The organism is Pseudomonas sp. CAU 1711 (genome assembly GCF_039888625.1).
Taxonomy (GTDB): domain Bacteria; phylum Pseudomonadota; class Gammaproteobacteria; order Pseudomonadales; family Pseudomonadaceae; genus Aquipseudomonas.
Map to the genome: position 1 here is coordinate 1 of NZ_JBDQQT010000002.1, position 54,233 is coordinate 54,233.

Annotated in this window: 61 protein-coding genes; 36 read left to right on the plus strand and 25 right to left on the minus strand. The window is 66.7% G+C overall.

Annotation, left to right across the window (positions count from 1 at the left end; translation table 11 throughout):
- The 4 genes from AAFN46_RS01975 to AAFN46_RS01990 form a co-directional block, all read left to right on the plus strand.
- Positions 1-162 (plus strand): transposase (locus AAFN46_RS01975; RefSeq protein ID WP_347807349.1); only part of this gene is annotated, 162 nt, incomplete at its 5' end.
- Between the two features lie 927 nt (positions 163-1,089).
- On the plus strand, positions 1,090-1,398 hold the full coding sequence (locus tag AAFN46_RS01980) for a hypothetical protein (protein ID WP_347807012.1): 309 nt from the start codon (positions 1,090-1,092) through the stop codon (positions 1,396-1,398).
- 126 nt (positions 1,399-1,524) lie between these two features.
- Positions 1,525-2,136 carry a hypothetical protein gene (locus AAFN46_RS01985; RefSeq protein WP_347807013.1) on the plus strand — a complete coding sequence of 204 codons (612 nt, stop codon included), beginning with the start codon at positions 1,525-1,527 and terminating at the stop codon, positions 2,134-2,136.
- A gap of 141 nt (positions 2,137-2,277) precedes the next feature.
- Entirely contained in the window at positions 2,278-2,682 is a 405-nt protein-coding gene (locus AAFN46_RS01990; RefSeq protein WP_347807014.1) for a thioesterase family protein, read from the plus strand.
- A gap of 92 nt (positions 2,683-2,774) precedes the next feature.
- Here the strand turns inward: AAFN46_RS01990 and AAFN46_RS01995 are convergent, their stop codons facing one another.
- Positions 2,775-3,011, minus strand: a complete 237-nt coding sequence (locus AAFN46_RS01995; RefSeq protein WP_347807015.1) for a thioredoxin family protein — start codon at positions 3,009-3,011, stop codon at positions 2,775-2,777.
- A 142-nt stretch (positions 3,012-3,153) separates the two neighbouring features.
- Here AAFN46_RS01995 and AAFN46_RS02000 point away from each other — a divergent pair, with 142 nt between their 5' ends.
- The 10 genes from AAFN46_RS02000 to tsaA all read left to right on the plus strand — a co-directional run bounded on the left by AAFN46_RS02000 (position 3,154) and on the right by tsaA (position 8,521).
- Positions 3,154-3,474, plus strand: coding sequence for a helix-turn-helix domain-containing protein (locus AAFN46_RS02000; RefSeq protein WP_347807016.1), 321 nt, complete (start codon positions 3,154-3,156; stop codon positions 3,472-3,474).
- Between the two features lie 102 nt (positions 3,475-3,576).
- Entirely contained in the window at positions 3,577-4,050 is a 474-nt protein-coding gene (locus tag AAFN46_RS02005; RefSeq protein WP_347807017.1) for an OsmC family protein, read from the plus strand.
- A 37-nt stretch (positions 4,051-4,087) separates the two neighbouring features.
- Positions 4,088-4,408, plus strand: coding sequence for a DUF2834 domain-containing protein (locus AAFN46_RS02010; RefSeq protein ID WP_347807018.1), 321 nt, complete (start codon positions 4,088-4,090; stop codon positions 4,406-4,408).
- Between the two features lie 103 nt (positions 4,409-4,511).
- The gene (locus AAFN46_RS02015) at positions 4,512-4,886 is read left to right on the plus strand and encodes a hypothetical protein (protein ID WP_347807019.1); all 375 of its coding nucleotides are present in this window, start codon (positions 4,512-4,514) and stop codon (positions 4,884-4,886) included.
- 87 nt (positions 4,887-4,973) lie between these two features.
- Positions 4,974-5,405 (plus strand): hypothetical protein, encoded by a 432-nt coding sequence (locus tag AAFN46_RS02020; protein WP_347807020.1) that lies wholly within the window; start codon positions 4,974-4,976, stop codon positions 5,403-5,405.
- A 37-nt stretch (positions 5,406-5,442) separates the two neighbouring features.
- Positions 5,443-6,027 carry a DUF6151 family protein gene (locus tag AAFN46_RS02025; protein ID WP_347807021.1) on the plus strand — a complete coding sequence of 195 codons (585 nt, stop codon included), beginning with the start codon at positions 5,443-5,445 and terminating at the stop codon, positions 6,025-6,027.
- Between the two features lie 114 nt (positions 6,028-6,141).
- The gene (locus AAFN46_RS02030) at positions 6,142-6,684 is read left to right on the plus strand and encodes a cysteine hydrolase family protein (protein ID WP_347807022.1); all 543 of its coding nucleotides are present in this window, start codon (positions 6,142-6,144) and stop codon (positions 6,682-6,684) included.
- 120 nt (positions 6,685-6,804) lie between these two features.
- A complete protein-coding gene (locus AAFN46_RS02035; RefSeq protein ID WP_347807023.1) occupies positions 6,805-7,251 on the plus strand; it encodes a hypothetical protein in 447 nt (148 codons plus the stop codon).
- Between the two features lie 85 nt (positions 7,252-7,336).
- Positions 7,337-7,741 carry a DUF1801 domain-containing protein gene (locus tag AAFN46_RS02040; RefSeq protein ID WP_347807024.1) on the plus strand — a complete coding sequence of 135 codons (405 nt, stop codon included), beginning with the start codon at positions 7,337-7,339 and terminating at the stop codon, positions 7,739-7,741.
- 78 nt (positions 7,742-7,819) lie between these two features.
- The gene (tsaA, locus tag AAFN46_RS02045; RefSeq protein WP_347807025.1) at positions 7,820-8,521 is read left to right on the plus strand and encodes a tRNA (N6-threonylcarbamoyladenosine(37)-N6)-methyltransferase TrmO; all 702 of its coding nucleotides are present in this window, start codon (positions 7,820-7,822) and stop codon (positions 8,519-8,521) included.
- Here the strand turns inward: tsaA and AAFN46_RS02050 are convergent.
- A complete protein-coding gene (locus tag AAFN46_RS02050) occupies positions 8,511-8,807 on the minus strand; it encodes a putative quinol monooxygenase (RefSeq protein ID WP_347807026.1) in 297 nt (98 codons plus the stop codon). The two genes, tsaA and AAFN46_RS02050, sit on opposite strands and share 11 nt — an antisense overlap.
- A 59-nt stretch (positions 8,808-8,866) precedes the next feature.
- On the opposite strand from AAFN46_RS02050, the gene AAFN46_RS02055 reads away from it, so the two are divergent.
- Entirely contained in the window at positions 8,867-9,280 is a 414-nt protein-coding gene (locus tag AAFN46_RS02055) for a VOC family protein (protein WP_347807027.1), read from the plus strand.
- Positions 9,281-9,654: 374 nt separating this feature from the next.
- Here AAFN46_RS02055 and fpr read toward each other — a convergent pair whose 3' ends face one another.
- Positions 9,655-10,434: a ferredoxin-NADP reductase gene (gene fpr, locus AAFN46_RS02060; protein WP_347807028.1), complete on the minus strand. Its 780-nt coding sequence runs from the start codon at positions 10,432-10,434 to the stop codon at positions 9,655-9,657.
- A gap of 115 nt (positions 10,435-10,549) precedes the next feature.
- On the opposite strand from fpr, the gene AAFN46_RS02065 reads away from it, so the two are divergent.
- Complete coding sequence (locus AAFN46_RS02065) at positions 10,550-11,476, plus strand: LysR family transcriptional regulator (protein ID WP_347807029.1); 927 nt, start codon at positions 10,550-10,552, stop codon at positions 11,474-11,476.
- A gap of 239 nt (positions 11,477-11,715) precedes the next feature.
- Here AAFN46_RS02065 and AAFN46_RS02070 read toward each other — a convergent pair whose 3' ends face one another.
- The 3 genes from AAFN46_RS02070 to AAFN46_RS02080 form a co-directional block, all read right to left on the minus strand.
- On the minus strand, positions 11,716-12,075 hold the full coding sequence (locus AAFN46_RS02070; protein WP_347807030.1) for a PilZ domain-containing protein: 360 nt from the start codon (positions 12,073-12,075) through the stop codon (positions 11,716-11,718).
- 61 nt (positions 12,076-12,136) lie between these two features.
- Positions 12,137-12,562, minus strand: a complete 426-nt coding sequence (locus AAFN46_RS02075) for a DUF4124 domain-containing protein (RefSeq protein WP_347807031.1) — start codon at positions 12,560-12,562, stop codon at positions 12,137-12,139.
- Between the two features lie 71 nt (positions 12,563-12,633).
- Positions 12,634-13,008, minus strand: coding sequence for a tetratricopeptide repeat protein (locus AAFN46_RS02080; protein WP_347807032.1), 375 nt, complete (start codon positions 13,006-13,008; stop codon positions 12,634-12,636).
- A gap of 135 nt (positions 13,009-13,143) precedes the next feature.
- On the opposite strand from AAFN46_RS02080, the gene pyk reads away from it, so the two are divergent.
- A complete protein-coding gene (gene pyk, locus AAFN46_RS02085) occupies positions 13,144-14,595 on the plus strand; it encodes a pyruvate kinase (protein ID WP_347807033.1) in 1,452 nt (483 codons plus the stop codon).
- A 166-nt stretch (positions 14,596-14,761) separates the two neighbouring features.
- Here pyk and AAFN46_RS02090 read toward each other — a convergent pair whose 3' ends face one another.
- The 3 genes from AAFN46_RS02090 to AAFN46_RS02100 form a co-directional block, all read right to left on the minus strand.
- Positions 14,762-15,535, minus strand: coding sequence for an enoyl-CoA hydratase-related protein (locus AAFN46_RS02090; RefSeq protein ID WP_347807034.1), 774 nt, complete (start codon positions 15,533-15,535; stop codon positions 14,762-14,764).
- A gap of 182 nt (positions 15,536-15,717) precedes the next feature.
- Complete coding sequence (locus AAFN46_RS02095) at positions 15,718-16,656, minus strand: iron-sulfur-binding ferredoxin reductase (protein WP_347807035.1); 939 nt, start codon at positions 16,654-16,656, stop codon at positions 15,718-15,720.
- Entirely contained in the window at positions 16,649-17,776 is a 1,128-nt protein-coding gene (locus AAFN46_RS02100; RefSeq protein ID WP_347807036.1) for a GGDEF domain-containing protein, read from the minus strand. Before AAFN46_RS02100 ends, AAFN46_RS02095 begins: the two co-directional genes overlap by 8 nt.
- A gap of 276 nt (positions 17,777-18,052) precedes the next feature.
- On the opposite strand from AAFN46_RS02100, the gene AAFN46_RS02105 reads away from it, so the two are divergent.
- Positions 18,053-19,576 carry a fumarate hydratase gene (locus tag AAFN46_RS02105; RefSeq protein WP_347807037.1) on the plus strand — a complete coding sequence of 508 codons (1,524 nt, stop codon included), beginning with the start codon at positions 18,053-18,055 and terminating at the stop codon, positions 19,574-19,576.
- A gap of 339 nt (positions 19,577-19,915) precedes the next feature.
- Here AAFN46_RS02105 and AAFN46_RS02110 read toward each other — a convergent pair whose 3' ends face one another.
- Positions 19,916-20,842, minus strand: a complete 927-nt coding sequence (locus AAFN46_RS02110; protein WP_347807038.1) for a MerR family transcriptional regulator — start codon at positions 20,840-20,842, stop codon at positions 19,916-19,918.
- A gap of 214 nt (positions 20,843-21,056) precedes the next feature.
- On the opposite strand from AAFN46_RS02110, the gene AAFN46_RS02115 reads away from it, so the two are divergent.
- The 7 genes from AAFN46_RS02115 (at position 21,057) to AAFN46_RS02145 (ending at position 25,014) form a co-directional block, all read left to right on the plus strand.
- Positions 21,057-21,620: an antibiotic biosynthesis monooxygenase gene (locus tag AAFN46_RS02115; protein ID WP_347807039.1), complete on the plus strand. Its 564-nt coding sequence runs from the start codon at positions 21,057-21,059 to the stop codon at positions 21,618-21,620.
- 70 nt (positions 21,621-21,690) lie between these two features.
- Complete coding sequence (folM, locus tag AAFN46_RS02120) at positions 21,691-22,401, plus strand: dihydromonapterin reductase (RefSeq protein WP_347807040.1); 711 nt, start codon at positions 21,691-21,693, stop codon at positions 22,399-22,401.
- 10 nt (positions 22,402-22,411) lie between these two features.
- Complete coding sequence (gene folE, locus AAFN46_RS02125; protein WP_347807041.1) at positions 22,412-22,966, plus strand: GTP cyclohydrolase I FolE; 555 nt, start codon at positions 22,412-22,414, stop codon at positions 22,964-22,966.
- The gene (folX, locus tag AAFN46_RS02130; RefSeq protein ID WP_347807042.1) at positions 22,966-23,337 is read left to right on the plus strand and encodes a dihydroneopterin triphosphate 2'-epimerase; all 372 of its coding nucleotides are present in this window, start codon (positions 22,966-22,968) and stop codon (positions 23,335-23,337) included. The genes folE and folX overlap by 1 nt, the downstream gene beginning before the upstream one ends.
- Before the next feature lie 79 nt (positions 23,338-23,416).
- On the plus strand, positions 23,417-23,707 hold the full coding sequence (locus AAFN46_RS02135; protein WP_347807043.1) for a DUF1244 domain-containing protein: 291 nt from the start codon (positions 23,417-23,419) through the stop codon (positions 23,705-23,707).
- Positions 23,707-24,045, plus strand: a complete 339-nt coding sequence (locus AAFN46_RS02140) for a HopJ type III effector protein (RefSeq protein ID WP_347807044.1) — start codon at positions 23,707-23,709, stop codon at positions 24,043-24,045. Before AAFN46_RS02135 ends, AAFN46_RS02140 begins: the two co-directional genes overlap by 1 nt.
- A 270-nt stretch (positions 24,046-24,315) precedes the next feature.
- Positions 24,316-25,014, plus strand: a complete 699-nt coding sequence (locus AAFN46_RS02145) for a pirin family protein (protein ID WP_347807045.1) — start codon at positions 24,316-24,318, stop codon at positions 25,012-25,014.
- A gap of 119 nt (positions 25,015-25,133) precedes the next feature.
- On the opposite strand, the gene rmuC is transcribed toward AAFN46_RS02145, so the two are convergent.
- Positions 25,134-26,495: a DNA recombination protein RmuC gene (gene rmuC, locus AAFN46_RS02150; RefSeq protein ID WP_347807350.1), complete on the minus strand. Its 1,362-nt coding sequence runs from the start codon at positions 26,493-26,495 to the stop codon at positions 25,134-25,136.
- A gap of 328 nt (positions 26,496-26,823) precedes the next feature.
- The gene (locus AAFN46_RS02155; protein ID WP_347807046.1) at positions 26,824-27,237 is read right to left on the minus strand and encodes a sel1 repeat family protein; all 414 of its coding nucleotides are present in this window, start codon (positions 27,235-27,237) and stop codon (positions 26,824-26,826) included.
- 415 nt (positions 27,238-27,652) lie between these two features.
- On the opposite strand from AAFN46_RS02155, the gene AAFN46_RS02160 reads away from it, so the two are divergent.
- The 3 genes from AAFN46_RS02160 (at position 27,653) to AAFN46_RS02170 (ending at position 30,711) form a co-directional block, all read left to right on the plus strand.
- A complete protein-coding gene (locus AAFN46_RS02160; RefSeq protein ID WP_347807047.1) occupies positions 27,653-28,036 on the plus strand; it encodes a DUF2946 domain-containing protein in 384 nt (127 codons plus the stop codon).
- Between the two features lie 90 nt (positions 28,037-28,126).
- Positions 28,127-30,190 (plus strand): TonB-dependent receptor, encoded by a 2,064-nt coding sequence (locus AAFN46_RS02165; protein WP_347807048.1) that lies wholly within the window; start codon positions 28,127-28,129, stop codon positions 30,188-30,190.
- A 56-nt stretch (positions 30,191-30,246) separates the two neighbouring features.
- Positions 30,247-30,711: a copper chaperone PCu(A)C gene (locus AAFN46_RS02170; protein ID WP_347807049.1), complete on the plus strand. Its 465-nt coding sequence runs from the start codon at positions 30,247-30,249 to the stop codon at positions 30,709-30,711.
- Here the strand turns inward: AAFN46_RS02170 and AAFN46_RS02175 are convergent, their stop codons facing one another.
- Both AAFN46_RS02175 and AAFN46_RS02180 read right to left on the minus strand, forming a co-directional pair.
- Positions 30,712-31,464, minus strand: coding sequence for an RES family NAD+ phosphorylase (locus tag AAFN46_RS02175; protein ID WP_347807050.1), 753 nt, complete (start codon positions 31,462-31,464; stop codon positions 30,712-30,714).
- 48 nt (positions 31,465-31,512) lie between these two features.
- The gene (locus AAFN46_RS02180; RefSeq protein ID WP_347807051.1) at positions 31,513-31,884 is read right to left on the minus strand and encodes an XRE family transcriptional regulator; all 372 of its coding nucleotides are present in this window, start codon (positions 31,882-31,884) and stop codon (positions 31,513-31,515) included.
- 212 nt (positions 31,885-32,096) lie between these two features.
- Here AAFN46_RS02180 and AAFN46_RS02185 point away from each other — a divergent pair, with 212 nt between their 5' ends.
- The 6 genes from AAFN46_RS02185 (at position 32,097) to gcvT (ending at position 41,211) form a co-directional block, all read left to right on the plus strand.
- Complete coding sequence (locus AAFN46_RS02185) at positions 32,097-33,605, plus strand: sigma-54-dependent transcriptional regulator (RefSeq protein ID WP_347807052.1); 1,509 nt, start codon at positions 32,097-32,099, stop codon at positions 33,603-33,605.
- Positions 33,606-33,882: 277 nt separating this feature from the next.
- Entirely contained in the window at positions 33,883-34,266 is a 384-nt protein-coding gene (gcvH, locus tag AAFN46_RS02190; protein ID WP_347807053.1) for a glycine cleavage system protein GcvH, read from the plus strand.
- A gap of 10 nt (positions 34,267-34,276) precedes the next feature.
- Entirely contained in the window at positions 34,277-37,123 is a 2,847-nt protein-coding gene (gcvP, locus tag AAFN46_RS02195) for an aminomethyl-transferring glycine dehydrogenase (RefSeq protein WP_347807054.1), read from the plus strand.
- Positions 37,124-37,312: 189 nt separating this feature from the next.
- Entirely contained in the window at positions 37,313-38,596 is a 1,284-nt protein-coding gene (glyA, locus tag AAFN46_RS02200; RefSeq protein WP_347807055.1) for a serine hydroxymethyltransferase, read from the plus strand.
- A 6-nt stretch (positions 38,597-38,602) separates the two neighbouring features.
- Positions 38,603-39,979 (plus strand): L-serine ammonia-lyase, encoded by a 1,377-nt coding sequence (locus AAFN46_RS02205; protein WP_347807056.1) that lies wholly within the window; start codon positions 38,603-38,605, stop codon positions 39,977-39,979.
- A gap of 107 nt (positions 39,980-40,086) precedes the next feature.
- Positions 40,087-41,211 carry a glycine cleavage system aminomethyltransferase GcvT gene (gene gcvT / locus AAFN46_RS02210; protein ID WP_347807057.1) on the plus strand — a complete coding sequence of 375 codons (1,125 nt, stop codon included), beginning with the start codon at positions 40,087-40,089 and terminating at the stop codon, positions 41,209-41,211.
- Between the two features lie 63 nt (positions 41,212-41,274).
- On the opposite strand, the gene pcaC is transcribed toward gcvT, so the two are convergent.
- The 11 genes from pcaC to AAFN46_RS02265 all read right to left on the minus strand — a co-directional run bounded on the left by pcaC (position 41,275) and on the right by AAFN46_RS02265 (position 51,496).
- The gene (gene pcaC / locus AAFN46_RS02215; protein WP_347807058.1) at positions 41,275-41,664 is read right to left on the minus strand and encodes a 4-carboxymuconolactone decarboxylase; all 390 of its coding nucleotides are present in this window, start codon (positions 41,662-41,664) and stop codon (positions 41,275-41,277) included.
- 229 nt (positions 41,665-41,893) lie between these two features.
- Positions 41,894-42,682: a 3-oxoadipate enol-lactonase gene (gene pcaD, locus AAFN46_RS02220; protein WP_347807059.1), complete on the minus strand. Its 789-nt coding sequence runs from the start codon at positions 42,680-42,682 to the stop codon at positions 41,894-41,896.
- Positions 42,683-42,691: 9 nt separating this feature from the next.
- Positions 42,692-44,053, minus strand: a complete 1,362-nt coding sequence (locus AAFN46_RS02225; RefSeq protein WP_347807060.1) for a 3-carboxy-cis,cis-muconate cycloisomerase — start codon at positions 44,051-44,053, stop codon at positions 42,692-42,694.
- A 303-nt stretch (positions 44,054-44,356) separates the two neighbouring features.
- Entirely contained in the window at positions 44,357-45,562 is a 1,206-nt protein-coding gene (gene pcaF / locus AAFN46_RS02230; protein WP_347807061.1) for a 3-oxoadipyl-CoA thiolase, read from the minus strand.
- Entirely contained in the window at positions 45,559-46,341 is a 783-nt protein-coding gene (locus AAFN46_RS02235; protein WP_347807062.1) for a CoA-transferase subunit beta, read from the minus strand. Before AAFN46_RS02235 ends, pcaF begins: the two co-directional genes overlap by 4 nt.
- The gene (locus AAFN46_RS02240; protein ID WP_347807063.1) at positions 46,341-47,192 is read right to left on the minus strand and encodes a CoA transferase subunit A; all 852 of its coding nucleotides are present in this window, start codon (positions 47,190-47,192) and stop codon (positions 46,341-46,343) included. The genes AAFN46_RS02235 and AAFN46_RS02240 overlap by 1 nt, the downstream gene beginning before the upstream one ends.
- A gap of 127 nt (positions 47,193-47,319) precedes the next feature.
- Complete coding sequence (locus tag AAFN46_RS02245) at positions 47,320-48,150, minus strand: IclR family transcriptional regulator (RefSeq protein ID WP_347807064.1); 831 nt, start codon at positions 48,148-48,150, stop codon at positions 47,320-47,322.
- Positions 48,151-48,252: 102 nt separating this feature from the next.
- Positions 48,253-48,846, minus strand: coding sequence for a protocatechuate 3,4-dioxygenase subunit alpha (gene pcaG, locus AAFN46_RS02250; RefSeq protein WP_347807065.1), 594 nt, complete (start codon positions 48,844-48,846; stop codon positions 48,253-48,255).
- Between the two features lie 11 nt (positions 48,847-48,857).
- A complete protein-coding gene (gene pcaH / locus AAFN46_RS02255) occupies positions 48,858-49,577 on the minus strand; it encodes a protocatechuate 3,4-dioxygenase subunit beta (RefSeq protein ID WP_347807066.1) in 720 nt (239 codons plus the stop codon).
- A 120-nt stretch (positions 49,578-49,697) separates the two neighbouring features.
- The gene (pcaQ, locus tag AAFN46_RS02260; protein ID WP_347807067.1) at positions 49,698-50,627 is read right to left on the minus strand and encodes a pca operon transcription factor PcaQ; all 930 of its coding nucleotides are present in this window, start codon (positions 50,625-50,627) and stop codon (positions 49,698-49,700) included.
- Positions 50,624-51,496 carry a helix-turn-helix domain-containing protein gene (locus AAFN46_RS02265; protein WP_347807068.1) on the minus strand — a complete coding sequence of 291 codons (873 nt, stop codon included), beginning with the start codon at positions 51,494-51,496 and terminating at the stop codon, positions 50,624-50,626. The genes pcaQ and AAFN46_RS02265 overlap by 4 nt, the downstream gene beginning before the upstream one ends.
- Positions 51,497-51,646: 150 nt before the next feature.
- Between AAFN46_RS02265 and pobA the strand changes: the two genes are divergently transcribed.
- Positions 51,647-52,834 (plus strand): 4-hydroxybenzoate 3-monooxygenase, encoded by a 1,188-nt coding sequence (gene pobA / locus AAFN46_RS02270; protein ID WP_347807069.1) that lies wholly within the window; start codon positions 51,647-51,649, stop codon positions 52,832-52,834.
- Positions 52,835-53,232: 398 nt separating this feature from the next.
- Complete coding sequence (locus AAFN46_RS02275; protein WP_347807070.1) at positions 53,233-54,162, plus strand: malate dehydrogenase; 930 nt, start codon at positions 53,233-53,235, stop codon at positions 54,160-54,162.
- The last annotated feature ends 71 nt before the right edge of the window (positions 54,163-54,233 follow it).

Consider the following 54,233-nt stretch of genomic DNA (forward strand, 5'->3'; position numbering starts at 1 on the left):
GAGCATCCGTTCCGGGTGATCAAGCGCCAGTTCGGCTACACCAAGGTGCGCTTCCGTGGCTTGGCCAAGAACACCGCGCAACTGGTGACGTTGTTTGCGCTATCGAACCTGTGGATGGTGCGCCGACATTTGCTGGCGAATGCAGGAGAGGTGCGTCTGTAATACGGGAAATGGCTGCCGCGAGGTGCTTGCGGCGGCCAGAAACACCGAAATGAGCGAGCCATCTGGTCGATTTTGACCCACTGGCCGCTTTCAAAATTGGCGAAGGCCGAAGTCAGCCAGAAAAACCGCTCTACTTCAGACCTTCCTTAGCAAATGGTGGCATTTCTGAAGGTGCGCCAGGATTGAGAACTGAATATCACGAACATTACTATGGTGCATACTTCCGCGACCTCGATGACAATAAGCTTTGTGTAGCTTGTCACTTACCAGAGGCGTAAGTTCATGTCCCGCCATAGTCTACAGCCTAACAATTGGTTCAAGTCGTTCGCTTCGCTCACTTGGACGTCCAAAAGCTGCGCTTTTGGCCGCCCCTTAACCAAGCGTTAGACACATGACAAAAGCAACATACCTCAAATTGTGCCTACTGATTCCCATCGTCGCTCCAACCATTTTGATTCTGACAGACAGTGAAGTTGGTGGATTTCTTTTGTGGTCACTGCTTGTCGGCGGCCCAATCTACCTCCCTTTCTGCATCACCCTACTCATTTGGTCTCGAAACAAAAACGAAACACAAATTATCAATATCGCCTGGAAGGCTCCGATCATATTTACAGCAATAATTGATCTGACATATCTCTCAATTGCATTATATCAAGCGACTTTCCATGACACATACAAAATTGACAGCACCGTATCCGGAATTGCCTTCTTTAGTTTAGCGTCACTATTTCTTGGTTACATATACGTAGGAATTTCCATGCTCACTATGCGCATAATTTTCTCAAAGGCAAAGTCGAGTTCCAGCCATGTCTAACAAACGGTTCAAGGTCGCTCGCTTCGCTCACTCGGGACGTCCAAAAGCTACGCTTTTGGCCGCCCGTTAGCTTAATCGTTAGCCCGCACATGACACGTTTCCGGCACCTTATATTGACAGCGCTCATCGGCAGCCCGGCAGCCCATGCGGCGTCCTATGCCTGCCCCATTCCGGGCGAGCTCGTGCAGTGGCAGGCCGACTATTGCCTGTTCGTTTCCGCCACCGACGACCTTATTGCTGCGCAACCTTGCATCGACAAAGAGCAGTCGCGAGCCTTTCTAGACTCGTGCTCGGCCAAACGGCATTACAAGCGCCTCCTGTGCGAGGCCAACATTGAGGCCGGCGTCCGGTCTGACTCTGTTGATTCCTGCATCGCCGATCCAGCGTTCTCTGGTAAGGTCGTCAGCCGAAGTGGCGTCTAGCGCGCTAGCCAATAGCTCAAGCGAACCTGTGGTCCGCATCCAGCAACGCTGGCAATTGTGTAGCATTGCTGGGCGCGGCCCGCAGGCCGCTTAACTCCGGTGTTAGCCCCTTATAAAGGACTATCCATGCTCCACAGACTCCATCGCATCTCTGCCTGCATAATTGGCGCCTACGTCGCGGTGCATATATTCAACCACTTATTAGCACTCCAGAGCGTCGAAGCACACATCCAGTTCATGGAGTCCTTCCGCCACATATACCGCAATCCTTTGATTGAGGTGCTATTGCTATCTTGCGTTATCTTTCAAATCGGCTCGGGAGTTTACTTTATAAGACAGCGCTGGGGGCAACGCCGCGGCTTCTTTGAGCGAGCCCAAGCTTTATCGGGTGGCTACTTGGCCTTTTTCTTGCTCATCCACGTTGGCGCCGTTTTATTTGGTAGAGCCGAGTTAAAACTCGACACAAACTTTCACTATGCGGCCGCAGGCATACACGCACCCCCATTTAATTACTATTTCGTTCCTTACTACTTTCTCGCGGTCGCTGCCATTTTTAGTCACATTGCCTGTGCAATACATTGGCTCACGCGTGAAAAACTGAGCGAGACAGTGCGCAACTACTTTGGCTACACCGCACTTATCGTCGGCATATCTGTGTCAGCAGCAATTATGTCTGCCTTTGCTGGCATGCTTTATGACATTGAGATACCACCAGAATACAGGGCGACCTACCAATAATGTGATCTCTAAGAGTTCGCGGCGTGGACTATGCTTCTAACAATTGGCTAAGCCGTTCGCTTCGCCAGCTTTGACGTTAAAAACCATGCTCACGGATGCCCTTTAGTCAGACGCCGATCCATTTCATAAAGGTTTTATCCCATGCACTTTGTAACAGAACGCCGAATTCTATTCGGAGACTGCGATCCGGCGGGGATTGTCTACACTCCACGTATAACCTACTTCATCATAGAGGCCGTGCACGACTTTCTGACACATGTGCTTGGCGGGCCGGCAATACGCGAAATATTCGCGATGGGCATTCTCCCTCCTGCGCGCGCGCTTTCAATTGAGTTTTTAGCTCCAATGATTTGGGATGAGATCATACATATCGAGGTAAGTACTGCAGAACTCACAACGACGTCTTTTACTTTTTCAGTCGAGGCGCGCAATGCAGAAGATGAGATTACGTTTCGCTCCACCTTCACGCAGGTCTCTATTTCACCTGAGAGCAAACGACCTATCCCCCTCCCCCAGGCACTTCGGAATGCATTGTGTCCGACTTGAATTCGCAATAATCTAACTAGCATTTCATGTTGAGCGTCAAACAGCAAAAGGCGGCGCCACGAGTGCAGTGGCGCCGCCAATCAATGATACCGTTACTTCAGATCTGAAATACTCGCACCGAAGTTTATGTGGAAAGCCAGCCCCTCCAGAACCAAGGCAGGCACCGACTTCACTCCTGCAGCTTCAGCATCAGAGATCCGCCCCCTGTCATTACCCAAGTGGACGATCTCCACTTCGTATCGGGTACGGTCTATCGCATTGGCGAGGCTATCCTCAGCCGCGACGCATACGGGGCATCCTGCGTGGTAAAAAACTGCTTTGCCAGTCATTGCGAGGCTCCTATAAATGAGTTGATTACTTGGCGTGCGCACGCTCGAACGATAGAGTCAGCCAATAGCCGGCGCTAGCGGGAACAAACCGGTTGGCTACGCACCTTTTGGTGTAAATTGCCGAAAAACAAGGAGAATATTTTTGCAGGCTCGTAGCACTTATCACAGACTAGAGGATGTCGTCGGCTGTAAGTGGTCGGTCTCTGTACTGCTCGCAGTCGAAGATGGCATCAATCGACCAGGCGCCCTTGAGCGGCATATCGATGGAATTTCGACCAAGGTCTTGTCCGAACGCCTTCGCAAACTCACTGACTACGGTCTGATCGCCAAGCAGAGCTTTCCCGAGATACCGCCTCGCACCGAATACTACCTGACAGATACCGGGCGCAAACTCATCAAGATTATTCAGCAGATTCACAGTCTCGACCTTGAGCTGAATGCGCAGGACGCCAAGAATGCATAGATAGATTGGCGCCTAACAAAACACGGATCCTCGCACCAGTTCGCCGGGCTGCCAAAACTTGCGCTCCCAGCGTCCCTTAACAAAATGTCAGAAGGTATGTGCATGGCAAGGTATGTCGCTGAAGTTATCTGGACGCGTAATGGGCAAGATTTTCTCGGCAACCGCTACAGCCGAAAGCATCTCCTGCGCTTCGATGGCGGCCTGGAGGTTCCAGGCTCCTCATCGCCGCATGTGGTGCCGGTCCCCATGTCCGACGCTGCCGCAGTTGATCCCGAGGAGGCTTTCGTTTCTTCGCTCTCCAGTTGCCATATGCTCTGGTTTCTTTCCATTGCAGCCAAACAGCAGTTCTGCGTAGAGCGCTACTTCGACAAGGCCGTGGGTGTGATGGAGAGGAACTCGGCAGGGAAAATGGCCATGACCCTGGTCACACTCCAGCCTGAAGTCCGTTTCTCTGGCGAGAGCATCCCGACTCGGGAACAGATCGAAAGGATGCATCATCAGGCGCACGAGGAGTGCTTCATAGCCAACTCGGTGAAAACCGAAGTCCACTGCGAGCCCGTGTATACCGCCTCATAACAGTGCCGCCGCTTAAGCTCAGACCAAGGAAGGTGTCATGAAAAAAATGCTACCCCTCGTCGTACTGCTGGCATTCACCGCCTACACGGCATTTGCCATGTTCCACGCAGAGCAATCGCTGATAGATTTTGGTATCGAACTGATGTCCAGTCTGGACACCGCGCAGGTCGTGATCGATCTCTACATCCTGGCGGCGCTGGCCTGTATCTGGATGTACCGGGACAACAAAGCACGCCACAGGCCACTGATCGCCATAGCGCCATACCTCGTGATCACCCTGTTCTTCGTCTCCATCGGCCCGCTGCTCTACCTCGTCGTCAGGGGCTTTGCGGGGGAACCCAACACAGGCAGGGCATAGCGATACGCCCACGCATTCCGCTGCGTGAACCAGGCTGGCGAGGTCTATGCTTCCCGGCTTGGCAGCTTGTCCCTTGGGCGTTTGGAGTAATGGAGATACTTCTATGAGCGCAAAACCGATGTTCACCGCCGGCCGTAACATCGCAATGAAGGTTCCGCCACACCTGTACGAGGCCACCATCCAGTTCTACCGGGATGTTCTCGGCCTCAAGGAAATAACGCAGCACGCCCCATCCGTCGGTTTCGAGTTCGGCTCCAATAACCTCTGGATAGACAAGGTCGCCGGCATCAGCCAGGCCGAAACCTGGCTCGAAGTCCTCACCGATGACATCGAGGCCGCGGCCGAGCACCTCAAGGCGGCAGGCATTGTGCGCCGCGACGAGATCGAGCCATTGCCGCAGGGATTCAACGCCTTCTGGGTGTCGAGCCCGGCCTCCATTATCCACCTCATCTGCAAGGACACGGAGTCATGGGCGTAGACGCAGTGCAAGCCACTACCCGCTCACTGGCGCGGGTTAGCTCCCGCTCCTTGGCTCGACCTTAGTGCTCGAGAGGAGCCGTACACCATGTCCACCTCGTACAACACCTGGCTCATCATTGCGGCCGGCTTGAGTGCAGTTGCCGCACTGCTTCACATCGCCATTATCTTTGGCGGCGCCCAGTGGTACCGCTTCTTCGGGGCGGGCGAACGCATGGCAGTGGCTGCCACTGCCGGCCACTGGTATCCGGCTGTCGTGACCGCTGGCATTGCTCTCGTTCTCAGTACCTGGTCGGCCTATGCGCTGTCAGGGGCCGGCATCATTCAACCGCTGCCACTGCTCAAGCTCGGGCTCAGCGTGATTACCGCCATTTATCTCGTCCGTGGCTTAGCCATTGTTCCCCTGCTCGTTGTCGCCCGCGAGAAGGCAACCCCCTTTCTCTTATGGAGCTCAGCCATTTGCTGCGCCTACGGCATCATCCATCTCCTGGGCCTGATGCAGATCTGGCCATCCCTGTGAGCAGACGGACTAGATATCAATGGACCAGGTGAAAGCTATGCATTCTGTTCAGTGTCAGTGCGGCGCTCTCCGCGGCAGGCTCGAAGGCTCCGGCACCTGCAATCGTCTCATCTGCTATTGCACGGATTGCCGGGCGTTCGCCCACTATCTGGATCAAGCCTCGGCCGTGCTGGATGAGCAGGGCGGAACCGAGATCGTCCAGGTGGCCCAGCCGCGCCTGGTCTTCTCCCAGGGCGAAGCGTTGCTGGCGGCAGTTCGCCTCAGCGACAAGGGCATGCTCCGCTGGTATGCGACCTGCTGTGGAACGCCCATCGGTAATACCATGGCCACCCCCAGAATGCCCTTCATCGGCCTGATTCACACCTGCCTCGACCGCCGGCGAATGGATGAGGACTTCGGCGCCCAGGTTGCGCTGCTGAACACGGACACCGCGCTGGGCGAGCCCAAACCCAGGCAGCGCGGGCTCTTGGGCGTCGTCGCTCGCTTCATGTGGATCGTGATCGCGAACCGCGTCGGCGGGCGCTACAGGCGCTCCCCGCTTTTCGACACCTCGGGGCTGCCTCGGGCAACGCCCAGGGTACTGGGGGCCGGCGAGCTGGCGAGCTTGAAGAAGCGGGCATAGCCACATCGCTCGCCCGACCGACAGATACCGCGCCCGGGCTCAATCGGCCTAGGCCAGCGCTCGCAGGAGAAGCACCAAATGCCCGTTACACGGCCCCCGCAGCCTCATTCGAACATGTCCAGAGCCGCCCTCATCATCATCGATATGCAGCGCGGCATGCTGGAGGCGGGCCCGCGCAACAACCCGCAGGCCGAGCAGGCCATCGCGATGACGCTGGCGGCATGGCGGGAGGCGCGGGCGCCCATTGTGCATGTGCGGCACATATCGAGAACGCCCGGGTCTCCGTTCTGGCCCGGACAACAGGGCGTCGAGTTTCAGGAGGCGTTACGGCCGCTGGACTCGGAACACGTGGTCGAGAAGAACGTGCCGGACGCCTTCATCAACTCCGGCCTCGAACGCTGGCTGCGGGTCAGAGGCATTGAAGCCGTTGCCATCGTGGGCGTCAGCACCAACAACTCCGTCGAAGCGACGGCCCGCACCGCGGGCAATCTGGGCTTCCAGACCTTTGTGGCCGCCGACGCCACCTTCGCCTTCGCCAAGGCCGACTACAACGGCGTGATGCGCAGCGCCGAGGAGGTGCATGCCATGGCGTTGGCCAATCTGCAGGGCGAGTACGCCACGGTGACCACGACCCAGGCGTTGCGGGATGCGCTCTAACGCACCAGCCCGGCGCCCAGCGACAACCGCTCCCGCGCGCACAAGACTCTCTGGGTGCGCCGCTGGCCCATGCGGCTGCGCTAGGCTTAGCGACCCACCCCGCAGATTGGCGATGGCAGGATGAAAGGCTCCCAGGCTCTGCGCTCGGCGCTTAAGCAAGGCTTCTACCCATTCGTGCTGAGCAAGGGCTTCGCTCAAGGCAAGGCCACTGCTTTGTTCACCCCCTTCGCGCGCATTGCCGACGGCAAGGCCCAGTTCTTCGAGATCCAGTGGGACAAGTATCGGCGCCCATGCTTCGTCATCAACTTCGGCGATCGCCCCTACCCCGCCGCGGACGATGCCTCGCCAGCATACTGCGGCCGGCTGCAGAGGCGGCGCGGCGGATCGATGCGCGCCTGGTTTCAAACCCGCAAGCCCTGGCTTGAGGCTCTGCGCACCTGGCGGCGGTACTATGAACCGGAGGAAGTGGTGACGCAGCTGATCGAATGCTTCGCCGAACTCGAAACCTGGTGGAGTTCGGGGGAGGAAGGGCCGCATCTGCAGATGTGGCGCAAGCGTGGCGACTGAGAACAGGGCCGCTCATCCGACCTTGCATACCAAGATGCACGGGCCATTCTGTAGCGCAGCGATCACAACCGATAGGAAGGGAAGCATGACAACTTCAGAGCTGGCCGCAGGGCCATCGGCATCCACACTGATCGACCGGAGAATCGCCGAGCTGGGCGACTGGCGCGGAGCGACCCTGAGCAGGGTGCGCACGCTCATCCGCGAGGCGGCCCCGGACTGCGTCGAGGAGTGGAAGTGGATGGGCACGCCGGTGTGGTCGTGCGGCGGCATCCTCTGCACCGGGGAAACCTACAAGTCGGTCGTCAAGCTGACCTTCGCCAAGGGCGCCGCGCTGGAGGACCCGAGCGGCCTGTTCAACTCCAGCCTGGACGGCAAGGTGCGGCGCGCGATCGACATCCGTGAGGGCGAGGATATCGACGCAGCGGCGCTCAAGGCGCTGATTCGCGCCGCGGTCGCCGCCAACGCGCGAGGCAAGCAGGCCATTCGCTGAGCGCGCGCCGGCTCCGAGGCTGGCCGAGCGAGGCGCGCCCTCGCTACCATGCGCGGGTTTCCCGCCGCGAGCCGCGCCATGTCCTACTCCGTTTCGCCCATCGGCTTCATGCGCTCCTGCTTCAAGGAGAAGTTCGCCATTCCGCGTCAGCCCCAGCTGGCTCCGGCGGCGCGGGGGGTCCTGGAGCTGGTGGCGCCCTACGACCGTGCCGAGGCCGTGGAGGGCCTGGAGCAGGTCAGCCATGTCTGGCTGCTGTTCCTGTTTCACCAGGCCCTGGAGGAGACGCCGCGCCTCAAGGTCAGGCCGCCGCGCCTGGGCGGCAACGCCTCGCTCGGCGTCTTCGCCACTCGCGCGACACACCGTCCCAATGGCATCGGCCAGTCGGTGGTGAAGCTGGAGCGAGTCGAGCCGGGGCGCCTCTGGCTGTCCGGCATCGATCTGCTGGACGGCACCCCGGTGCTCGACATCAAGCCCTACGTGCCCTACGTCGACAGCCTGGCGCAGGCGCAGAACCGCATCGCCGATGCGCCGCCACGGGCCATCGCCGTCGAGTGGGACGCCGCCGCACTGGGGGCGGCTCGGCGCGAGGCCGAGCGCCTGGGCGAGCCCCTGGTCGAGCTGATCGAGCAGTGCCTGGCGCAGGACCCGCGACCCGCCTACCAGAACCCACTACCCGAGCGGCGCTACGGCACGCGGCTGTGGGACCTGGACGTACGCTGGCACTACCCCACGCCCGAGCGCATTCGCGTGCTCGAAGTCGCGCCCCCGGCTAGCGGTTGAACGCGGCCACGCTCGCCTCGATCACGTCCTGCTGCAGGATCAGCGGCTCCACCAACGGGCGGCTGGCGAGGAAGTGTGCGGTTTGCATGTGCGCATCCAACGCCGCCTCGTCGACGTACACCTCGTAGAGCCAGACCAGGTCCGGGTCGCCGTGGTCGCACAGCAGGTCGAAGGCCAGGCAGCCGGGCTCGTCGCGCACCGAGGCGGCGGCGTTGTCGCGCATGGCCGCGAGGAAGGCCTCGCGGCTGCCGGGCTTGAGTCGGGTCTTGAGAATGATGCTGTACACAGGGCGCTCCTACCGGATAAATTGAATACTTGATTGTATACATTTAAGGAGGCAGATTCATGAACCAGCGCCCGAGCCGCCTCAACGGCCTGCGTCACGTGGCCCTTCTGGTGCCCAACCTGGAAGCCTGCGAGCGCTTCTACGTGGATATCCTCGGCATGCAGGTGCTGAACCGGGCCAACGAAGACCTGGTCTACCTCACCTGCGGCAACGACAACCTCTCCCTGGGCCGCGCCTACGCGCCCAGCAGCGGTCCGCAGGTGGTGGATCACTACGGCTTCGTGGTGGACAGCCTGGACGAGCTGCACGCCTGGTACGACTACCTGAAGGCCGCGGGCGTGACCCTGCTCGACCGCCCTTTCGCCCACGGCGATGGCGCCCACAGCTTTCACCTGCTCGACCCGGCGGGGAACAAGATCCAGCCGATCTACCACCCGGCGATCTCCGGCCAGCGCTTCAGCCAGCCGGCCTGAGACCGAATGGCAGGCATGAAAAAGCCCGCCACCAGGGCGTAATGCCGTTCGCTTAGCGGCATCACGGCCACGGCCGGACTTTTCTTGGTTCAGGTCTGCGGCTGCTGTTCTCCCTCTCCCCCTGGGAGAGGGCTGGGCGGGCCGCGGGCGGATGAGGGACTCGCCGAAACACCCTCACCCCCAGCCCCTCTCCCGGCGGGAGAGGGGAGCACTCAGGACACCTTTGACTGGGAGCGCATCCAAGCTAGGGCATTGCGCAGTGTGCCCTCAGGCAGACACAAGCCAGAAAAACGCCGCGGCTCTGTAAAGAGGTCGCGGCGTTTTCTCTAGTGAACGGCGTTACGCCACCAGGACGGGCTCCTTCGAGCGGGCGCTTACTTCTCGACGAAGGCGCGCTCGATCAGGTAGTCGCCGGGCTCGCCGATGCGCGGGGAGATCTTCAGGCCGAAGGCGTCGAGCACCTCGCAGGTCTCGTCGAGCATGGCCGGGCTGCCGCAGATCATGGCGCGGTCGTCCTGCGGGTTCATCGGCGGCAGGCCGATGTCCTCGAACAACTTGCCGCTGCGCATCAGGTCGGTCAGACGGCCCTGGTTCTCGAACGGCTCGCGGGTCACGGTCGGATAGTAGATCAGCTTCTCGCGCACTTCGTCGCCGAAGAACTCGTTGTTCGGTAGGTGCTCGGTGATGAAGTCGCGGTAGGCCACCTCGTTCACGTAGCGCACGCCGTGCACCAGGATCACCTTGTCGAAGCGCTCGTACACTTCCGGGTCCTGAATCACGCTGATGAAGGGCGCCAGGCCGGTGCCGGTGGACAGCAGGTACAGGTGCTTGCCCGGCAGCAGGTCGGAGAGCACCAGGGTGCCGGTGGGCTTCTTGCTGATGAGGATCTCGTCGCCTTCCTTGAGGTGCTGCAGCTGCGAGGTCAGGGGGCCGTCCGGCACCTTGATGCTGAAGAACTCCAGGTTCTCCTCGTAGTTGGGGCTGGCGATGGAGTAGGCGCGCATCAGCGGACGTCCGGTCTCCTGCTGCAGGCCGATCATCACGAACTGGCCGTTCTCGAAACGCAGGCCCGGGTCGCGGGTGCAGGTGAAACTGAACAGGGTGTCATTCCAGTGGTGCACACTGAGGACGCGCTCGGAGTTCAGGTTGCTCATGTCATTTCCTTGATGATTCGATCCGGCGGAGCCGTCGGGATTGCGCGTCATTCTAGGGACGGCTTAAATATCTGTTAAGTGAATTATCAAGATATGGATTATTGGTTATATAGATATGCGATTTACTCTCAGACAGCTGGAAGTCTTCGTCGCCGTGGCCAAGCAGGAGAGCGTCTCTCGCGCGGCCGAATCCCTCGCCCTGTCGCAGTCGGCGGCCAGCACCTCGCTCAGCGAACTGGAGCGACAGTCCGACTGCCAACTGTTCGATCGCGCCGGCAAACGCCTGTCGCTCAACGCCCTGGGCCGCCAGCTGCTGCCGGAGGCCGTGGCGCTGCTCGACCAGGCCAAGGAAATCGAGCGCCTGCTCAGCGGCAAGACCGGCTTCGGCTCCCTGGAAGTGGGCGCCACCCTCACCGTGGGCAACTACCTGGCCACCCTGCTGATCGGCAACTTCATGCAGCGCCATCCCGAATGCCGAGTGAAACTGCATGTACACAACACCGCGCACGTGGTGCAGCAGGTCGCCCACTACGAGCTCGACCTGGGGCTGATCGAGGGCGACTGCCAGCATCCGGATATCGAGGTGCAGCCCTGGGTGGAAGACGAGCTGGTGGTGTTCTGCTCGCCGCACCATCCGCTGGCCGAGCGCGGCAGCGCCAGCCTGGCCGAGCTCGGCCGCGAGGCCTGGATCCTGCGCGAGCAGGGCTCGGGCACCCGGCTGACCTTCGACCAGGCCATGCGCCACCACACCGAGCAACTCAACATCCGCCTGGAGCTGGAACACACCGAGGCGATCAAGCGCGCGGTGGAGTCGGGCCTGGGCATCGGCTGCATCTCGCGCCTGACCCTGCGCGACGCCTTCCGCCGCGGCAGCCTGGTGGCGCTGGACACCCCGGAGCTGGACCTGGCCCGGCAGTTCTATTTCATCTGGCACAAGCAGAAGTACCAGACCGCGGCGATGCGCGAATTCCTCGACCTGTGCCGACAGATGACCGCCGGCATCCGCCGCAGCGACGAGATAGTGCTGCCCTGGATCGCCTGAGGGCCTCCGCGAAGCGGTCGTAGGCCGGGTAGAGCGCAGCGAAACCCGGCACGGCCCACTCGCCGAAATCGGCGTGTCGCTCACTTAGCGGTGCACGGCTGGTGTTCCGGAGCGGGGCGAGGAGAACGCCGGGGCTCGCTGCGCTCTACCTGCGCGGCCCGACCCAGCCTACGCGGCCAGGGTCTGGCACTGGAGAGGAGGGCCTTGTCTGGCGTGCTCAGCGGCCTCGATACGGCCGCTCAGGCCGAGGCGGCCAGGGGATGGAAGCTGAAGTAGTGGCGCAGGGCCTCGACCATGTCGACATACTCGACCGGCGGCGCCACCAGGGCGAAGCCGGAATCGTAGGTGCCGGGGGTGACGTCCTCGTGGCTCCACTGGCAGGTGGCGGCGAAGTCGACCGGGTGGATGCGCCCGTCGCGGCCGGGAATCTTCAGCCGCATGTCGAAGCGCGCGCCCACCAGCATGGGGTACTGGCTGATCAGCATCAGGCCGTCCAGCGACACATTGCCGATGTAGCCCATCGGCTTGTCGGTGATGCGGTTGAACACCTTCAGGTAGTAAGGCAGCTGGTGGCGCTCGATGCGGCGCTGGATATGCATGGTGGCCATTCGCTAGGGCTGGGCTTTCGAGTATGGCCGCACTCTCGCCTGCGGACCAGAGTCAGCCACAGCGTGCGGCGATACGGGACGACAGACGGCTACGTGCGGCCTCCATCTGCTCATCGCTGTAGTAGCTGCGCTCACCGTTCTTGTCGGTGCTGTAGTAGAGGCCGCCGCGCTGGATCTGCGCCAGGTCGCTGCGCAGCTTGCGGCACTCCTGGGCGCGCTCCGCACGGGCCGCATCGGCGCGGGCGTCCGCCTGGGCACGCTCCTCGCGGCGGGCATCGAAATATTGCTGGGCACGCTGCTCACGCTCCAGGGTGGCGGCGTCGCGCTCGACCACCTGGGGCCTCACCTCGACGGTCTCGGCGCCGCTGCCGCCGGGCTTCTCGCCGAAGTGCACGCGGCCCTGGGCGTCCGTCCAGCGGTAGATTTCCGCGCTCGCCAATAGCGGCACGCACAACAGAATGAACAACAGATGGCGCATAGCGACTCCCTCCCTGGACACAGCTTAGCGCCACGCCACATTCCCTGGCCAACGGCCGACTGGCGGCCGCATCAGAGCGATGCGGGCGACGCCTTGGCCGGTTCGGACGCCTGATAATGCCCGAGCTGGCGCAGCGTCTCCAGCCGCGCGCGGGCGCGATAGGCGTACTCGCTGGCCGGGTAGCTGCGCAGGATGAACTCGTAGGTCTGCGCCGCATCGACGAACAGGTTCTGCCGCTCCAGGCACTGGCCGCGCAGCAGGGAGATCTCCGGCTGCACGTAGCTGCGCGAGCGGCTGGTGCGCTCGGCGCGCGACAGGTCGAGCAGGGCCTGCTCGCAATCGCCGGCGTTGTAGTGCCGGTAGGCCTCGTCCAGATGGCGGTCGAGGGAGATGCGGTTGCAGCCGACGAGGCCGAGCAGGGTGACAAGCAGAATCAGGGTGCGCATGGTGAGTTCCTCCGCTGCGCAGAGTATCGGCGGGAGAGCGTATTTCTGCAGCGCTTCGGGTAGTGCAGGCGAACAATGACTACAGTGGACGAGCGTAGTAGCCTCGCCGCACGCATTGAGAGATGGAGTTACCGCATGACCCTGCGTCGCACCAAAATCGTCGCCACCCTCGGCCCGGCCAGCAGCTCCCCGGAAGTGCTGGAGCAACTGATAGTCGCCGGCATCGACGTCGCCCGCCTGAACTTCTCCCACGGCAGCGCCGCCGACCACAAGGCGCGCGCCGCCCTGGTGCGCGAACTGGCGGCCAAGCACGGGCGCCACGTGGCGCTGCTCGGCGACCTGCAGGGGCCGAAGATCCGCATCGCCAAGTTCGAGAACAAGCGCATCGAGCTGCAGGACGGCGACCTGTTCCGCCTCTCCGCCAGCCACTCGCGCACCGCCGGCAACCAGCAGGTGGTGGGCATCGACTACCCGGCGCTGATCCAGGACTGCAACGTCGGCGACGAACTGCTGCTGGACGACGGCCGGGTGGTCATGCGCGTGGAGCTCAAGGGCGCCGACGAGCTGCACTGCCGCGTGGAGATCGGCGGCCCGCTGTCCGACAACAAGGGCATCAACCGCCGCGGCGGCGGCCTCACCGCGCCGGCACTGACCGACAAGGACAAGGTCGACATCCAGCTGGCCGCCGAGATGGAGCTGGACTACCTCGCGGTGTCCTTCCCGCGCGACGCCGCCGACATGGAATACGCCCGTCGCCTGCTCGACGAGGCCGGCGGCAACGCCTGGCTGGTGGCCAAGATCGAGCGCGCCGAGGCGGTGGCCGACGACGAGGCGCTGGACGGCCTGATCCGCGCCAGCGACGCGGTGATGGTGGCGCGCGGCGACCTCGCCGTGGAGATCGGCGACGCCGAGCTGGTCGGCATCCAGAAGAAGATCATCGCCCACGCGCGGCGCCTGAATAAGGCCGTGATCACCGCCACCCAGATGATGGAGTCGATGATCCACAGCCCGATGCCGACCCGCGCCGAAGTCTCCGACGTGGCCAACGCCGCGCTGGACTACACCGACGCGGTGATGCTGTCGGCCGAGAGCGCCGCCGGCGAATACCCGGTGGAGGCCGTCGAGGCCATGGCCCGCGTGTGCCTGGGCGCCGAGAAGCACCCGACCAGCCAGAAGTCCAGCCACCGCATCGGCCGCACCTTCGAACGCTGCGACGAGAGCGTGGCGCTGGCCAGCATGTACACCGCCAACCACTTCCCCGGCGTCAAGGCCATCATCAGCCTGACCGAGAGCGGCTACAGCCCGCTGATCATGTCGCGCATCCGCTCGTCGATCCCGATCTTCGCCTTCACCCCGCACCGCGAGGCGCAGGCGCGGGTGGCGCTGTTCCGCGGCGTGTACACCGTGCCCTTCGACCCGGCCGCGCTGCCGGCCAACAAGGTCAGCCAGGCGGCGGTGGACGAGCTGCTCAAGCGCGGCGTGGTCGAGCCCGGCGACTGGGTGATCCTGACCAAGGGCGACAGCTACCACGGCACCGGCGGCACCAACACCATGAAGATCCTGCATGTGGGCGATCCGCTGGTCTGAATACACTGCGCATGAAAAAGGCCGCTCATCGAGCGGCCTTTTTGTTTGGTAATCCCTCTCCCTCCGGGAGAGGGCTGGGGCGGCCCGCGGAGGGTGAGGGAGAGTACGAGGAGCCTGAAGCACCCTCACCCCTGGCCCTCTCCCAAGGGGAGAGGGGAAGCAACTCTCAAGCGAACTTGGAGAAGTCCGGTTTGCGTCGCTGCATAAAGGCCGACAGCGCCTCGATGGCCTCGGGCGAGCGCAGGCGCTGGCCAAACAGCGCGCCCTCCTCCTCGATCACCTGGCGCAGCGCCTCGCGCCCCGGCGCGCGCATCAGGCGCCGGCTGTCGGCCACCGCCGAGGGCGCCAGGTCGAGGAAGCGCAGGGCCATCTCGCGGGCCTTCGCCAGGGTGCGCGGGCCATCCTCCAGGGCAGCATTGGCGATGCCCCAGGCGGCGGCCTGCTCGCCGGTGAAGGCCTCGCCCAGCAGCAGCACTTCGGCGGCCCTGGCCGGCCCCAGCAATTGCGGCAGCAACAGGCTGGAACCGAATTCCGGGCACAGGCCGAGGTTGACGAAGGGCGTGCGCAACTTGGCGTCGCGCGACACATAGACCAGATCGCAGTGCAGCAGCATGGTGGTGCCGATGCCCACGGCCGGGCCGGCGACGGCGGCGACCACCGGCTTGTCGAACTCGAACAGGGCGCGCATGAACTGGAACACCGGGCTGTCCGCACCGGTCGGCGGCGCCTGCAGGAAGTCGGCCACGTCGTTGCCGCTGGTGAAGCACTCGGCGCCGCCGGTGATCAGCACCACGCGCACCGAGGCGTCGCGGTTGGCCGCATCCAGCATCTCGGCCAGGGTGCCGTACATGGCGCGGGTCAGCGCATTCTTCTTGTCCGGACGGTTCAGGCGCAGGGTCAGCAGGCCGGCCTCGCGCTCGACCAGTACGTGTTCGCTCATGGCAACTCCAGGGCTGAGCCCCCGTTTAGAGCCTGTTTCAGGCTTTTTGAGCTAGAGCCAGGCAAGGCGGAAATGGGCGAGGACCGGTCGAAGTCGCGGGCGACTTTACAAGGTGTAAATGAGCAGTCCGAGCCCAATTCCAACGCAGCATGGCCGACGATCAAGAAGTCTGAAGCAGGTTCTCAGGCATGGGGCAGGAAAAGATCGGCGAGCACCTGATTACGCGGCACGCCGAGAATGAACAAGCGGCGGGCGAAAGCTTCCGCGCTGTCCGGTGAGCCGCAGATTAGGGCGACGGTCTGCCGCGAGACAAGCCGCAGTTGCGCCAAACACTCCGCCTGCTCGGCCGCCGTCACCAGCTGCAACTCTAGCTGCGCATGGCTGGCGGCCAGGGCCCGCAGGTCCTCGGCCAGATAGTGCTCGGCCGCATCATGGGCCAGGTGAATGAGCCGTATCGGCCCCTGGTGATGCTGGCGCAGGGCCTCGCGCAGCACGCCCCACAGCGGCGCCAGACCGGTGCCCGCGGCCAGCAGCCAGAGCGGCCGCTCCTGCCAGGCCGGATCGTAGTGCAGCGCGCCGCCGCGCAGCTCGCCCAGCCCCAGCGTGTCGCCCGGTCGCAGCCGGCGCGCGGCATCGCCGAAGGCGCCGGGCCGGCGGCAGTCCAGATGGAACTCCAGCCAGGGCTCCTCGCCCGGCAGGCTGGCCAGCGAATAGGGCCGCGCCACGCCCTCGGCGTTCCACAGCACCAGATGCTGGCCGGCGACGTAGCGCAGCGGCCTGTCCGGCTGCAGGCGCAGGCGCAGCACGCTCGGGCTCGGCCAGTCGAGCGAGACCACCCGCGCCGGCAGGCCGTCGCGGGCCGGGTCGAACAGCTGCACCTCGAGATCGTCCACCACCCGGCACTGGCAGGCCAGGCGCCAGCCCTGCGCGCGACGCTCCTCGTCGAGCGCCTCGGGCTGCTCGTCCAGCGGCTCGCCGCGGGTGCAGCGCACCAGGCAGGCGTGGCAGCTGCCGGCGCGGCAGCTGTAGGGCACGCGCAGGCCGGCGGCGTTGAGGGCGTCGAGCAGGTTGCTGCGGGGGGCTACCGACCAGGCCTGGCCGGCGGCAACGATCTCAGGCACCGGCGCCCTCCCAGGCCGCGTCGCAGCGGTTGCGCCCGCCGCGCTTGGCCCGGTACAGCGCCTGGTCGGCGCGCTGCAGGGCCTCGTCGAGATCGTCGCCTTCGCTGAGCAGGGTCATGCCGGCGGACAGGCTGAGGTTGCTCACCTGCACGCCCACCGGCTCGGCATTGGCGAAGGCCTCGCGCAGGCGCTCGCAGCAGCTGGTGAACTGGTCGGCATCGGTGTTGGGCAGCAGCAGGACGAACTCCTCGCCGCCGTAGCGGGCCAGCACGTCACCGTCGCGCAGGCAGGCGCTGGCCACCGCGGCGAAGGTCTGCAGCACGCGATCGCCGGCGGCGTGGCCGTGCACGTCGTTGATGCGCTTGAAGTGGTCCAGGTCGATCAGCGCCAGGCCGTGCTGGCGGCCCTGGCCGAGGTTGTCCAGCTCGCGCAGGGCCAGGCGCAGGAAGTGGCGGCGGTTGAACAGGCCGGTCAGCTCGTCGGTGGCCACCAGATCCTCCAACTGGCGCATCATGCCGCGCAGGGTGTCCTGGTGCGCCTGCAGCGCATAGCGGCGCTGGCGCATGCGCTGACGCAGGGCCTGCACATAGCCGGCGAACAGGCTCAGCCAGACCAGGCCGACGAACAGCGCGCAGCATTGCAGCAGGGCCTGGCCCGGCTCGGCCAGGCGCAGCTGGTAGCCCTCCCACAGGTTGAGTCCGGCGAAGGCAAAGAAGGCCACGGCGGCGCAACGCACGAACACCCGTGGGCGCAGCTGGAACACGCCGAACATCAGGATGATCAGATAGAACATCAGCAGGCTGCCGCGCGCGCCATCGAGCTGGGCCAGCAGCCCCGTGTGCAGGAGCAGGCCGACGAGGATCTGCGCCTCGGTCAGGCTAGGGTCGGCGTAGCGCAGGTTGCGCGCGCTGCGAAACAGTGCGTAGAAGGCCAGCTGGCAGGCCGCGACCAGGCCGGTGGAGAACAGGGCGAAGGCAACGGAGCCTTGGTACAGCCCGGCCCACAGGGCCACCCACATCAGCACCAAAACCAGGGCATAGCTCGCCACCGCCATGCCGAAACGCTTCAGCAAGAGGCTCTGCAGGCTTCTCGTTGTCACCCCTGGACGACTCGTGCTCATGGGCTCCGTCCCGTGCTGGCACCTCGCCCAACTCTACCCCCGTGATCACAAAATTGATAGCGCGCCCACGACCACCTCCCGCCGTGCGTGGCTGTGCCCGCGAGGGCGGGCGCGCTATACTGCGGCGCCTTTTTTCGTGGCCCGCCATCCTTGGCGGCCGCCCTACGGGCCGTCGCGGGACGACGTCAAAAATCGTTCCGGGCGATTTTCCGCAGTTGCGCCGGGTCGTGGTCCGGCGTTTCCTTATAGATGTTCCCAGATGAGAGGAGCGCCCGAATGACCGTGATCAAGCAGGACGACCTGATTCAGAGCGTCGCCGACGCCCTGCAGTTCATCTCCTATTACCACCCCGTCGACTTCATCCAGGCCATGCACGAGGCCTACCTGAAGGAAGAGTCGCCGGCCGCGCGCGACTCCATGGCGCAGATCCTGATCAACTCGCGCATGTGCGCCACCGGCCACCGGCCGATCTGCCAGGACACCGGCATCGTCACCGTGTTCGTCAAGGTCGGCATGGACGTGCGCTGGGACGGCGCCACCATGAGCATCGACGACATGATCAACGAGGGCGTGCGTCGCGCCTACAACCTGCCGGAAAACGTCCTGCGCGCCTCGATCCTGGCAGACCCGGCCGGCGCCCGTAAGAACACCAAGGACAACACCCCGGCGGTGATCCACTATCAAATCGTCCCCGGCGACAAGGTGGAAGTGGACGTCGCGGCCAAGGGCGGCGGCTCCGAGAACAAGTCGAAGATGGCCATGCTCAACCCCTCCGACTCCATCGTCGACTGGGTGCTGAAGACCGTACCGACCATGGGCGCCGGCTGGTGCCCGCCGGGCATGCTCGGCATCGGCATCGGCGGCACCGCCGAGAAGGCCGCGGTGATGGCCAAGGAAGTGCTGATGGAGCACATCGACATCCATGAGCTGCAGGCCCGCGGCCCGCAGAACCGTATCGAGGAGCTGCGCCTGGAGCTGTTCGAGAAGGTCAATCAGCTGGGCATCGGCGCCCAGGGCCTGGGCGGCCTGACCACCGTGCTCGACGTCAAGATCATGGACTACCCGACCCACGCCGCCTCGCTGCCGGTGTGCATGATCCCCAACTGCGCCGCCACCCGTCACGCCCACTTCGTGCTCGACGGCTCCGGCCCGGCCAGCCTGGAGGCGCCGGACCTGGACGCCTACCCGGACATCGTCTGGGAAGCCGGCCCGAGCGCGCGCCGCGTCGACCTGGACAAGATCACCCCGGAAGAAGTGCAGAGCTGGAAGCCGGGCGAGACCCTGCTGCTCAACGGCAAGATGCTCACCGGCCGCGACGCCGCGCACAAGCGCATGGTCGATATGCTGAACAAGGGTGAGAGCCTGCCGGTGGACCTCAAGGGCCGCTTCATCTACTACGTCGGCCCGGTCGATCCGGTGCGCGACGAGGTGGTCGGCCCGGCCGGCCCGACCACCGCCACGCGCATGGACAAGTTCACCCGGCAGATCCTCGAAAGCACCGGCCTGCTGGGCATGATCGGCAAGTCCGAGCGTGGCCCGATCGCCATCGAGGCGATCAAGGACAACAAGGCCGTGTACCTGATGGCCGTCGGCGGCGCCGCCTACCTGGTGGCCCAGGCGATCAAGAAGTCCAAGGTGCTGGCCTTCGAGGAACTCGGCATGGAAGCGATCTACGAGTTCGAGGTCAAGGACATGCCGGTCACAGTCGCGGTCGACACCAACGGCGAGTCGGTGCACATCACCGGCCCGGCGATCTGGCAGCAGAAGATCGCCGAGAGCCTGGCGGTGGAAGTGAAGTAAGCGCCTCGGCGCAGCAGCGAAGCCCGGCCCCTGTGCCGTAACGCTGTTCACTAAAGAAAACGCCGCGACTTCTTTACAGAGTCGCGGCGTTTTTTTGGCTTGGCCAGCAGCGAAGGACACTGCGCAATACCCTGGCCTGGATGTCGCGGTGTCTTCAGAGCGCTCCCCTCTCCCGCCGGGAGAGGGGCTAAGGGGGAGGGCGTTACGGCGAGTCCCTCACCCCGGCCCTCTCCCAGGGGGAGAACAACAGCCGCAGACCTTAACCAAGAAAAGTCCGACCCTGGCCGTGATGCCGCCAAGTGAACAGCATTAGGCCCCTGTGCCGGGCTTTTTGCTTGCTCAGGTATCCAGATGGCCGACGAGGAATTGCCGCAGGCGCTGCCGCATCAGCGGCCCCTCGTTGCCCAGGCAGGCGATCGGGCTATCGGCCAGCTCGTCCTCGGCCAGCTCGGCGGCATCGCCGGCCAGGGCCAGCGGGCAGTCCAGGCTCAGCGCCAGGCGCTTGAGGCGCTGTGCCAGATCCTCGGCCGGCGGTCGATTGGAGAACAGCACCAGGGCCTGCGGGCGCATGCGGGCGCAGACCAGCGCCAGCTCGTCCTGCGGCAGCCCGGGGCCGAGCACCCGCACCGCGTAATCCTCGCCACCGAGCAGGAGCCCGGCCACCAGCAGCTCCAGCTCGCGGCACTGGCCGGGCAGCGCGGTCAGCAGCACGTGCGCGGCCTCTCCACGCGACTGCAGGTGCTGCAGGGCACGCGAGCGCAGGAAGGCGTCGAGCAACAGCCATTCGCCGACCTGGCCGGGCTCGTCGCGGCGCAGCAGCAGCTCCTGCCAGAGCGGCATGCACAGCTCCTGGAACACCCGCGGCAGCGGATGGGTGGCCAGGGCCTCGGCATAGAGAGCTTCCAGGGCCCGGGCATCGAGGGCGCCGAGCGCCTGGCGCGCGCGCGCCTGCCACTGGTCCGCCGCCTGCGCCTGGTCGGCCACCAGCGGGCTGCGCGGCGCCGGGCTGCGTGCCAGCAGCTTGCCGACCTTGCTCACCGACACGCCGCGCTCGATCCAGGCCAGGATGTTGCGCACCGCCTCGATGTCCGCCGCCGAGTAGAGACGATGACCGCTGTCGGTACGGGTCGGCTGGATCAGCCCGTAGCGCCGCTCCCAGGCGCGCAGGGTGACCGGATTGACGCCGGTGACCCGCGCCACCTCGCGAATGGGAAACAGCTCCGCCGCGTGGCGGGAATCGGCGCTTGCTCGTACGGGTTCAGTCATAACCTGAGGGTTCGCGGTGAAGATGCAGCGAGTGTAACGCAGCAATACCCGCACGCTCCTGCTCGAAGCGCTGGCGGGCAGGCGACGAACGCGTGCGCGGAGCACTGGCATATTTCGCCAAACCGGGAATAATCCTCGCCTGCCCCGCCACCATCCCGGCGCGGCATAACGCGCGCCCCCTACCCGGGCGGCGCCAGTCGCCTGGAGATACACGATGTCTACCGCCCCCGTCACCATGCTGGTGGCTCGTCGCGTCGCCGGCGAGTGCCTGCAGGATTTCCGCCTCTGGCTGCACGAAGGCCAGCAACTGGCCGCCGACTTCCCCGGCTACCTGGGTTCCGGCGTACTGGCGCCGCCGCCCGGCGACGACGAATTCCAGATCGTCTTCCGTTTCACCGATCGAGCCACCCTGGCCGCCTGGGAACACTCCGCCTCGCGCCGCGCCTGGCTGCAGCGCGGCAGCGGGCTGTTCGTCCAGCCCCAGGAGAAACGCGCGCAGGGCCTCGACGCCTGGTTCGGCAACGCCCTGCAGAGGCCGCCGCGCTGGAAACAGAGCGTGGCCATCTGGCTGGCCTTCTTCCCGGTATCGCTGGCCTTCAACCTGCTGTTCGGCGGCTGGCTCGGCGAACTGCCGCTGGTATGGCGCATCCTGCTCAGCACCCTGGCGCTGACACCGCTGATGACCTACTGCTTCATTCCGCTGTCGACCCAACTGCTGGAGCCCTGGCTGCAGGGCAGGCGCGCGCGCCAGACGGAGGCGCCGCTGCAGGCCCGCTGAAGCCGCGAGGTTGTCGCATGGCCGGGGCTGGGGTTTACTTGCCCGACCCAGCCCGACCGACGAGCCCCGCATGACTCTTCCCACCGCCCCCATCCTGATCACCGGCGCCGGCCAGCGCCTCGGCCTGCACTGCGCCGAGCGCCTGCTCGACGCCGGCCAGCCGGTGATCTTCAGCTATCGCCGCGAGCGCGAGGGCGTGGCCCATCTGCGCCAGCGTGGCGCCATCGCCCTGCAGGCGGACTTCGCCAGCGAGGCCGGCATCCTCGACTTCATCGAGCAGGTGAAGAACCACACCGATCGCCTGCGCGCCATAGTGCACAACGCCTCGGACTGGGACACCGAAACCCCGGGCCAGGAGGCCGAGGTGTTCCGCCGCATGGTCAGCGTGCACATGCTGGCGCCCTACCTGATCAACCTGCACTGCGAAGAACTGCTGCGCCGCAGCACGCCCGCCGACATCATCCATATCGGCGACGACGTGACCCGCACCGGCAGCGCCAAGCGCCCGGCCTACTGCGCCAGCAAGGCCGGCCTGGACAGCCTGACCCTGTCCTTCGCCGCGCGCTTCGCCCCGCAGATCAAGGTCAACACCATCGCCCCGGCGCTGATCCAGTTCAACGAGGGCGACAGCGCCGCACACCGCGCCAAGCGCCTGGGCGAGTCCGCCCTGGGTATCGAACCCGGCGCCGAAGTGCTCTACCAGAGCCTGCGCTACCTGCTCGACAACCCCTACGTCACCGGCACCAGCCTGTCGCTCAACGGCGGTCGCCACCTGCCTTGAGGAGAGCGCCATGAGCCTGCCGCAGCACTACCGCGCGATACTCCTCGGCCTCGGCGAGAACCCCGAACGCGAGGGCCTGCTGGACACTCCCGAGCGCGCCGCCAAGGCCATGCAGTACCTCTGTCAGGGCTACCGGCAGTCGCTGGATGAAATAGTCAACGGCGCACTGTTCGCCTCCGACAACGACGAGATGGTGATAGTGCGCGACATCGAGCTGTACTCCCTGTGCGAGCACCACCTGCTGCCCTTCATCGGCAAGGCCCATGTGGCCTACATCCCCACCGGCCGGGTGCTGGGGCTGTCCAAGGTGGCGCGCATCGTCGACATGTACGCGCGCCGCCTGCAGATCCAGGAGAGCCTGACCCGGCAGATCGCCGAGGCCATCCAGCGCGTGACCGGCGCCGCCGGGGTGGCCGTGGTGATCGAGGCCCAGCACCTGTGCATGATGATGCGCGGCGTGGAGAAGCAGAATTCGCTGATGAGCAGCTCGGTGATGCTTGGCGCCTTCCGCGAGTCCTGCAACACTCGCCAGGAATTCTTGAAATTGATCGGACGGAGCAACTAATGCCGCGACTGGAACCCGGAATGGCGCGCATCCGCGTCAAGGACCTGCGCCTGCGCACCTACATCGGCATCAAGGAGGAGGAGATCAACAACAAGCAGGATGTGCTGATCAACCTGACCATCCTCTATCCGGCCGCCGACGCCGTGCAGGTCAACGACATCGACCACGCGCTGAACTACCGTACCATCACCAAGGCGGTGATCCGCCATGTCGAGGAAAACCGCTTCGCCCTGCTCGAGCGCCTGACCCAGGAGATACTCGACCTGGTCATGGCCAACCCGGCCGTGCGCTACGCCGAAGTGGAGGTGGACAAGCTGCACGCCCTGCGCTTCGCCGAGTCGGTCTCCATCACCCTCGCCGCCCATCGCTGAGGGCGGCATCACAAGCGTTGCCGGGCCCGCGACGGGCTTCTATCATCTCAGCCCCCATTGAGTTGTCCGGGAGTCCGTCATGACCGAGCAAGAACGCCTCGAACTGGAAGCCGCCGCCTTCCGCAACCTGGTCCAGCACCTGCGCTCGCGCCCCGACGTGCAGAACATCGAGCTGATGAACCTGGCCGGCTTCTGCCGCAACTGCCTGTCCAAGTGGTACAAGGCCGCCGCCGATGACCTCGGCGTCGAGCTGAGCCAGGACCAGGCCCGCGAAGCCATCTACGGCATGCCCTACGCCGAGTGGAAAGCCAAGCACCAGAAGGAGGCCAGCAGCGAGCAGCAGGCCGCCTTCGACAAAGGAAAACACTGATGACTCTGCAAGACTTCCGCGCCCGCCTGCACGCCGAGCAGTTCCTGTTCGCCGAGACCCTGGCCTTCGTCGCCGAACACTACGACTACCGGCCCAGCGCCTTCCGCAACGGCGCCGTGGAGAACGCCGCCGGGCAGAACGAGGGCTCCTGCAAGACCCTCGGCCTGGCCCTGCTGGAGGGCTTCAGCCTGGAAGAGAGCCTGCGCGCCTTCGGCGAGCACTACCGCGCCGTGCTGGCCAACCCGGACGGCAACGACCACGCCAATATCCGCGCCCTGCAGGACACCGGCCTGGGCGGCGTGCACTTCGAGCACCCACCGCTCGCCCGCAAGGCCTGAGCTGCGCAACTGTCGGCCTCGGCCGGCAGACGCCCACGGCGGCAGGTCTTCTTGGCGCCTGCAACCCGGCACGGACGCCGAAGCTCAAACCTTGCCCGAAAGCCCTGAGTGATCCGGGAGTCGAACACCTATGCCTCGCATGCATAGCAAACAGTTCGAGTAATTGAATATTAATCTCGCATTTATTGCGCTTTTCCATCGACCAAACCAGGCGGATGATGACGATCATCCCTGCACCGCACTGCCGCGGCGCAGCCCCTGGAGTTCGCCATGATCGAAGTACGTCCGTTCGCCACCCTCGGCCACGCCGACCACGGCTGGCTGAATGCCCGCCATCACTTCTCCTTCGCCGAGTACCGCGACCCGCAGCGGGTCAACTGGGGCCGCCTGCGCGTCTGGAACGATGACGAGATCGCCGCCGGCTCGGGCTTCCCGCCGCACCCGCACCAGGACATGGAGATCATCACCTATGTGCGCGAGGGCGCCATCAGCCACCGCGACAACCTGGGCAACGCCGGGCGCACCGAGGCCGGCGACGTGCAGGTGATGAGCGCCGGCACGGGCATCGCCCACTCCGAGTTCAACCAGGAAGACATCACCACCAAGATCTTTCAGATCTGGATCATTCCCGACCAGCAGGGCGAAGCGCCTTCCTGGGGCGCCCGCCCCTTCCCCAAGGGCGAGCGCGCCGGCCGCTTCGTGGTCCTGGCCAGCGGCCATGGCAGCGACGAGGAGGCCCTGCGCATCCGCGCCGACGCGCGCCTGGCCGCCGCCAGCCTGAATGCCGGGCAGAGCGCCGAGTACCCGCTGGGGCGCCTGCGCAAGGGCTACCTGGTGGCCGCCAGGGGCCGTATCGAGGTCAACGGCGTGGCAGCCAACGAGCGCGACGGCGTGGCCATCGCCGACGAGCAGGTGGTACGGGTCACCGCCCTGGACGACAGCGAGGTGGTGCTGGTCGACGTGGCCTGACCACAACAGGCGCCGCGGCTCTGTTCTCCCTCTCCCCTCGGGAGAGGGCCGGGGTGAGGGAAAGCTGCGAGTGGCTAAGAGCTCCCTCACCCCCACCCCTCTCCCAAGGGGAGAGGGGCCTACTCCCCCGCCTCGTCCAGCTGCGGCACGCCGGCGGCGCGTTCGATCAGTTCGGTCGGCAGGCTCTTGCTGGCGCGGGCGCCGAGCAGCTTGAGGTTCTCGACCCGGTTGATCAGGTTGCCGCGCCCTTCGCAGAGCTTGTTGCGCGCCGCATCGTAGGCCTTGTCCAGCTGCTTGAGGCGGCTGCCGACCTCGTCCAGGTCGCCGATGAAGGCGACGAACTTGTCGTACAGCTGGCCGGCGCGCTCGGCGATATCGCGTGCGTTCTGGTTCTGCCGCTCCTGGCGCCACAGGCTGTCGATCACCCGCAGGGTGGCCAGCAGGGTAGTCGGGCTGACGATCACGATATGCTGCTCGAAGGCCTCCTGGAACAGCCCGGGGTCGGCCTGCAGGGCGGCGGCGAAGGCCGCCTCGATGGGCACGAAGAGCAGCACGAAGTCCAGGCTGTGCAGGCCTTCCAGGCGCTGGTAGTCCTTCACCGAGAGGCCCTTGAGATGGCTGCGCAGGCTCAGCACGTGCTGCTTCAGGGCGGCGGCGCGGCCGCCCTCGTCCTCGGCGGCGATCAGCGCCTGATAGGCGGTGAGGCTGACCTTGGCGTCGACCACCACCTGCTTGTCGCCGGGCAGCTGGATCAGCACGTCGGGCTGGAAGCGCTCGCCGTCGCTGCCCTTGAGGCTGACCTGGGTGTGGTACTCGCGGCCCTTCTCCAGGCCGGCGTGCTCCAGCACCCGCTCCAGCACCAGCTCGCCCCAGTTGCCCTGGGTCTTCTGCCCCTTGAGGGCGCGGGTCAGGTTGGTGGCCTCGTCGCCCAGGCGCTGGTTGAGCTGCTGCAGGCGCTCCAGCTCCTTGGCCAGGGAGAAGCGCTCGCGCGCCTCGTTCTGATAGCTCTCCTCGACCCGCTTCTCGAACGCCTGGATGCGCTCCTTGAGCGGGTCGAGCAACTGGCCCAGGCGCTGCTGGCTGGTCTCGGCGAAGCGCTGCTCGCGCTCGTCGAAGATCTTCCCGGCCAGCTCGGCGAACTGCGCGCGCAGCTCGTCGCGGGCGGCCTGCAGGTCGCTCAGGCGCTGCTGGTGATGCTCCTGCTGCTCGCGCAATTCGGCGGCCAGGCCGGCGCGCTGGCTCTCCAGCTGGCGCAGCTGAGCCTCCTTCTGCTCGCGCTCTCGGCTCCAGTCCTGGGCCGCCCGCTGCGCCGCCTCGCGCTCGCGGCCGAGCAGCTCGCGCTCGCGGCGCAGCGCGGCCAGCTCGGCCTGCTGGCTGCTATTGAGCTGCTGCTGGGCACGCAGATCGTCCTGCAGGCCGTCGATCTGCAGCGACAGGCCCTCCTGGGCCAGGCGCGCCTGGCTCAGGCGCTCCTCCAGCAACAGGCGCTCGCCGTCCTGCACCGCCTGGGCACGCTGCAGGCGCCAGGCCAGCACGGCCAGCGGCACGGCGCCGAGCAGCAGGCCGAGCAGCAGGTTGGTGGGGTCGAGGACGAAGGACAGGGGCACGGGCGGACTCGCGGGCGGCTACGAAATTGCCGGGCAGTATACCCGCCTGCGGCGCGACGATCTGCCGCGCGCCGGCAGGGCGGGCATTTCGGGGCGCTACCCACAACCTGTAAGAGCGAGCTCTGCTCGCGAAACGTTGGCGCGGCTCGATTCGCGAGCAGAGCCCGCGCCTACGAGACCGGCCCATAGACTGAGCGAGCGCTCAGGAATCGAGGCGCTCGAGCAGGCGCGCGGCCTCGTGCGAGCCCTGCGCGGCAGCGGCCTCCAGCCAATGACGGGCTTGCAACGGCTCACGCTGACGCGCCTGACAGTAATGTCGGCCCAACTCCAGCTGGGCGCGCAGATCGCCGGAACGCGCAGCCTGGCGCAGCAGCTCGAGGCCGATGCGGCGGTCGCGGGCATTGCCGCAGTCGCGGCACAGCAACTGCCCCAGGCGGCTCTGCGCGACGACCACGCCCTGGCGCGCCGGCTGCTTGAGCAGGCGTCCGGCGATGCGCTTGACGCTGGCACGGTGCCCCAGGCGCGGGCGGTCCAGCAGCCACAGCGCCAGGCGCAGCGGCAGGCGATTTTCCGAGGCGGGTTGCGACGAGTTGGCGAGCAGGGCGCGAGGCTTCATGTGGGCATTGGCGGACGGCGGGGCGCGCCACTCTACTCTCTTTTTTCGCCCGGTAAAGTCTTGCCAAGCGCGGCGCGAGGCGTTCTAGAACAAAGGCTCTAAAAAATCCACAGAAGCTGTGGATAACTCCGTGGACAACTAGGTGAAAAAACCTCCCACCCCCGAAGGAACGGGGCCTCCCGACAAACTGGCGATTTTTTCACCAGAGCAAAAAACGCTTATTTTTCAATGCCTTAAAAAATACCCATAGACAATCAGGCGCTTACGTCGGTTTGTGACAGCGTCTTGACAGCTTGCTTTCCAATTGTGCACAAGTGCGCCGCTCTGGACCGCGCCGCGCCCCGTTTCAGAGCACCGCCGCTGCGACATCGGCGCAGGGTGCGGGGCGCTGGCGAGGGTGCTAAAGTCGCGCTCCATGAAGCTCAGCCCATCACGCCGCGCCGCCACCGCCTGGATGCTCTATCTGTGCATCCTCAGCAATCTGGTCGCCTGCGCCCTCGCCCACGGCCAGTACGCCGGGCTGGAGCTGAGCGGCATCGGCGGCCTGTACTGCTCGGCCAACGGCAATTCCGGCGCGGGCTTCGCCGACGACCTGGCGGGCGGCGACAACGCCAGCCTGAACAGCCCCTTCAGTTGCGCCCTGTGCGGTTCGGCCATCGTCAGCCTGGCCCTGCTGTTCGTCCTCGCCTGGCTGCTGCGCCGCGCCCCCACCCCGCGCCCGCCGCGCGAGCAGCGCCACCGGGCGCCGCCGCGCTACTGCTGGCCCTCGGCCAATCCACGCGCCTCCCCGCTGTTCTGATCCTCCCGGCCGCCTCGGCCGGACCGCAGTCCATTCACCCTGCATTCAGCGAGCACGCCGCCTGGCGTCTCGCCGTACCGGATCGGAACCATGAGAAAAACCACCGAAACGACTCTGCGTCTTGTATTTATCCCCAGCCTGCTCGCCCTCGGCCTGGGCCAAGGCGCCCAGGCCGACGAGCCCCTGCAACTGGACGGTGCCCTGATCGAAGGGCGCGAGGTCGGCGACCCGACCGCGCCCAGCCTGGCCGAGAAGAAGGAAGAATTCGCGCGCATCCCCGGTGCTGCCAGCGTGATCGACGCCGAAGACTACAAGAACGGCCGCAGCAGCAACCTGCAGGATGCCCTCGGCCTGGCCACCGGCGTGTTCATCCAGCCGCGTTTCGGCGCCGAGGAGGCGCGCCTGTCGGTACGCGGCTCGGGACTGCAGCGCACCTTCCACGGCCGCGGGCTGCTGCTGATGCAGGACGGCGCGCCAGTCAACCTGGCCGACGGCAGCTTCGACTTCCAGAGCATCGAGCCACTGGCCACCGACCATATCGAGGTGCTGCGCGGCGCCAACGCCTGGCGCTATGGCGCGGCCAACCTGGGCGGGGCGATCAACTTCGTCAGCCCCACCGGCAAGAGCGCGGCGCCGCTGACCCTGCGCGCCGAAGGCGGCAGCTTCGACTACCAGCGTGTCTACGCCGCCTTCGCCCAGGACTTCGGCGCCTGGGACGCCTTCGTCAGCCTCAACGACTATGCCCAGGACGGCTTCCGCGACCACGCCCGCCAGGACAACCAGCGCTACTTCGCCAACCTCGGCGGGCGTCTCAGCGAGCGTCTGTCCAGCCGTTTCTACCTGACCCATGTGGAAAGCGACTCGGACCTGCCCGGCAACCTGAGCAAGGCCCAGCTGCGCGACAACCCCGAGCAGGCCTCGGCCGAGGCGACTACAGGCGACTACCAGCGCGACTTCATCCTGAACCGCCTGGGCAATGTCAGCGTGCTGGAGCTGAACGGCGGCCATAGCCTTGAGCTGGCCAGCTATTACAGCGAGAAATCGCTGTTTCACCCGATCTTCCAGGTGCTCGACATCGACTACGAGGACTATGGCCTGCGCCTGAGCCACAAGTGGCACAACGACGCCGGCTGGCGCTGGCAGGGCGGCCTGGACCTCAGCCACGGGCGCAGCTGGGACTCGCGCTACCTGAACGAGGGCGGCCACAGCGGCGAGCAGCGCAACGAGCTGCACCAGAGCGCGCGCAACCTCAACCTGTTCGGCGAACTGGAGATGCCCCTGGCCGAGCGCTGGGCCCTGCTGCTCGGCGGCGCCTGGCAGCGCCAGCAGCGCGAGGTGGACGACCGCCTGCGCTGCAATGCCTTCGTCGGCGGTTTCTGCCTGGCGCAGGACGAATCCTTCGCCAAGACCTACAGCGGCCGCAGCGGCCGCATCGGCCTGCGTCACGACCTGGCCGAGGGCGTGCAGCTGTTCAGCAACCTCAGCCAGAGCTACGAGCCGCCGACCTTCAGCGAGCTGTCCGGCGGCGCCATCGTCACCGAGAACGACGCGCAGAAGGCCAACACCCTGGAAGCCGGGATGCGCTGGAGCCGCGCCCCCCTGGCTATCGACCTGGCCGTCTACCGCAGCGAGATCCGCGACGAGCTGATCGGCTACACCGACCCGACGCGCCCCAGCAGCGTGATCACCACCAACGCCGAGCGCACCATCCACCAGGGTATCGAGTTGGGCGCGGCCTGGACCCTCGGCCAGTTCCTGCTGCGTGGCCAGTACCTGCTCAACGACTTCCGCTTCGACGACGACGCGACCTACGGCGATAACCGCATCGCCGGGGTGCCGCGCCAGTTCCTCAAGGGCGAGGCGCTGTGGCAACGTGGCGACTGGTATGCCGGGCCGACCTTCGAATGGGTGCCGAGCCACTACGCGGTCGACCACGCCGAGAGCCTGTACGCCGAGGGCTATGCCATCTGGGGCGCCAAGGGCGGCTACCGGCCGAGCGAGGGGCTGGGCTTCTTCGTCGAGGGGCGCAACCTCTCCGACAAGACCTATATCGCCACCACCGGGGTGGTGGCCAACGCCCATGGCCAGGACGCCGCCCTGTTCCTGCCGGGCGACGGCCGCAGCCTGTACGCCGGTCTCGAATGGCGCATGTGAGCGCAACGCCGGCCCCACGGGGCCGGCACCGACTTCTTCCAACCAGGAGTAACACCATGCAACTGCACAAGCTTCTGCTGCTGGCCGGCCTGCTCGGCGCCCCACTGCTGGCCCAGGCCCACGACTACAAGGCCGGGCAGATCCATATCGATCACCCCTGGTCGCGCGCGATGCCGCCCAGCGCGCCCAACGCCGCCGCCTTCTTCGTTCTGCACAACAAGGGCGAAGGCGCCGACCGGCTGATCTCCGCCAGCAGCCCACAGGCGCAGAAGACCGAGATCCACGAGCATGTGCATCAGGATGGCCTGATGAAGATGCAGCAGGTCCAGGCGGTGGAGGTGCCCGCCGGCGGCGAGGTGAAGTTCGCGCCCATGGGCTATCACGTGATGCTGTTCGGCGTGAGCCAGCAGGCGGCGGACGGCGAGCGCTTCCCGCTGACCCTGCGCTTCGAGCAGGCCGGCGAGGTGCAGGTCGAGGTCGCCGTGCAGCAGGACGCCCCGCAGGCCGAGCACGCCCACTGATCAGGCCGGCTGCGGCAGCACGCCGTCCTCCAGGTACAGCTCCAGGGCGAACAGGCGCGGCGTGTCCGGCGCCTGGGCGCTCTTGAAGGCCACGTAGCCGGCGGTGGTCTCGCACAGCCAGGGCTGCAGGTTGCGCGGACGACGCTCGCTGAACGCCGCCGGCGCATACAGGGCGACATTGTTGCCACCCTGCGGGCAGCGCGCCGAGGGATACTCGAAGGCCTCCACCCCGGCCTCGCGCATCGCGCTGCCCAGCGCATGGGTGGCGCGGTAGTCGCTACGGTGGGTCAGGGTGTCGCGGTAGCGGTCGAAGGGCGGCAACTGCAGGCGGATGCCGCGCTCGACCCGGTAGCGCGCCTCGAAGGAGGAATGCTCGGAGAGGATGCGCCCGCTCGGCGGCGCCTCGGCCATGCCGTACCAGAGCACGAAGCGGTAGAAGGCGGTCTCGGCCATCGCCGTGTCCAGCCGGCAGGCAGCGTAGAACAGGCTCGGTTCGTGGCGCCGGCCGAAGCGCGAGCCCCAGCGCAGCGGCGGATAGCGAAAGGGCGTGCGCAACAGATAGTGCAGCGGCTCATCGCTGGGCGGCAGCGGCGGCTTGCTGGTCTCCAGCAACTGTTCGAGCAGCGCCTGCTCTTCCAGGGTATCGACCAGCTGCAGGGTGGCCACCTGCCCCTGGCTCTCCACCAACCGCACCAGGCGCCCGCGCAACGGAATGAACTGCTGTGCGCCGCCGCAGGCCTGCCAGATATCCATATCGGAACTCGCTTAGCCCCAAGACTGCGGGGCGCCGTATAAAAGAAGTCAGACCTTGCCGCGAATCGCGTCCAGATATTCCACCACCCGAACCAGGCCCTGCACCTGCCCCATCTGCTGCAGCGGCACGCCGGCCAGGTGGCGATTCTCGGTGCGCAGGAAGTGGCGCATATCGTCGAGGTTGCCGCCGAACAGGGCGTACAGGGCGCGGTAGGCGCGGATCAGCAGCAGCGCCAGCTCGCCGGTCTTGCTCTCCGGGCGCAGGCCGCCGCTGTCGCTCCAGCGGCTGATGGCCGAACGGTTGACCCCGACAATCTCCGCCAGCTCCTGCTGGGTCAGCCCCAGCTGCTCGCGGGTATTGAGCAGGGCCTTGAGCAGAACGGCTCCCGCCTCGACAGTGGGCTTGCTGAGTGCACTCATGGCCGCCTCCAGATGTCTGTTTGCAACAAACATAACAGATTAATAGCAAACAAACAGCACATTGCACTGCCGCCTCTCACTCGAAAGCACTCCCTCCGGCCGGCACAGATCGCGGCGACAGGCACCCGACCGGCGCACCGCTCTCGCGCAATCGGGCGACGCCGCGCACAATAGCGGCCATCGTTCCGCTTCGCCCGTACCGGCCATTCCCCATGCGCATTCACGTCACCTTCATCGATCGCGTCGGCATCACCCAGGAGGTGCTCGCCCTGCTCGGCGCGCGCAACCTCAATCTGGACGCGGTGGAGATGGTGCCGCCGAACGTCTATATCGATGCGCCGACCCTGCAGCCGCAGGTGCTCGAGGAGCTGCACCATTCGCTGCTGCAGGTGCACGGAGTGCAGACCGTTACCGTGATCGACATCCTGCCCAGCCAGCGCGGGCGTCTGCAGCTCGATGCCCTGCTGGAGGCGATGAGCGACCCGGTGCTGCTGCTCGACGACCAGGCCCGGGTGCTGCTGGCCAACCCGGCCTTCGAGCGCTGCTGCCCGTCGCCGCCGACCCAGCAGGTGCTCGGCGAACTGTTCAACGACGCCGCGCTGACCGGCGAGCTGCTGGAACACGGCTTCCGCCTGCCGATGCGCGAAGTGTCGCTGCACGGCCAGTCCTTCCTCCTCGACGTGGTGCCGCTGGCCGGCGCCGCCGGCGCCCTGCTCACCCTCTACGAGCCGAGCCGCATCGGCGGCAGCCTGTCGGCCCTGCAGGAGCAGACCGACGGTTTCGCCACCCTGATCGGCGGCAGCGCGCCGATGCGCGAGCTGGTGGCCCGCGCCCAGCGCCTGGCCGGGCTCGACGCGCCGCTGCTGATCCACGGCGAGACCGGCACCGGCAAGGAGCTGATCGCCCGCGCCAGCCATGCCGCCAGCAACCGCAGCGGCGAGCCCTTCCTCGCCCTGAACTGCGCGGCGCTGCCGGAGAGCCTGGCCGAGAGCGAGCTGTTCGGCTATGCCCCGGGCGCCTTCACAGGCGCCCAGCGCGGCGGCAAGCCGGGCCTGCTGGAGCTGGCCGGCAAGGGCACGGTGTTCCTCGACGAGATCGGCGAGATGTCGCCCTATCTGCAGGCCAAGCTGCTGCGCTTTCTCAACGACGGCAGCTTCCGTCGCATCGGCGGCGAGCGCGAGATCAGGGTCGGCGTGCGCATCATCAGCGCCACCCACCGCGACCTGAAGCAGATGGTCGCCGCCGGCAGCTTCCGCGAGGACCTCTACTACCGCCTCAACGTGCTCAACCTCGAGGTGCCGCCTCTGCGCGAGCGCGGCCGCGACATCCTCACCCTGGCCGAGGCCTTCCTCGACCAGGCGTGCAAACAGATCCGCCGCAGCCCCTGCCGCCTGGCGCCCTCGACCCATGCGGCGCTGCTCGAGCACCGCTGGCCGGGCAATGTGCGCCAGCTGCAGAACCTGATCTTCCGCGCCGCGGCGATCTGCGAACGACCGCTGATCGAACTGGCCGACCTCGATATGCGTGAACGCCAGCCCGCCCCCGGCGGCGACGAGGACGAGCCGGAGAGCCTGGAGGCCAGCCTGGCCCGCCACGAGCGCGACCTGCTCAGCCGCCTGTACGCACGCTACCCCTCCAGCCGGCGCCTGGCCGAGCGCCTCGGCACCTCGCACACGGCCATCGCCAAGCGCCTGCGCAAGTACGGCATCCCCGAGGCCTGAGCGCTTCGTAACGATTTCGCAACAGCGTAATCGAAACGTAACAGACAGCCCTCGAGCCTAGGTATCATGGCCTCCGCCAGCGCATTCGACGCCTCGCCGCGGGAACGCCGTAGCGAAAACGTTCCAACCATACCCCCGAACACTATCCAAAGCCCTGATTTATAAGGCTTTTCAGGCATGGCATCGGTCTTGCTCTGTACTTCGCAACCGGCGTTTCCCGCGCCATCCAGCCCGTGGCTCGCCCCACGGGCCCCGACAAGACCCTTGAGGAGTTGCAATGAGCGAGCTGCGTTTCACTGTCGAGCACGAATGGCTGCGTCTGGATCAGGATGGCCTGGTCACCGTCGGTGTCACCCACTACGCCCAGGACTCTCTGGGGGACGTGGTCTACGTCCAGCTGCCGGAGCCGGGCCAGTACGCCCAGGGCGCCGAAGTCGCCGTGCTGGAGTCGGTGAAGGCCGCCAGCAACATCGTCATGCCGCTGGACGGCGAAGTGGTCGAGGTCAACCCGCAGCTGGAAGGCACCCCGGAGCTGGTCAATCAGGCCCCGCAGGGCGAGGGCTGGTTCTTCCGCATGCGCCTGGCCGACAACGCCGTGCTCGATGACCTGATGAGCGAGGAGGCCTACCAGCGCCTGCTCACCGCCAAGGCCGACGCCTGAGGAAGCCCGCATGACCCGCACCCGCAACGAATTCATCGCCCGCCACATCGGCCCGCGCGCGGCGGATACCGCCGCCATGCTGGAGCTGCTCGGCTACGACGACCTCGAGGCGCTGACCGCCAGCGTCATCCCGGACAGCATCAAGGGCAGCAGCGTGCTCGGCGACAGCGACGGCCAGGGCGAGGCCGAGGCGCTGGCCGCGATCAAAGCCATCGCCGCCAAGAACCAGCTGTTCACCAGCTACATCGGCCAGGGCTACTACGGCACCCACACCCCGGCGCCGATCCTGCGCAACCTGCTGGAGAACCCGGCCTGGTACACCGCCTACACCCCCTACCAGCCGGAAATCTCCCAGGGTCGCCTGGAAGCGCTGCTCAACTTCCAGACCCTGATCAGCGACCTCAGCGGCCTGCCGATCGCCAACGCCTCGCTGCTCGACGAGGGCACCGCGGCGGCCGAGGCCATGACCTTCTGCAAGCGCCTGGCGAAGAACAAGGCCAGCAACGCCTTCTTCGCCTCGCAGCACTGCCACCCGCAGACCCTCGACATCCTACGCACCCGCGCCGAGCCGCTGGGCATCGAGGTGGTGGTCGGCGACGAGCGCGAGATCGGCGACGCCGGCGCCTACTTCGGCGCCCTGCTGCAGTATCCGGCGAGCAACGGCGACATCTTCGACTACCGCGCCCTGGTCGAGCGTCTGCACGCCGCCGGCGCCCTGGTGGCCGTGGCCGCCGACCTGCTGGCCCTGTGCCTGCTGACCCCGCCCGGCGAATTCGGCGCCGACGTGGCCATCGGCAGCGCCCAGCGCTTCGGCGTGCCACTCGGCTTCGGCGGCCCGCACGCGGCCTACTTCGCCACCCGCGACAACTTCAAGCGCGACATGCCCGGCCGCCTGGTCGGCGTCTCGCTGGACCGCTTCGGCAAGCCGGCCCTGCGCCTGGCCATGCAGACCCGCGAGCAGCACATCCGCCGCGAGAAGGCCACCAGCAACATCTGCACCGCCCAGGTGCTGCTGGCCAACATCGCCAGCATGTTCGCCGTCTACCACGGCCCGCAGGGCCTGACCGCCATCGCCCGGCGCGTGCACCAGCTCACCGCGGTGCTGGCCCAGGGCCTGGCCAAGCTCGGCCACAAGGTCGAGCAGCAGCACTTCTTCGACACCCTGAGCCTGCACACCGGCGCGCAGACCGCCGAGCTGCACGCCAGGGCCCGCGCCTTGCGCATCAACCTGCGCGAGATCGACGCCGAGCGCCTGGGCCTGTCGCTGGACGAGACCACCACCCCCGAGCAGGTCGAGGCGCTGTGGGCGCTGTTCGCTGGCGAGCAGGCCGTGCCGAGCTTCGACAGCCTCCTCGCGCAGGTCGCCAGCCGCCTGCCCGAGGGCCTGCTGCGCCAGTCGGCGATCCTTGCGCACCCGGTGTTCAACCGCTACCACAGCGAAACCGAGCTGATGCGCTACCTGCGCAAGCTGGCCGACAAGGACCTGGCCCTGGACCGCAGCATGATCCCGCTGGGCTCCTGCACCATGAAGCTCAACGCCGCCAGCGAGATGATCCCGGTGACCTGGGCCGAGTTCGGCAACCTGCACCCCTTCGCCCCCGCCGAGCAGAGCCAGGGCTACGCCGAGCTGACCAGCGAGCTGGAGGCCATGCTCTGCGCCGCCACCGGCTACGACGCCGTGTCGCTGCAGCCCAACGCCGGCTCGCAGGGCGAGTACGCCGGCCTCCTGGCGATCCGCGCCTACCACCACAGCCGCGGCGACGACCAGCGCGACATCTGCCTGATCCCGCAGTCGGCCCACGGCACCAACCCGGCCACCGCCTCCATGGTCGGCATGCGCGTGGTGGTCACCGCCTGCGACGAGCGCGGCAACGTCGACATCGCCGACCTGCGCGCCAAGGCCGAGGAGCACAGCGAGCGCCTGGCCGCGATCATGATCACCTACCCGTCCACCCACGGCGTGTTCGAGGAAGGCATCCGCGAGATCTGCGAGATCATCCACGCCAACGGCGGCCAGGTGTACATCGACGGCGCCAACATGAACGCCATGGTCGGCCTGTGCGCCCCGGGCCAGTTCGGCGGCGACGTGTCCCACCTGAACCTGCACAAGACCTTCTGCATCCCCCACGGCGGCGGCGGTCCGGGCGTCGGCCCGATCGGCGTCAAGGCGCACCTGGCGCCCTTCCTGCCGGGCCATGCCGGCCTGGCACGCAAGGAGGGCGCGGTCAGCGCCGCGCCGTTCGGCAGCGCCAGCATCCTGCCGATCACCTGGATGTACATCCGCATGATGGGCGGCAAGGGCCTGCGTCGGGCCACCCAGATGGCCATCCTCAACGCCAACTACATCGCCCGTCGCCTGGAGGAGCACTTCCCGGTGCTGTACAGCGGCGACAACGGCCTGGTGGCCCACGAGTGCATCCTCGACCTGCGCCCGCTCAAGGAGACCAGCGGCATCGGCGTCGACGACGTGGCCAAGCGCCTGATCGACTTCGGCTTCCACGCCCCGACCATGTCCTTCCCGGTCGCCGGCACGCTGATGGTCGAGCCGACCGAGAGCGAGTCCAAGGAAGAGCTGGACCGCTTCTGCGACGCCATGATCGCCATCCGCGAGGAGATCCGCGCGGTCGAGCAGGGCCGCCTGGACAAGGACGACAACCCGCTGAAGAACGCGCCGCACACCGCGGCCGAGCTGGTCGGCGAGTGGCGCCACGGCTACAGCCGCGAGCAGGCGGTGTACCCGCTGGCCAGCCTGGTGGAGGCCAAGTACTGGCCGCCGGTCGGCCGCGTCGACAACGTCTTCGGCGACCGCAACCTGGTCTGCGCCTGCCCGTCGATCGAGGCCTACCAGGACGCGTAAGCACGGTGAACCTCCCCTCTCCCGCTTGCGGGAGAGGGGCCGGGGGAGAGGGTGGCATCCACAGCCCCCTCTCCCTAGCCCTCTCCCCGAGGGGAGAGGGAAGCGTTCCCCGCTTCAGCCAATTTTCCATCGGCTCCCCCTCGCCGGGCGGGCCGCGTGCACCCCGAAAAACAACAAGAGGGCCTCACCATGTTCAGCAAGCACGACCAACTGCAGGGCTACGATGACGCCCTGCTCGCCGCGATCGACGCCGAGGAGCGGCGCCAGGAAGACCACATCGAACTGATCGCCTCGGAGAACTACTGCAGCCAGCGGGTGATGCAGGCCCAGGGCAGCGGCCTGACCAACAAGTACGCCGAGGGCTATCCAGGCAAGCGCTACTACGGCGGCTGCGAGCATGTCGATGTGGTCGAGCAGCTGGCCATCGAGCGCGCCAAGGCGCTGTTCGGCGCCGACTACGCCAACGTCCAGCCGCACTCCGGCTCCTCGGCCAACTCCGCCGTGTACCTGGCCCTGCTGCAGGCCGGCGACTGCATCCTCGGCATGAGCCTGGCCCACGGCGGCCACCTGACCCACGGCGCCAAGGTGTCGTCCTCCGGCAAGCTGTACCACGCCGTGCAGTACGGCATCGACGCGCAGGGCCTGATCGACTACGACGAGGTCGAGCGCCTGGCCCTGGAGCACCGGCCGAAGATGATAGTCGCCGGCTTCTCCGCCTATTCCCGCGTGCTCGACTTCGCCCGCTTCCGCGCCATCGCCGACAAGGTCGGTGCCTACCTGTTCGTCGACATGGCCCATGTCGCCGGACTGGTCGCCGCCGGGCTATATCCCAACCCCGTGCCCTTGGCCGACGTGGTCACCACCACCACCCACAAGACCCTGCGCGGCCCGCGCGGCGGCCTGATCCTGGCGCGTGGCAACGAGGAAATCGAGAAGAAACTCAACTCCGCGGTGTTCCCCGGCGCCCAGGGCGGCCCGCTGATGCACGTGATCGCGGCCAAGGCGGTGTGCTTCAAGGAGGCTCTGGAACCGGCCTTCAAGGCCTACCAGCAGCAGGTGATCGACAACGCCCGCGCCATGGCCGAGGTGTTCGTCGGCCGCGGCTATGACGTGGTCTCCGGCGGCACCGACAACCACCTGATGCTGATCAGCCTGGTCAAGCAGGGCCTGACCGGCAAGGCCGCCGACGCGGCGCTCGGCGCGGCGCATATCACGGTGAACAAGAACGCCGTGCCCAACGACCCGCAGTCGCCCTTCGTCACCTCGGGCATCCGCATCGGCACCCCGGCGGTGACCACCCGCGGCCTCAAGGAGACCGAATGCCGCGCCCTGGCCGGCTGGATCTGCGACATCCTCGACGACCTCGACAACGCCGCGCTGATCGCCCGCGTGCGTGGCCAGGTCGCCGAGCTGTGCGCGGCCTTCCCGGTCTACGCTGACGATATCGACCACCTGCAACGCAACGCGCGCTGATCCGCCATGTCCCTCAGTGTTTTCGATCTGTTCAAGATAGGTATCGGCCCCTCCAGTTCGCACACCGTCGGGCCGATGCGCGCCGCCGCGCGCTTCGTCGACGGCCTGCGCCGCGAGGGCCTGTTCGACGCCACCGCCAGCGTGCGGGTCGAGCTGTACGGCTCGCTCGGCGCCACCGGCAAGGGCCACGGCAGCGACAAGGCGGTGCTCCTCGGCCTGGAGGGCGAGCAGCCCGACCTGGTCGACACCGCCGGCATCGACGGCCGCCTGGCCGCCATGCGCGCCAGCGGCGAGCTCAGGCTGGGCGGCGCCAAGCCGATCCGCTTCGTCGAGAAGGAACATCTGGCGATGATCCGCAAGCCGCTCGACTACCACCCCAACGGCATGATCTTCCGCGCCTTCGACGCCGCCGGCCTGCAGATCCGCTCGCGCGAGTACTACTCGGTGGGCGGCGGCTTCGTGGTCGACGACAGCGCCGCCGGCGCCGACCGCATCGTCGAGGACCAGACGCCCCTGGCCTACCCCTTCAAGACCGCCAAGCAGCTGCTGGCCCTGTGCGCCGAGCACGACCTGTCGATCAGCCAGCTGATGCTGGCCAACGAGGCCGCCTGGCGCCCCGAGGCCGAGACCCGCGCCGGCCTGCTGGCCATCTGGCAGGTGATGCAGGACTGCGTGAATGCCGGCTGCCGCAACGAGGGCATCATGCCCGGCGGGCTCAAGGTCAAGCGCCGCGCCGCCGCCCTGCACCGCCAGCTCAGCCAGAATCCCGAGGCCAGCCTGCGCGACCCGCTGACGGTGATGGACTGGGTCAACCTCTACGCCCTGGCGGTCAACGAGGAGAACGCCAGCGGCGGCCGCGTGGTGACCGCGCCGACCAACGGCGCCGCCGGCATAGTGCCGGCGGTGCTGCACTACTACCGGCGCTTCGTGCCCGGCGCCAACGACGACGGCGTGGTGCGCTTCCTGCTCACCGCCGCCGCCATCGGCATCCTGTACAAGGAGAACGCCTCGATCTCCGGCGCCGAAGTGGGCTGCCAGGGCGAGGTCGGGGTGGCCTGTTCGATGGCCGCCGGCGCCCTGTGCGAAGTACTCGGCGGCAGCGTGCAACAGGTGGAGAACGCCGCCGAGATCGGCATGGAGCACAACCTCGGCCTGACCTGCGACCCGGTCGGCGGCCTGGTCCAGGTGCCCTGCATCGAGCGCAACGCGATGGGCTCGGTGAAGGCGATCAACGCCGCGCGCATGGCCCTGCGCGGCGACGGCCAGCACTTCATCTCGCTGGACAAGGTGATCCGCACCATGCGCGAGACCGGCGCGGACATGAAGAGCAAGTACAAGGAGACCGCCCGCGGCGGCCTGGCGGTCAACATCATCGAATGCTGAGGGCGGCGGCAAGCTTCAAGCCGCAAGCCTCAAGAAAAACACCGTTCTGCTGCTCTGACTTGCGCCTTGCCGCTTGCAGCTTGCAGCCTCCGAAGGAGAAGAAATACATGAGCACTGAAACCCTGGCGAAAACCCCGCTGCATGCCCTGCACCTGGAACTGGGCGCGAAGATGGTGCCCTTCGCCGGCTACGACATGCCGGTGCAATACCCGCTGGGCGTGATGAAGGAGCACCTGCACTGCCGCGAGGCCGCCGGCCTGTTCGACGTCTCGCACATGGGCCAGTTGCTGCTGCGCGGCGAGCACGCCGCGCGCGCCCTGGAGAGCCTGGTGCCGGTGGACATCGTCGACCTGCCGGTGGGCCTGCAGCGCTACGCCATGTTCACCGACGAGCAGGGCGGCATCCTCGACGACCTGATGGTCGCCAACCTGGGCGACGACTGCCTGTTCGTGGTGGTCAACGCCGCCTGCAAGGAGCAGGACCTGGCCCACCTGCGGCAGCACATCGGCACGCAGTGCGAGATCGAGAGCCTGTTCGACAGCCGCGCCCTGCTCGCCCTGCAGGGGCCCAAGGCCGCCGCCGTGCTGGCGCGCCTGGCCCCGGAGGTGAGCCAGATGACCTTCATGCAGATCGCCCGCGTGCGCCTGCTGGGCAGCGAGTGCATCGTCAGCCGCTCCGGCTACACCGGCGAAGACGGCTTCGAGATCTCCGTGCCGGTGGAGCAGGCCGAGACCCTGGCGCGCAGCCTGCTGGCCGAGCCGGAAGTCGAGGCCATCGGCCTCGGCGCCCGCGACTCGCTGCGCCTGGAGGCCGGCCTGTGCCTGTACGGCCACGACATGGACAGCGCCACTACGCCGATCGAGGCCAGCCTGCTGTGGGCCATCTCCAAGGCCCGCCGCGCCGACGGCGCCCGCCCCGGCGGCTTCCCCGGCGCAGAACGCATCTTCGCCCAGCAGCAGGGCGGCGTGGCGCGCAAGCGCGTCGGCCTGCTGCCGCAGGAGCGCGTGCCGGTGCGCGAGGGCGCGGAAATCGTCGACGCCGACGGCGCCGTCATCGGCAAGGTGTGCAGCGGCGGCTTCGGCCCGACCCTGGGCGCGCCGCTGGCCATGGGCTACGTGACCAGCCCCTACGTGCCGGTGGACAGCGAGGTGTTCGCCCTGGTGCGCGGCAAGCGCGTGGCCATGAAGGTGTGCAAGACCCCCTTCGTCGCCCAGCGCTACTACCGCGGCTGAGGCCCCGCAGGGCCCGCGCTTGACCGGGCTGGCGGTGCTACCGCCAGCCGCTCAGTCGGCCGATCAGAGCGACTCCACGCCCAGCTCGTCCCACACCGCCTCGGCCAGGTGGAAGGCGGCGTTGGCGGCCGGGATGCCGCAGTAGATGGCGCTCTGCATCAGCACTTCCTTGATCTCCTCGCGGCTCACGCCATTGCTCCTGGCGGCGCGCAGGTGCAGCTTCAACTCGCCCTCGCGGTTCATGCCGATCAGCATGGCGATGGTGATCAGGCTGCGGGTGTGGCGCGGCAGGCCCGGGCGGGTCCAGATATCGCCCCAGGCATGACGGGTGATCATCTCCTGGAACTCTTCGTTGAACGGCGTCAGGTTCTGCAGGCTGCGCTCGACATGGGCGTCGCCCAGCACCGCGCGGCGCACCTGCATGCCGGCTTCGTAGCGTTCTTTCTCGTCCATCTGTTAACTCCGAAGTGAACCTAGGTAGGAGCGAGCTCTGCTCGCGAACAAAGCCCGCTGCAGGGCCTAATGCTGTTCACTTTGCACGCACAGGATTAGCTCCCCTCTCCCTAACCCTCTCCCCTGAGGGGCGAGGGGACTGAACCTGTCCAACCATTTCTTATGTGAACAACAGTAGGCGGCAGGGCCGGGTTCGCGAGCAGCGCTCGCTCCTACAGAAAAGCGGCGGTCAGGCCGTCAGGAAGTCCAGCACGCGCCGGGCGAAGGCATCGCCGGCCTGCACGTTGGACAGGTGCGCGGCGTGGAACTCGACCAGTTCGGCGCCGACGATGCGCTGCTGCATGAAACGGCCGTGCTCGGGGGTGGTCACCGGGTCGCCGCTGCCACAGACGATCAGGGTCGGCGCGCGGATGGCGCCGAGCCGCTCGCGGAAGTCGGCATCGCGCACGGCGGCGCAGTTGGCGGCATAGCCTTGCGGCGAGGTCTGCGCCAGCATGCCGACTATGGGCTCGACCTTGGCCGGTTCGGCCTCGGCGAAGCCCGCGGTGAACCAGCGCAAGATCGAGGCATCGCGCAGATCGCGCATGGCCTGGGTTCCACCGGCCAGCACCGTGTCGATGCGCGGATTCCACACGCTCTCGTCGCCGATCCTGGCGGCGGTGTTGCACAACACCAGGCGCTCGATGCGTTGCGCTGCATTGATCGCCAGCCACTGGCCGATCAGGCCGCCCATAGACAGGCCGCAGAAGCTGGCCTTGGCGATATCCAGTGCATCCAGCAGCGCCAGCACGTCGCGGCCCAGCTGCTCGATGCTGTAGGGGCCTTGCGTGACCAAAGACTGGCCATGACCACGGGTGTCGTAGCGCAACACCCGGAAGTGCTGGGTGAAGGCGGCGATCTGCGCATCCCACATATGCAGGTCGGTGCCCAGCGAGTTGGACAACACCAGCACCGGCGCCCCGGCCGGGCCTTCCAATAAGTAGTGCTGTTCGCCATCGGCGAGTCGTACGGCAGACATCTAAAACCCCTAGCGCGAAAAATGCGTGTGTTCGGCCACCGCGCGCTCGACCCAGCGCCGCGCCTGACCGAGGTAATGGGCCGCATCGAGCAGGCGATCCAGCTCGGCGGCGGAAAGCTGAGCGCAGACCTCGGTATTGGCGCCCAGTACCGCGCGCAGATGAGCGCCCTGCTCCACCGCTTGGCGGCAGCACTGCTCGATCAGATGGTGGGCGGCGTCGCGACCGATGCGCTGGGCCAGGGCGATGCTCACCGCCTCGGCCAGCACCAGGCCCTGGGTCAGTTCGAGATTGGCGCGCATGCGCGCGGCATCCACCTCCAGCCCCGGCACCGCCAGCAACGCCTGTTGCAAGGCACCGGAGACCAGGCAGCACAGCTCCGGCAGGGTTTCCCACTCGGCATGCCACAGGCCCAGGCTGCGCTCGTGCTCCTGCGGCATCGCCGCCAGCAGGGTCGCGACCAGGCCCGGCGCGCGGGTGGCCGCGCCGATCAGCACGGCGGCGCTGACCGGGTTGCGCTTGTGCGGCATGGTCGAGGAGCCGCCCTTGCCCGGCGCGGAAGGCTCGAAGACTTCGCCGGCCTCGGTCTGCATCAGCAGGCTGAGGTCGCGGCCGAGCTTGCCCAGGCTGCCGGCGATCAGGCCGAGCAGGCCGGCGAACTCGGCCAGGCGATCGCGCTGGGTGTGCCAGGGCTGTTCGGGCAGGCCCAGGCCCAGCTCGCGGGCCAGCGCCTCGCTGACCGGCCAGGCCTGCTCACCCAGCGCCGCCAGGCTGCCGGAGGCGCCACCGAACTGCAGCACCAGCAGGCGCGGCTTGAGCTCATTCAGGCGCTGGCGGTGACGGGTGACGGCACCCAGCACGCCGGCCAGCTTCATGCCCAGGGTGACCGGCGTGGCCTGTTGCAGCCAGGTGCGCCCGGCCAGCGGGGTATCCGCATGACACTGCGCCTGCGCGGCCAGCGCGTCGGCCAGCCTGGCCAGATCGCTTTCCAGCAACTCGATGGCGGCGCGCAATTGCAGGACCAGACCGCTGTCCATGGTGTCCTGGCTGGTGGCGCCGAGGTGCACATAGCGTTCGGCCTCGGGGCTGGCAGATGCCACGCGCCTGCCCAGCGCCTTGACCAGAGGAATGGCGGAGTTGCCGGCGCCGGCTATGGCCTGGGCCAGTTCGACCGGGTCGTACAGCTCGGCGTCGCAGGCGGCGCCGATGGGCGCCATGGCCTCGGCGGGAATCAAGCCGACACTGGCCTCGGCCCGCGCCAGCGCGGCCTCGAAATCCAGCATGCCCTGCAGCCGGCCCCGGTCGCAGAAGATCGCGCGCATGGCCGGCTGGGTGAAGTAGGCGTCGAAAAGTTGGTTGCTTGGGCTGCTCAAGCCGGTGCTCCGCAAGTCGGGATGGTGGTTCGTTGTATAGCAGCTGGGCATTGGAGGCCAGCGGTGCAAGGGTTATGCGGGATAAAAGCGCCCTCGGCTCGGAATGTTGCTCAGATCGGCAGAGGACTGCGCTGTGTATTCCCTCTCCCCGCCGGGGAGAGGGTTAGGGAGAGGGGAATATCGGCCCTCTCCCCCGGCCCCTCTCCCATAAATGGGCGAGGGGAGTTAAGCGAACATGCTCAAGGTGAGCAGCATTCCCTCACCCCGGCCCTCTCCCGGAGGGAGAGGGAGGTGGAGCGGCGGTTAGACCCTTTCGATGGCCAGCGCCAGGCCCTGGCCGACGCCGACGCACATGGTCGCCAGGCCCAGCCTGCCGCCGGTCTTCTGCAGGTGATGCACGGCGGTCAGCACCAGGCGGTTGCCGCTCATGCCCAGCGGGTGGCCGAGGGCGATGGCGCCGCCGTTGGGGTTGACCCGTGCGTCGTCGTCGGCGAGGCCCAGCTCGCGGGTCACCGCCAGCCCCTGGGCGGCGAAGGCTTCGTTCAGCTCGATCACATCGAAGGCGGCGATATCCAGGTTCAGACGCGCCAGCAGCTTGCGCACCGCCGGCACCGGGCCGACCCCCATCACCCGCGGCAACACGCCGCCGCTGGCCATGCCGAGCACCCTGGCGCGGGCCTTGAGGCCATATTTTTGCACCGCCTCGGCCGAGGCCAGGATCATCGCCGAGGCGCCGTCGTTGAGGCCCGAGGCGTTGCCGGCGGTGACCGTCTTGTCCGAGCCGTTGACCGGCTTGAGCCTGGCCAGGCCCTCGGCGCAGGTGTCGGCGCGTGGATGCTCGTCGGTGTCGAACACCACCTCGCCTTTCCTGGTCTGGATCAGCACCGGGACTATTTCCTCGGCGTAGTAACCGCTCTCCTGGGCCGCCGCCGCGAGGCGCTGGCTGCGCAGGGCGAAGGCGTCCTGGTCGGCACGGCTGACGCCGTAATCTTTGGCCACGTTGTCACCGGTCACCGGCATCGGGTCGACGCCGTACTGCTCTTTCATCAGAGGATTGACGAAGCGCCAGCCCAGGGTGGTGTCTTCCAGTTTCTGGCCGCGGCCGAAGGCGCTGTCGGCCTTGCCCATCACATAGGGCGCGCGGGTCATCGACTCGACGCCGGCGGCGATGGCCAGCTCCATTTCACCGCAGGCGATGGCGCGGAAAGCCGCGCCGACCGCCTCCATGCCCGAGGCGCACAGGCGGTTGAGGGTCACGCCCGGCACCGTTTCCGGCAGACCGGCGAGCAGCGCGGCCATGCGCGCGACGTTGCGGTTGTCCTCGCCGGACTGGTTGGCGCAGCCCATGAATACCTCATCGAGCTGTGCCCAGTCGACCTGCGGGTTACGCTCGATCAGCGCCTTGAGCGGGATCGCCGCCAGATCGTCGGCGCGCACCGCGGACAGGCCGCCATTCAAGCGTCCGATGGGCGTGCGCACGGCATCGCAGATGAAGACGTCGCGGCTCATTCGTCACTCCCCTTCTGCCCGTGGGCAGCGGCGGTGCGCGCTTCCAGGTCGCGCAGGGCGGCCAGTTCCTCGGCCCTGGGCGCGTCGGTGGTGGTCACCGCGTCGGCGAAGCGGATCTGCCAGCCGGTGTTCTCGATCACCTGCTCGCGGGTCACGCCCGGGTGCAGCGAGGTGACGATGAATTCGTTGCTGCCGGCTTCCGGCTCCATGATGCACAGGTCGGTGATGATCGCCACCGGGCCGTCGCCCGGCAGGCCCAGGCGCTTGCGGTGGTCGCCGCCTTCGCCGTGGCCGACGGAAGTGACGAAGGCCAGCTTGTCGACGAAGGTGCGATGGCCCTGCTTGAGGATGATCAGCACCTTCTTCGCGCTACCGGCGATTTCCGGCGCGCCGCCGGCGCCCGGCAGGCGCACCTTGGGTTGGTGGTAGTCACCGATCACCGTGGTGTTGATGTTGCCGTACTTGTCGACCTGGGCCGCGCCGAGGAAGCCGACGTCGATGCGCCCGCCCTGCAGCCAGTAACGGAAGATCTCGCCGGTGGGCACCACGGTGTCGGCGGTCTCGGCCAGCTCGCCGTCGCCGATGGACAGCGGCAGCACGCTCGGCTTGGCGCCGATCGGGCCGGATTCGTAGATCAGCACCACTTCCGGGGCGTGGGTCAGACGGGCCAGGTTGGCGGCCTTGGACGGCAGGCCGATGCCGACGAAGCAGACGCTGCCATTGCCGAGGCGGCGCGCGGCGGCCACGGTCATCATTTCATGGGTGGTGAACTCGCTCATCACTGGGCCTCCCCGTTCAGCTTCGCCTGGAATTGCGCAAAATCCTCGGTGCCACGGATGTACTCGTCGATCCAGGCGGTGAAGCTGTCGCGGTCGCGGGCAATCGGGTCCCAGGCCTGGTAGAAGCGGTTGTCGCGCTCGTAGTAACCGTGGGCATAGGACGGATGGGCACCGCCGGGCACCACGCAGACGGCGCTGATGGCCCAGGTCGGCAGCACGCAGGCGTTCATCGGCGCCTGCAGGTCGTCGACGATCTCCTCGACCGTGACGATGCAGCGCTTGGCGGCCAGGGCGGCCTCCTTCTGCACGCCGAGAATGCCCTGGATCAGCACGTTGCCCTGGCGGTCGGCCTTCTGCGCGTGGATCACGGTGACGTCCGGACGCACGCTCGGCACGGCGGCCAGCTTCTCGCCGGTGAACGGGCACTCGACGAACTTGATGCGCGGGTTGACCTTGACCAGGTCGGAGCCCTGGTAGCCGCGCAGCACGGCGAACGGCAGGCCGGAAGCGCCGGAGACATAGGCGTTGGCCATGGCCGCGTGGCTGTGCTCCTCGATTTCCAGGGCATGCGGCCAGCCCTTCTCCACCACGTCGCGCAGGCGATGCAGCGAGCCGACGCCGGGGTTGCCGCCCCAGGAGAAGATCAGCTTCCTGGCGCAGCCGGCACCGATCAGCAGGTCGTAGACCAGGTCCGGGGTCATGCGCACCAGGGTCAGGTCTTTCTTGTTCTGGCGGATCAGCTCGTGGGCGGCAGCCGTCGGAATCAGGTGGGTAAAGCCTTCGAGGGCGACGCTGTCGCCGTCGTGGACGAAGCGCTCGACGGCTTCGCGCAGGGAAATAAGTTCGGCCATGGGGAAGTCCTGGAGGTGACGAGGCGCAGGCATGCGCCGAGCCAGAAGGTATCGCCCACCCGATCAGCAAACAATTCGATAATCGTCTATATGTTCGTTTATCGAACACAGTTTCCCGCAGACCCCCTCAGTGAAACAGCCGGGTACTCAGCTCCCTGCTCGCCTCCAGCAGCACCGGCAGGAAGCGGCGCTCCAGCTCCTGGCGGGAGACCCGGCCGACGTGGGTGCCGACGTTCAGCGCCGCCAGCACCTGCCCGGCCGAGTCCCTGAGCGGCACGGCGATGGAGCGCAGGCCCATTTCCAGCTCCTGGTCGACTATCACCCAGCCCTGCTGGCGGATCTCGGCGATATTGGCGCGCAGCGCCTCGGCGGTGTGCAGGGTGCGGCTGGTCTTGATCTGCAGATCGGCGCTGGCCAGGTAGTCCTCCAGCGCCGGGTCGTCCAGGCCGGCCAGGAGAATGCGCCCCATCGAGGTGCAGTAGGCCGGCAGGCGGCTGCCCACGCTGAGGTCCACCGAGATCAGGCGCTGCGGGGTGGCCGAGCGGGCGATATAGAGAATCTCGTCGCCCTCCAGGGTGGCCATCGAGCAGGCCTCGTGCAGCTGCTCGCTGATGCGGTCGAGGATCGGCTGGGCGGTGACCGCCAGCGGCGTCGACGACAGGTAGGCATGGCCCAGGGTCAGCACCTTGGGCAACAGCGAATAGGTGCGCCCGTCGCTGGTGACATAGCCCAGCTTGAGCAGGGTGTGCAGGCAGCGGCGCACGGCGGCGCGAGGGATCTCGGTGCGGTGGCTGATCTGGGCGATGGTCAGGTGACGCTTGCGCTCCTGGAAGGCATGGATCACCGCCAGGCCACGGGCCAGCGAGGTCATGAAGTTGGGGTCGCCGGTCAGCGCGTCGATGCGCTTGGCCGGCGAAGCCACGATAGGAGGAGCCAGGTGACGCGGTTCATCGCTCATGTGCTGCTGTCCTGCCGCAGAGGTGGTGAATCGCGTTCGATTATCGAGCGGGTGGCCGATAGTCGCAATCGACCTCGCCGTCACGGGCCGCGCCCGCTCGCCCTAGAAGTCGAAGAAGACGGTTTCCCCTTCCCCCTGGATGCGGATATCGAAACGGTAGGCCGGCTTGCCGTTCAGCTCGCAGCGCTTGGCGATCAGGGTCTCGCGGCGCTGCGGCTGCTCGATCAGGTTGAGCACCGGGTCGCGCCGGTTGGCCTCGGCCTCGTCCTCGAAGTAGATGCGCGTGTGCAGGTGGATATTGATGCCCCGGGCGAACAGCGCGACGTTGATATGCGGCGCGGCGGCGTTGTTGACCACGCCCGGCTTGACCGTCTGCAGCGTCCACTCGCCGGCCTCGAAGGTGGTGGCGGTGCGGCCGAAACCGTTGAAGGGTTTTTCCAGATCGAAGGCGCTGTCGTAGACGCCCTCGTGGTTGGCCTGCCAGACCTCGAGGAAGGCATCGCGCACCAGGTGGCCGTTGCCGTCGTAGACGTTACCGAGCAGCAGGATGTGCTCGCCCGGTGCATCCGGTTTGGCCAGCTGGTTCCAGATTTCCTGCGGCCGCGGCGGGTTGCCGGCGGCATCCAGGGCCAGGCCGATGTGCACGTAGGGGCCGGCGGTCTGCGAAGGGGTTTCGGGCAGCAATTGAACGGGCATGGGCGGGCTCCTCAGCGGTTTTCGAAGTGCGTCTGGCGCTGGCCGCGCAGCACGATGTCGAAGCGGTAGGCCAGGCAGTCCATGGGGTTGGCCATGCCCATGTCGAGCCTGGCGATCAGGCTCTGCACCGCCTCCAGGTTGGCGATCGACTTGACGATGGGGCACATCGGGATCAGGGGGTCGCCCTCGAAATACAGCTGGGTGACCAGTTTGCTGGAGATCGACGGGCCGCTGATGGAGAAGTGGATATGCGCCGGGCGCCAGTCGTTCGGCCCGTTGCGCCAGGGGTAAGGGCCGGGCTTGATGGTGCGGAACAGGTAGTTGCCTGCGCTATCGGTCAGCGCCCGGCCGACACCGCCGAAGTTGGGGTCGAGCGGCGCCAGGTAGCGGTCGTTCCTGTGCCGGTAGCGGCCGCCGGCGTTGGCCTGCCACATTTCTACCAGGGTGTGCGGCACCGGCTTGCCGTACTGGTCCATCACCCGCCCGGCAACGATGATGCGCTCGCCGATCGGCAGGCTGCCGGTGGCGAAGTTGAGCAGCAGGTCGTTGTCGTACTCGCCCATCTTCAGGTGCGAGAAGTCCGGCCCGGTGCTTTCCGAGATGGACTGCGGAATGCTCACCAGCGCCTGGCGCGGCGAGCGGGCGATGGAGGTCTTGTAGTCGGGTGTCAGGGCTTTCGGGTGCCAGTTGCGGTCGCGAATGACGAAACGGCGGGTGTCCAGTTCGGACATGGCGGCCTCCTGTCGTTGGAGTTATGGGAGCCTGCGGGTCATCAGGCAGGTGCTCCGCAGTTTCCGCCGCACTGCCCCTTCTGAATATTGAAAAGGCGCCGCAAAAACATAACCAAATGGTTATGGATAAGTGCCCTCGCGATACTCGCGCCCGACTTCGCGCAGCACCTCCTGACACCAGTGCGCCCCCAGCGCCAACGGCAAGGCGGCGTTGCTGCAGATGCCCACCGAGCCGCCGGCCTCGCGCAGCTGCGGCGCCAACTCGACCAGCTCGCCGCAGGCCAGGGCGCCGCGCACGGCATCGGTCGGCGCCACCCACAGCGCGTCGCTGTCGTCGACATAGCGCCGGCTCAGGCTCAGCGACAGGGTCTCCAGACGCCGCAGCGGCAAGCGCAGGCCGTGTTCGACGAACAGGCTGTCGATGCGCTTGCGAATGGTGGTGCCGGCCGTGGGCAGCACCAGCGGATAGTCCTCCAGCGCCGCCGCGTCGAACGGCCGGCCCAGCAGCGGATGGCCGGCGCGCACCACCAGGGTCAGCGGCTCGTTGTACAGGTGCTCGAAGGTCAGGCCCTGAATCTCCGGGCTGTCGGTCATGCGCCCGACCACCAGCTCCAGCTCGCCCACCCGCAGCTGCGACAGCAGGTGCGCGCTGGGCCCGGTGACCACGCTGAGCACCAGCGCCGAGTGGCGCTCGTGCAGGCGCCGCACCACTTCCGGCAGGAAGGCCGCCTCGGCGGTGGACAGCACGCCCAGGCGCACGCTGCTGGCCTGGTACTCGCCGCCGCGCAGGCTCTCCACCCCCTCGCGCAGCGCCTGCACGCAGGGCCCGGCATAGCGCAGGAAAGCCACGCCCGCCTCGGTCAGGGTCGCACCGCCCTTGCCGCGCTCGAACAGCTGCGCGGCCAGCACTTCCTCCAGCTCCTTGAGGGTCTTGGACACCGCCGGCTGGCTCACCGCCAGGCGGTCGGCGGCGCGCGCCAGGCTGCCCAGGCGGGCCACTTCGAGAAAGCACTGCAGGTGACGAAACTTGATGCGCTTGTCGATGTTCATCGGTGCTCCCGAAACGCCTTGGGCGACTGCCCGGTGCCGCGCTTGAAGAAGCGCGAGAAATACGCCGGCTCGGAGAAGCCCAGCTGGTCGGAGACCTCCTGCACCGTCATGCCGGTGTAAACCAGGTTGCGCTTGGCCTCCAGCAGCAGGCGCTGGTTGATCAGCTGCAGCGCCGAGACCCCGGCCAGGCGCCGGCACAGGGCATTGAGATGCGCCGCGCTGATGCCCAGCCGCTGGGCGTACTGCTCGATGGGCAGGTGCTCGCGAAAGTGCGCCTCGACCAGGCGGCGAAACGCCTGCAGATGCTCGCGGCCGCGATCCAGCGCGGCGCCGGCCCCGTGGCTGGCCTGCAGGTGGCGGCGGCTGAGCCAGACCAGCAGCGCGCTGACCAGCGAGCGCAGCATCAGCTCCCGGCCCGGCTCATGGCGCGCGTATTCGCGGTCGATGGACTCGAACAATGTGCTCAGGTAGCGCTCGTCCTCGCCCGCCGCATAGCACTGCGGTTGCTCCAGCACGGCGCTGTCGAGCAGGCGCGCCAGCTCCTCGGCAAAGGGTTGGGCCAGGCTCAGCACATAGCCGTCGATCTGCGCATTGAAGCGAAAGCCATGCACGCACAGCGGCGGACTGACCTGCAGGGTCGCCTCGCGCACGCGGGTGACCACGCCCTCCACCTCCAGCTCGGCCTCGCCGCTGTGCACGTAGAGCAGCTGCACCAGACCGGCATGCCGATGCGGACGAATCTCCCAGTCGTACAGGCTGCTGCGCGCGGGAATCGACTCGCAGTGGATGGGGTCCGGCATCGGCCAGGCGTGGGTCTCGCCGTACAGCTGGAACACCGGAACAGGATTCGGAGCGGGCGTCTTGTGCATCTATAGGCAGCCGAATTTACCCACGAAAAGTCCATGCAATTTATTGGATATTGCCTTCTACGGCGGATTTCATCCACCAAAAATACAGGAGCCAATAACAACAGCGTTCCGGGCGCCTGCCCTGGCAACGCGACAATGAGGTCAATGACCATGAAGACTCAAGTCGCCATCATCGGCGCCGGTCCGTCCGGCCTGCTGCTCGGCCAGCTGCTGCACAAGGCCGGCATCGACAACCTGATCATCGAACGCCAGAGCCCCGAGTACGTGCTCGGCCGCATCCGCGCCGGCGTGCTGGAACAGGGCATGGTCGACCTGCTACGCGAGGCCGGCGTCGGCGCGCGCATGGACCGCGAAGGCCTGGTGCACGACGGCTTCGAACTGGCCTTCGACGGCCGCCGCGAACGCATCGATCTGCACGGACTCACCGGCGGCAAGACGGTGATGATCTACGGCCAGACCGAAGTCACCCGCGACCTCATGGAGGCGCGCCAGGCCAGCGGCGCCACCACCCTCTACAACGTCAGCGACGCCCAGCCGCACGACCTCAAGGGCGACAGGCCCCATATCACCTTCACCCTCAACGGCGAGCGCGTGCGCCTGGACTGCGAGCATATCGCCGGCTGCGACGGCTTCCACGGCGTGTCGCGCAAGTCCATCCCCGCCGGCGTGCTCAAGGAGTTCGAGCGAATCTACCCGTTCGGCTGGCTGGGCGTGCTGGCCGACACCCCGCCGGTCAGCGAAGAGCTGATCTACGCCAACCACGCACGCGGCTTCGCCCTGTGCAGCATGCGCTCGCCCACCCGCACCCGTTACTACGTGCAGGTCGGCGCCGAGGAGAAGGTCGAGGACTGGTCCGACGAGCGCTTCTGGGAGGAACTCAAGCGCCGCCTGCCGGCCGACACCGCCGCCCGGCTGGTCACCGGCCCCGCCATCGAGAAGAGCATCGCCCCGCTGCGCAGCTACGTGGTCGAGCCCATGCAGTACGGCCACCTGTTCCTGGTCGGCGACGCCGCGCACATAGTCCCGCCCACCGGCGCCAAGGGCCTGAACCTGGCCGCCAGCGACGTCAGCACCCTGTACCGCCTCCTGCTCAGGGTCTACCGCGAAGGCCGCAGCGACCTGCTGGAGCGCTACTCGCAGCTGTGCCTGAAACGCATCTGGAAGGCCGAGCGCTTCTCCTGGTGGATGACCTCGATGCTGCACAGATTCCCCGGCACCGACGACTTCAGCCAGCGCATGCAGCAGACCGAGCTGGACTACTTCGTCGGCTCCGAGGCCGGGCGCAGGACCATCGCCGAGAACTATGTGGGGTTGCCCTACGAGGCGATTGACGACTGACCGAGCGGCCCACCCGCGCAGCAGAGCCGAGATAGTCGCCAGGCGGCAGAGCGCAAGGTTCATGAGCCGCCCCGTCGTCGGCTCAGGCCACCCTCGGGTGTCATGCTGTTCAGAAAACGCCGCGACCTCTTTACAGAGCCGCGGCGTTTTTCTGGCTTGTGCCTTGAGAGCGCTCCCCTCTCCCGCCGGGAGAGAGCTGGGGGTGAGGGACTATCGCCTACTCGTTGCCTGGCCCTCACCCCGGCCCTCTCCCAGGGGGAGAGGGAGAACAACAGACCCGAACCAAGAACAGTCCGTGATGCCGCTAAGCGGACAGCATTACACCTTCGGGTGGCCTTTTCGTGTCAGCGGGCAATACTTCTCTGCACAAGTGGCCGCGCGCCGCAGGGAGGTGTGAGATGAACAAGCTATCGATCGTGGGTGTCGGCATGGTGGGTGAGGCTGCGGCCCAGATCATCGCCCGGGAAGAGTACTGCCATGAGCTGGCGCTGGTTGATGTGCAGGGTGAGCTGGCTCAGGGCAAGGCGCTGGACGTCTGGCAGGCGGCCGTCGAGTCGGGTTCCGACACCAGGGTATACGGCGGCGCCAATGCCGAACTGCTGCAGGATTCCGAGCTGGTGGTGATAACCGCGGGCGTGCCCCGCAAGCCCGGCCAGTCGCGCCAGGATGTATTGAGCATCAATCTGCCCATTCTCGACGGCATCATGCGGGATATTAATCGCCATGCCCCGGCGGCCACGGTGCTGGTGGTGTCGAACCCGGTCGACGTGCTGACCTATCGGGCCTGGAGCCTCAGCGGGAAGAGCCGCGACAGGGTGTTCGGCCAGGCGGGAGTGCTGGATACGGCACGCATGAAGTGCTTCATCGCCGAGGAGACAGGGTTCTCCGCTCGGGACATCACGGCGCTGGTGCTGGGCGGGCATGGCGATAGCATGGTGCCGCTGATGCGCTACTGCGCGGTCGGCTCGGTGCCGCTGTCGCACTTCCTGTCCAGCCAGCAGATAGAGCGGATCGTGGAGCGCACGCGTAAGGGCGGCGGCGAGATTCTCGGCCTGAAGAAGCTGGGCAGCGCCTGCGACGCGCCGGGCGTGGCGATTGCACAGATGGTGGATGCCATCGCCAACGGGCGAAACCGCATTTTGCCGACGGTCGCGATTCTCGAGGGCGAGTACGGCCGCAAAGATATCGCCATGGGTGTCCCCTGCGTGCTGGCAGAGAAAGGCATTGTGCGGGTGATCGAGTTGCCCCTGGATGCGCAGGAGCAGGCGATGTTCGACCACTCTGCAGACCAGGTGGCGCGTGATATTGCTGAAATGAAGGCTTTGTGAGCGGGGTATCTGAGGGGCGCAGGGAGCATGGGGCAGGAGCCAACTTGCCCTATAGTAAGTCCGTCCCTTTT

Coding starts and splice junctions, on each gene's coding strand:
- pcaG (WP_347807065.1), bottom strand. CDS start 48,846: ATGCCCGTTCAATTGCTGCCCGAAACCCCTTCGCAGACCGCCGGCCCC.
- folM (WP_347807040.1), top strand. CDS start 21,691: ATGACTCTTCCCACCGCCCCCATCCTGATCACCGGCGCCGGCCAGCGC.
- AAFN46_RS02065 (WP_347807029.1), top strand. CDS start 10,550: ATGCGATTTACTCTCAGACAGCTGGAAGTCTTCGTCGCCGTGGCCAAG.
- AAFN46_RS02075 (WP_347807031.1), bottom strand. CDS start 12,562: ATGCGCCATCTGTTGTTCATTCTGTTGTGCGTGCCGCTATTGGCGAGC.
- gcvT (WP_347807057.1), top strand. CDS start 40,087: ATGAGCACTGAAACCCTGGCGAAAACCCCGCTGCATGCCCTGCACCTG.
- AAFN46_RS02040 (WP_347807024.1), top strand. CDS start 7,337: ATGACAACTTCAGAGCTGGCCGCAGGGCCATCGGCATCCACACTGATC.
- AAFN46_RS02105 (WP_347807037.1), top strand. CDS start 18,053: ATGACCGTGATCAAGCAGGACGACCTGATTCAGAGCGTCGCCGACGCC.
- AAFN46_RS02185 (WP_347807052.1), top strand. CDS start 32,097: ATGCGCATTCACGTCACCTTCATCGATCGCGTCGGCATCACCCAGGAG.
- AAFN46_RS01990 (WP_347807014.1), top strand. CDS start 2,278: ATGCACTTTGTAACAGAACGCCGAATTCTATTCGGAGACTGCGATCCG.
- glyA (WP_347807055.1), top strand. CDS start 37,313: ATGTTCAGCAAGCACGACCAACTGCAGGGCTACGATGACGCCCTGCTC.
- AAFN46_RS02240 (WP_347807063.1), bottom strand. CDS start 47,192: ATGGCCGAACTTATTTCCCTGCGCGAAGCCGTCGAGCGCTTCGTCCAC.
- AAFN46_RS02235 (WP_347807062.1), bottom strand. CDS start 46,341: ATGAGCGAGTTCACCACCCATGAAATGATGACCGTGGCCGCCGCGCGC.
- AAFN46_RS02005 (WP_347807017.1), top strand. CDS start 3,577: ATGGCAAGGTATGTCGCTGAAGTTATCTGGACGCGTAATGGGCAAGAT.
- AAFN46_RS02135 (WP_347807043.1), top strand. CDS start 23,417: ATGACCGAGCAAGAACGCCTCGAACTGGAAGCCGCCGCCTTCCGCAAC.
- AAFN46_RS02115 (WP_347807039.1), top strand. CDS start 21,057: ATGTCTACCGCCCCCGTCACCATGCTGGTGGCTCGTCGCGTCGCCGGC.
- AAFN46_RS02020 (WP_347807020.1), top strand. CDS start 4,974: ATGTCCACCTCGTACAACACCTGGCTCATCATTGCGGCCGGCTTGAGT.
- AAFN46_RS02110 (WP_347807038.1), bottom strand. CDS start 20,842: ATGACTGAACCCGTACGAGCAAGCGCCGATTCCCGCCACGCGGCGGAG.
- AAFN46_RS02070 (WP_347807030.1), bottom strand. CDS start 12,075: ATGCATATCCAGCGCCGCATCGAGCGCCACCAGCTGCCTTACTACCTG.
- pcaD (WP_347807059.1), bottom strand. CDS start 42,682: ATGTCTGCCGTACGACTCGCCGATGGCGAACAGCACTACTTATTGGAA.
- AAFN46_RS02035 (WP_347807023.1), top strand. CDS start 6,805: ATGAAAGGCTCCCAGGCTCTGCGCTCGGCGCTTAAGCAAGGCTTCTAC.
- gcvH (WP_347807053.1), top strand. CDS start 33,883: ATGAGCGAGCTGCGTTTCACTGTCGAGCACGAATGGCTGCGTCTGGAT.
- AAFN46_RS02010 (WP_347807018.1), top strand. CDS start 4,088: ATGAAAAAAATGCTACCCCTCGTCGTACTGCTGGCATTCACCGCCTAC.
- AAFN46_RS02165 (WP_347807048.1), top strand. CDS start 28,127: ATGAGAAAAACCACCGAAACGACTCTGCGTCTTGTATTTATCCCCAGC.
- folE (WP_347807041.1), top strand. CDS start 22,412: ATGAGCCTGCCGCAGCACTACCGCGCGATACTCCTCGGCCTCGGCGAG.
- AAFN46_RS01985 (WP_347807013.1), top strand. CDS start 1,525: ATGCTCCACAGACTCCATCGCATCTCTGCCTGCATAATTGGCGCCTAC.
- AAFN46_RS02015 (WP_347807019.1), top strand. CDS start 4,512: ATGAGCGCAAAACCGATGTTCACCGCCGGCCGTAACATCGCAATGAAG.
- gcvP (WP_347807054.1), top strand. CDS start 34,277: ATGACCCGCACCCGCAACGAATTCATCGCCCGCCACATCGGCCCGCGC.
- AAFN46_RS02170 (WP_347807049.1), top strand. CDS start 30,247: ATGCAACTGCACAAGCTTCTGCTGCTGGCCGGCCTGCTCGGCGCCCCA.
- tsaA (WP_347807025.1), top strand. CDS start 7,820: ATGTCCTACTCCGTTTCGCCCATCGGCTTCATGCGCTCCTGCTTCAAG.
- AAFN46_RS02100 (WP_347807036.1), bottom strand. CDS start 17,776: ATGAGCACGAGTCGTCCAGGGGTGACAACGAGAAGCCTGCAGAGCCTC.
- AAFN46_RS02055 (WP_347807027.1), top strand. CDS start 8,867: ATGAACCAGCGCCCGAGCCGCCTCAACGGCCTGCGTCACGTGGCCCTT.
- AAFN46_RS02145 (WP_347807045.1), top strand. CDS start 24,316: ATGATCGAAGTACGTCCGTTCGCCACCCTCGGCCACGCCGACCACGGC.
- AAFN46_RS02245 (WP_347807064.1), bottom strand. CDS start 48,150: ATGAGCGATGAACCGCGTCACCTGGCTCCTCCTATCGTGGCTTCGCCG.
- pyk (WP_347807033.1), top strand. CDS start 13,144: ATGACCCTGCGTCGCACCAAAATCGTCGCCACCCTCGGCCCGGCCAGC.
- AAFN46_RS02080 (WP_347807032.1), bottom strand. CDS start 13,008: ATGCGCACCCTGATTCTGCTTGTCACCCTGCTCGGCCTCGTCGGCTGC.
- AAFN46_RS02180 (WP_347807051.1), bottom strand. CDS start 31,884: ATGAGTGCACTCAGCAAGCCCACTGTCGAGGCGGGAGCCGTTCTGCTC.
- AAFN46_RS02030 (WP_347807022.1), top strand. CDS start 6,142: ATGTCCAGAGCCGCCCTCATCATCATCGATATGCAGCGCGGCATGCTG.
- folX (WP_347807042.1), top strand. CDS start 22,966: ATGCCGCGACTGGAACCCGGAATGGCGCGCATCCGCGTCAAGGACCTG.
- AAFN46_RS02025 (WP_347807021.1), top strand. CDS start 5,443: ATGCATTCTGTTCAGTGTCAGTGCGGCGCTCTCCGCGGCAGGCTCGAA.
- AAFN46_RS02175 (WP_347807050.1), bottom strand. CDS start 31,464: ATGGATATCTGGCAGGCCTGCGGCGGCGCACAGCAGTTCATTCCGTTG.
- AAFN46_RS02140 (WP_347807044.1), top strand. CDS start 23,707: ATGACTCTGCAAGACTTCCGCGCCCGCCTGCACGCCGAGCAGTTCCTG.
- pcaF (WP_347807061.1), bottom strand. CDS start 45,562: ATGAGCCGCGACGTCTTCATCTGCGATGCCGTGCGCACGCCCATCGGA.
- pcaC (WP_347807058.1), bottom strand. CDS start 41,664: ATGGACGAGAAAGAACGCTACGAAGCCGGCATGCAGGTGCGCCGCGCG.
- AAFN46_RS02155 (WP_347807046.1), bottom strand. CDS start 27,237: ATGAAGCCTCGCGCCCTGCTCGCCAACTCGTCGCAACCCGCCTCGGAA.
- AAFN46_RS02275 (WP_347807070.1), top strand. CDS start 53,233: ATGAACAAGCTATCGATCGTGGGTGTCGGCATGGTGGGTGAGGCTGCG.
- pcaQ (WP_347807067.1), bottom strand. CDS start 50,627: ATGAACATCGACAAGCGCATCAAGTTTCGTCACCTGCAGTGCTTTCTC.
- AAFN46_RS02090 (WP_347807034.1), bottom strand. CDS start 15,535: ATGAGCGAACACGTACTGGTCGAGCGCGAGGCCGGCCTGCTGACCCTG.
- AAFN46_RS02160 (WP_347807047.1), top strand. CDS start 27,653: ATGAAGCTCAGCCCATCACGCCGCGCCGCCACCGCCTGGATGCTCTAT.
- AAFN46_RS02205 (WP_347807056.1), top strand. CDS start 38,603: ATGTCCCTCAGTGTTTTCGATCTGTTCAAGATAGGTATCGGCCCCTCC.
- pobA (WP_347807069.1), top strand. CDS start 51,647: ATGAAGACTCAAGTCGCCATCATCGGCGCCGGTCCGTCCGGCCTGCTG.
- AAFN46_RS01995 (WP_347807015.1), bottom strand. CDS start 3,011: ATGACTGGCAAAGCAGTTTTTTACCACGCAGGATGCCCCGTATGCGTC.
- pcaH (WP_347807066.1), bottom strand. CDS start 49,577: ATGTCCGAACTGGACACCCGCCGTTTCGTCATTCGCGACCGCAACTGG.
- AAFN46_RS02265 (WP_347807068.1), bottom strand. CDS start 51,496: ATGCACAAGACGCCCGCTCCGAATCCTGTTCCGGTGTTCCAGCTGTAC.
- fpr (WP_347807028.1), bottom strand. CDS start 10,434: ATGAGCAACCTGAACTCCGAGCGCGTCCTCAGTGTGCACCACTGGAAT.